This is a genomic window from Halonotius pteroides, from assembly GCF_003605635.1.
Classification (GTDB): Archaea; Halobacteriota; Halobacteria; order Halobacteriales; family Haloferacaceae; genus Halonotius; species Halonotius pteroides.
Map to the genome: position 1 here is coordinate 1 of NZ_QMDW01000002.1, position 55451 is coordinate 55451.

Consider the following 55451-nt stretch of genomic DNA (forward strand, 5'->3'; position numbering starts at 1 on the left):
GCATATTTGTCTCTGCTACCGAGCTAATGGGCTGTCTGGAGCTTAGGCGATAACGGGTGCAATCGAACGGTCTGTACTGAGAACGAAGAATACGTCGTGAACGACCCACAGGCACCAGTGCCAATCAAGAGGGCAGCCTCCTTTGGAAGACCAGCAAACGCCACCAACGCAAGAACAAAACTTCCGATTACGTTCACGCCAAGCGTCCCAACTGGGAATCGGTCGTGTTGGAGTCGCATGCCAACGTAGTGTCGGAAGACAGCACCGATGGCACCACCTGTTCCAACGAGATGGGCTGGCTCCATCAGTCACCCACCTCCAGTGACAGTTGGGTACCTGTCATCACTCTGCGAGCACTTTCACGACCAGCAACAACTGCTGAGAATCCGAGCGCATAACTCGTACCGATGTACCCGATAGCCACCAGCGGTGTCGTGGTAATCGCATCGATAATGAACGTGCTATAGGTGGTAAATGAGGAAATAAACCCAGTTGCCATGATAGACCGTCCAGACTCAGATATCGTGTCACCGAGAATATTCTCATAAAAGAGGAACCCGAGAGCCATCGACCCGAGAACGTTGACAGTCAAAGTCGCCGCCAATGAGGAAGGCAGCGTCAACTCAACGAAATAGCGGAGGTTTGATCCGGCGAAGCCACCGACGGCGATGATTAGAATCGTTTCGACGTGTTCGAGCAACTGTGTCTGTCTCATTATTGGGCGAGATAGGAGTCATCAGCCGTGTCGGCGGTTGGGGCAGGCGGACTCCATCGCCCGAATCAACCCACAGGGGGATGCTGATTGCTTCCGACGACAACCCTATGAGAATTACGATACGATATGCAACCTCTTTATCTTGCACAGCCCGATCTCCCAGATTTGAGACAGATTTCGTTGTTTCACTACTCTCGGTAAGAACCAACGCTATGTATTCCCGCAGTCGTGTTCGATCAATGTCTGCCGGGTCGGCTCGTCATACGTCCCGTCGACCGGGCTGGGCTGAATCATCCGGTAGAGCGTGATCGACTCCGTCGGTTGGCCGTAGCGACTAGTCGCCTCTCGGCAGGCCCACTCGGCGTACCCCCGTCCGATCGCGCCGTCGGTGTCGCCGCTCACCGCGGACATGAACTTCCGTTCGCGGAACGAATCGTAGGTTGTCGCCGCATCCGGCGGGCGGTCGAATGAGGGGCTATCCCGGACGGCCGCCACCGTCGAACCGTTGTCGAGGGTAGCGTTGGTAATAAACCAGCTGTAGGAATCGGTCGGATTCGGCGCGTACAACCCCCACGACTGATCGAGGATCGCCGTCGCCTCCGCCTCGTACGGTGGCTCGTACTCGGCGACGTGGCCAACACCATACAACAGCACAAAGACGAGGGCAAAGACGCCGAGAATCGTTACCAAGGATCCCGCATAGGCTCGACCGAAGGCAACGAGGTCGCCGCGGCCCCGCCAAGCTGCCGTCTCAGCGAGTCGGCGTTCGATCGGCTCCCCACCGAACCACCAGCCGAGGCGGCCCGCTGGCGGCGGTGTCGTCACCGCATCCGGCAGCACGCGGACGACGGCGTTCCAGAACGGTGGCGTCAGATACGGGAGCACCGAGGCCGTCAACACGAAGGGGAACAGCCCGACCATCAGCGTCGGTACCATCCCGAGGAACGCCCCGATGTAGACAAGCGCGGCCGCCGCTCGGAGCCGTCCGGCGGTCAGAAAGAGGAAGCCGATCGAGCCGGCCAGTAGCGTCACCCAGCCATAGTTGAGGAGTTCCAATAGCGTCGGATAGGAACCCAGGTAGTTGCCCAGCAGCACCGTCATCTCGTCGTTGCCGAAGGCGATCTGGAGAGCCTCGCCGGCATACCACGTCTCACCCTGATGTTTGAGCACCGCGTTCTGCGTGAAGACAACCAGCGGCTGGGCGAGCACGGCGGTCGTCGCCGCGTTCATCACCGTCTCACGAGACGATCCACGACGAACAGCGTCGATCGACCACCGCTCGCCCAGCGGCGTCAACAGTGCGAGCGGCAGCAGCGTCCGCAAGAGGATATCGCCGCCGTTGAGCACCGCCGGGTTGCGGGCGTGCAACGAAACCAAGAGGACGAACGAACAGACGCCGACAAGCCGCGTTCGGTAGCCGACAACGAAGGCAAGCGCGAACAGCCCGGCCAGCACGAACAGCAGCGATTGAAACCACAGCGACCCGGAGAATGCGTGGATCGATAGCCCGGCAAACTGCGTGTAGGTCGCCTCGTGGACGGCCAGCGGGTAGACGCCGCTGTCGGTGTAGTATTTTTGAATCCCGGGCGCGCGGTGGGCAAGATCGATGAGCAGAGTCGTCCCCAGTAGAATCCGCATCGCGGCCAGCGCGCGGGTGTCGACGCGGAGTCGACGACGAGCCGCAGCGACAGCCGGCGCGAACGGCCCACCCGAGCCGAACAGCCGGGTCGCCGACGCGCGGAGCCGAGCGAATGGCGAGGCGTCAGTCATACGTTCAAGCGAGGGCTCAGCGATCGTGCTGACAGCACTACTGGCAGATGCTTCGAGCCACGGGAAACTGGCTGCAACGACATACTCGGGGCTACGATGGGCGGCTGATAGGTTTTGTGTGTCAGCGATCGCGCATACGGCAGCGGTTCCAACAGCATAATTGCTGTATCGATGCTGACAGCAGACACTGCCGGTGATTCCACTGCTTGCGGTCGGTTATCGCGTGAGCGAACCCCCTATGTTGCTACAGTCATAAACAGTCGTATGGGCATTCAGCTGGCGATGGGGTGGCGACACCTGCTGTTCGAGAACTGGCGGGTTGATCCGGATGTGATCGCCGAACGGCTTCCCGAGGCGCTCACCGTCGACACCTACGACGGCTCGGGCTGGCTTTCGGTCGTGCCGTACACCAACGTCGCCGTCCGACCACAAGGGTTGCCGGCCACGGTCGGCCAGCCGCTGCCGGAGCTCAACCTCCGCACCTACGTCACCTGCGATGGCGAGCCGGGGATCTACTTTTTCAGCCTCGATGCACAGGGGGTGGCCGGCGTCCTCGGCGCACGGGTGACCCAGCACCTGCCGTACTACTATGCCCGGATTAGTCTCGACGGCGACGGCGAGCGGATCCGGTTCGACAGTCAGCGTCGGCATCCTGGTGCGCGACCGGCACACTACACCGCGACCTACGGGCCAAGCGGTGAGTCCTTTGCGTCGAGCGACGACCCGCTGGCCGGATTTCTCACCGAACGCTACCGATTTTACACCGAAGGGTCAGACGGCGCGCTTCGCTACACCGATGTCGACCACGAGCCATGGAGGCTGTATCCGGCCGAGGCCGAAACCGAGACGAATACGCTGTTCCGCGCCGACGGGTTCGAACACCCGGACGGTGAACCGGTTCGATACTACAGCCCAGGGGTTGATGTGACCACCGGCACAAGCAGTCGCTGGACTGGAGGCACCCAATGAGCGACCAGCCACCTACCCAGCCGGCAACGGCCGACGATCCACTGGCCGAGCTTGGCGGCCGGCCGGTGTTGCTGTTCGATGGCGTCTGTAACCTCTGCAATCGAAGCGTCCAGGAGATCATCCCACGAGATCCGACCGGCAAAATCGCGTTTGCGCCGCTGCAGTCGGCGATCGGCCGCGCCCTCCAGAAGCGACACGGCTTCGACACCGATACCCTCGACACCGTCATTCTCGTTGAGGGCAACTCGGTGCAGACGAAATCCGACGCGGCGATCCGGGTCGCCGAACTGCTGGGCTGGCCCTACGCCGCGCTTGTCCTTGCTCGATTAGTACCGCGGAGCATCCGCAACGAGATGTATGATTTCGTCGCCGACAACCGCTATGACTGGTTTGGGCGGAAAGATCGGTGTATGGTGCCTGATGAGGAGGTAAGCGATCGATTTCTGGGGTAACGCGGCGACGACACCGCATGCAGATAGCTGATCGGTCGGTGTCGGCGCTGTGGCTTTTGATCGTCGTGCTTGCAGTCGCCATTCTCGTTGCCTCCGTGGTTCCGGTTCCGGCAGCGACGCCACAGACTGATCCGACTGGCAGCGTCGACACCACGACACTACTGCATATCGTCGGCTACGCGACGCTTACAGCGGGTGGTGTCATCGCCGTCGCACGCGAGGGGTGGTCAGGGCGTCGTCAGCAACGCCGCGGTGTCGGTAGCGTCGGCACCGTCGCTGTCATCATCGCGCTGGTCGCTCTGTTCGGCGTTGGCACCGAACTGCTGCAGGCGACGATCCCGTGGCGCACATTCTCGGTCGCCGAGATCGGACTCAACGCCGCGAGCGCGGCAGCCGGCGGCCTGCTCGCAACGATGTGGTTTTACCGCCCAGCCGAGTAAGGTTGGCAATGAGTAAGCCGAGTCCGGAGGTCTACGAGGAAGACCGCGGGATGGACGCCCACAACTCAGTCATGCGGGATATCCGTGGGCTGAAGGACAAACACTACGACCCCCACGAGCCGACCCGCGTCTGGCTCGACGAGGATAACACGCCGGGCGGCGTCTACGACTCGTTGACGATCATCCTCAACACCGGTGGCTGTCGGTGGGCCCGCGCCGGCGGCTGTACGATGTGTGGCTACGTCGCCGAAAGCGTCGAGGGCGGCAGCGTCGCCCACGAGGCACTGATGGATCAGATCGAGATCTGTCTCGACCACGAGTCCAGCAACGCCGACGAGCCGGCCGAGCTGATCAAGATCTACACCTCGGGCTCCTTTCTCGACGAACGGGAGGTCGGCGCGGAAACCCGGCAGGCTATCGCGGAGACGTTCAGCGACCGTGAGCGGATCGTTGTCGAATCGTTGCCCGATTTCGTCGACAGCGAGAAGATCGCCGACTTCACCGACCAGGGCCTCGCCGTCGACATCGCCGTCGGCCTCGAAACCGCGACCGACCGGGTGCGGCATGACTGCGTCAACAAGTACTTCGATTTCGCCGATTTCGAGGCCGCCTGTGCGACCGCACAGGACGCTGGCGCGGGGATCAAGGCCTACCTGCTGATGAAACCGCCCTTCCTCTCGGAGGCTGAAGCACGCGACGACATGGTTGAGTCGGTGCGCCGCTGTGCCGCCGTCGATGGCTGTCACACGGTGTCGATGAACCCCTGTAACGTCCAAGAGTACACGATGGTCAACGAACTGTTTCGGGCAGGCGGGTATCGCCCGCCGTGGCTCTGGTCGGTCGCCGACGTGCTGGAGCGGACGGTCGATGTCGACGCCATCGTCGTCTCCGACCCGGTCGGCCACGGCTCGGATCGCGGCGCGCACAACTGCGGGGAGTGCGACGACCGCGTTCAGAAGGCGATCAAGGACTTCGACCTGCGGCAGGATCCTACCGTTTTCGAGCAGGTGAGTTGCGACTGCGAGCGAACGTGGGAGCTTGTGATCGAGGAAGAGACGAGCTACGCGATGCCGTTGGCGCGGTAGCGGACGACGAATCTACTCCTCATCAAGGATTTCGTCGCGGCTGAACGTCTCGCTGTCGCCCGTTCGGCGGGCGTACTCGACGGCGGCGATCTCCTTCCAGCTTTCGCGTGTCAACCCCGGATGTTTGACTGTATCCCGGAGCGCGTCGCGGATGAACTCGCTGCGGCTGTTGTACCCTTCCTCCTGCCACGTCGCGTCGATGTCTTCGAGGAACGACTCCGTTAGTCGGATGTTGATGTTCGTTTTCGCCGGCTCGCCGTCATCAGATGTATCTGTACTCGACATACAGGCGAGTTACACGCCATCACTCAAGAGGGTATGGCAGGCACAACGAGGGATCAGGCCCGGAAACCGGTCAGAATATTCTCGCCGTCGGTGCCGCCAACATCAGGCAGCGTCGCCCGTTCTGGATGCGGCATCAACACGGCGACCGACTCGCGCTCGCCGAGAATGCCAGCGACGTTGTGCGTCGAGCCGTTCGGGTTCGCCTCGTCGGTGACGTTGCCGTCGGCGTCACAGTAGCGGAACAGCACGCGGTCGTCGGCGACGAGTTCCTCGTATCGCTTTTCGGTGATCTCGAACCGCCCTTCGCCGTGGGCGATGGGGATTTCAATTATGTCGCCCTCGTCGAACTGCTCGGTCCACGGTGTATCAGCGCGTTCGACCCGCAGATGGACGTGTTCACACTGGAATCGCGCGCGCTCGTTCGTCGTGAACGCACCGTCTGTAAGCCCTGACTCACACCCGATCTGCGCACCGTTGCAGACGCCGAGGACAGGCGTACCGTCGGCGGCCGCATCTCTAATGTCGTCCATGATCGGCGAGCGGGCGGCCATCGCGCCGGCCCGGAGGTAATCGCCATACGAAAACCCGCCCGGAACGACGACGCCGGTGGTTTCGGCAGGCAGACCATCCTCGTGCCAGACGCGTTCGGCATCGATATCGAGATACTCCAGTGCGCGAACTGCGTCGCGGTCGCAGTTCGAGCCGCCGAACTGGACGACAGCGACCGTCATGTCGACTCCGCGGCGGGAGCCGCCGACACCTCGTAGTCATGGATCGTCGGGTTCGCCAACAGGCGTTCGGCCATCGACTCGGCGCGCTGTTCGGCCTCAGCGGCGTCGTCGGCCTCAAGATCGATCTCGAAGCGGTCGGCCGAGCGGAGCTCCGAGAGTTCGAACCCGAGCCGTTCGAGGTTCTGTTTTGTCGTCTCGGCCTCCGGATCAAGGACGCCGTGTTTCAGGCGGACAGTGACGGTCGCGGTGTAGGCGGTCATTACCGTCGACTGAGTGAGGGGCGCGAAAAACTCTTTTGAACGGCGGTTCGAAGCGAGTTGGCGTCGTAGCGATTAGGCAAACAGCTGTCGGGCGTCGTCGACAGCCTCGACGAGTGCGTCGATCTCCTCGCGGGTGTTGTAGACGTAGAAGGACGCCCGAGCAGAGGCGGCCGCTCCAAGCGTGTCGTGAAGCGGCTGGGTGCAGTGATCGCCAGCGCGGATCGCTACGGCGAAATCGTTGAGGATGCTGGACAGATCGTGGGCGTGAACGCCGTCGACGTTGAAGCCGACCAGGCCGCCGCGATCGTCGCCCGACGGGCCGTAGATCGTCACGTCGTCGTAGCGGTTCAACTGCTCGTATGCGTACTCCGCCAGCAGCTCCTCGTGGGCCTGGATGTTCTCCATGCCGATATCCTCGATGTAGTCGATCGCCGCGTCGAAGGCGACCGCCTGTGCGATAGAGGGCGTGCCGGCCTCGAACTTCCACGGCAGCTCCTCCCACGTCGAGTCCTCGTAGGTCACCTTCCGGATCATATCGCCGCCGTAGAGATACGGCTGCATCGAGTCGAGAATGTGTTCCTTGCCGTACAGCACGCCGATGCCTGTTGGGCCGAGCATCTTGTGGGCCGAAAACGACAGGAAATCGGCATCCATCTCGCCGACATCGACCGGCCGCGTCGGCACCGATTGGGCACCGTCGACAAAGGAGTAGGCGTCAACCTCGTGGGCCATCCGAGTGATCTCCTCGACGGGGTTGATCGTCCCAAGGGCGTTTGAGATATGCACGAGCGAGACCATCTCCGTGGAGTCGTCGATCAACTCGGCGGCGTGCTCCATATCGAGGCGACCATCCTCGGTGATATCGATAAACCGGAGTTCCGCGCCCGTCCGCTTGCAGACCTGCTGCCAGGTCACCAGCGAGGCGTGGTGTTCCATCTGTGTCAACACGACAGAGTCGCCCTCACCGAGTTCGGCCAGCCCCCATGCGTAGGCGACAAGATTCATCGACTCGGTTGTGTTCTTCGTAAAGATGATCTCCTCGCGGCCGTCAGCCCCGATGAAGTCGGCGACGTTGTCGTGGGCCTCCTCGTAGACGACGGAGGCTTCCTGGCTCAGTTGGTGGATGCCGCGGTGGACATTGGCGTTGTAGCTGTAGTAGTAGTCAGCGATGCTCTCGACGACTGGTTTCGGTGTCTGGCTGGTTGCGGCGTTGTCAAGATACACCAGCGGCTCAGTGTCGTCGTCGCTTTCACCGGGGGTGGTCACGTCGCCGCCGACGTTGCGGTCGAGCACCGGGAAATCAGCCCGGATCGCCTCGACATCGATCGGATAGGCGTCTTGTGTACTCATTACATCCCTATAGGATCCGCGGGGGTAACACGTCTTCGGTTCACCGAAAAATATGCAATGAGCAACGGTTTCGTTGCGTCGAACACACAAACTAAATCCACAACAGTTGGGCGTGTGCGGTGCCGTCAACGTCCAGCACCCGCTCCTCGTCGATGAGGCCGGCGTCGACGGCGACGCTGACCGATTCCGCGCCGACAAGGTTGCCGACGGTCGCCCCCTGCAGGGCGTCGATAACGGTCTCAGGATCGGCGTTGATCGCCTCCTCGCCGGCATAAAACTCCTCGGTCACCGCTAAGGAAATGTCGCCGTCCTCGTAGGTTTCGCCGAGACAGTCCTCATCGCAGACGGAGACAAGCACACCTTTGGCTGTATCCCGCTCCCGCAGCAACATTAGAACTCCTCGGCTAACTCTTCCTCGGCGTCGGCGCGGATCTCCTCGGCCTGCTCGATTGCCTCCTGGGCTTCCTCCTCACGGCCGAGCTCGTCGAGGGCCTGGGCTTTCTCTTCGAGGATATCGGCGTTGCGCATCCCCAGCCGGATCGCGTTATCAAAGGCGTTGAGCGCGTCCTCGGTCAGCCCGCGTTCGCTCAGGAAGAAACCGCGGTTGTACCACGCCTGCGGGAACCGGGGATCGATCTCGACGGCGCGTTCGGCGTGTTCCAGCGCCTCCTCGGTGCGGCCGAACTCCCACAGCGCGTAGGCGAGATTGGTTTCGGCGGTCGCCGCGTGTTCGGACTCGTCGTCGATACGAAGCGCCTCCTCGTAGGCCCCGATCGCCTGATCGAACTCCTCTAGTTGGCCGTGGGCGACACCCTTGTTGACCCAGGCCTCTTGGGCCTCGATTGAGTCCTCCTCAGCAAAGTTGGCGGCACGTTCGAAGGCGGCGGTGGCCTCCTCAAAGCGGTTGATCTCCATATACGAGAGCCCAACATCAACAAGCTCCGGGACGTCGACCTGCTCGGCTGAAACGTTGTGCTCGTCGAGCACATCGGTCAACACCCGGGAGTCAACTGGGTCGACCTGATCGGGATCGACACCCAGCTCCGTCGGATCGAGGGTAAACTCCTCGTAGCCCTCGTCGACGCCTTGTCCCTCCGAAAAGGCATGTGAGCGATCGTCGGCATCGTCTGTCATACACGAAGGTTCGATGTCGTGTCGGGTAAGGGTTGCGTCAGACTCCGGTCGCCCCAACGCATTTTCCGCATCGCCGCAAACAGCCGGTATGCGATACGGCGTTGTGGCTGACATCCACGGCAATCTCCCCGCCTTCGAAGCCGTAATCGACGCGATGCCAGCGGTCGACCGGTGGCTCTGTGCCGGCGATATCGTCGGCTACAACCCCTGGCCAGCCGACTGTCTCGCCCAGGTTCGAGACCTCAACGCCGCGACCGTCATGGGCAACCACGATCGGGCGGTCGCCAGCGACACCGGCTTTCGGTTCAATTCAATGGCCGCCGCTGGGGTGACCTACGCCCGCGACGAACTCAACGAGGATGCCCTCACGTGGCTCGATTCGCTCCCGAATCGTCGAACCATCGAGGGCGGCGATATTCTGCTTGTCCACGGCCATCCCGAGAATCCGGATCGCTACACCTACCCCGATGAGTTCAGCCCGGCGATGTTGGAGAATAACGCCCGCGTGACGATCACCGGCCATACGCACGTCCAAGGTGTCCGGGAGTTCGAGGAGGGCGTCGTGATGAACCCCGGCAGCGTCGGCCAGCCACGCGATGGCGACCCGGCGGCCGCGTTCGCGGTGCTCGATATCGGCGATGGCGACGATGCAGGTGGTATCTCCGAGATCACTGTCGAAACCCACCGCGTCAGCTACGATATCGACCGCGTGATCGACGCTGTCGAGGACGCAGGCCTCCCGGAAAAGATCGGAACGCGGCTGCGTAGCGGGCGGTAGCCAACCGCCGGCTGTCGCCGCCTACACCTCGCGTTGGACGATCTCTAGAGTTTCTTCGCGATCGTCCCAAGCGACGAACAACGCGACCGAGGTCGCACTCGTGATCACGTCATGGAGGTTGATGCCGGCGTCGGCGATCGGCGTCAGGACGCTTTGGATGACGCCGGGGCGGTTCGGCAGCTCGCCGCCGGTGACCCGGATGACGGCGATATCGTCTTCGACGGTGACACTTGAGAGCGTGTTGCCGCTGACGACCTGCTCGTGGAGGACGGGTTCGGCCTCGTCGGCCAGCTTGCTATCGACGTAGAACGTGATCGAATCCATCCCGCTGGCGACGGCGTCGATGTTGATCTCGGCGTTCCGCAGCGCGTCGGAAAGCTCCGCCAGAATGCCGGGGCTGTTGCGGATCGACCGCCCGGCGACGGTCAGGCAAGCGAGTTTCTGTTCCTGCATATCGATGAGGTTCTGGAACTCGCCTTCGATCTGGGTGCCGCCGGTCAGCAGATCGCCGTGTTGGTAGTGGACGACCCGCACATCGAGGTGTTCGTGTTTGTACGACAACGCGCTTGGGGCGACGACTTCCGCCCCACGGAACGAGAGGTTTCGGAGTTCATCAACGGAGATGCGACCAACATTGCGCGCGCCTTCGACGACGCGGGGATCGCCGGTCATGACGCCTTCAACATCGGTGACGATGACGACCTCGTCGGCGTTCATGTAGTTGCCGAGCATGACCGCGGTCGTATCTGAGCCGCCACGGCCCAATGTTGTGATATCGCCGCCCTCGTTTTGGGCGAGAAAGCCGGTGATAACCGGGACGACGCCGTCGAGTTGGTCGGCGAGTGCGGTCGCACGGCCCTTTGTCGCTTCCACCGCAACCTCGCCGACATCGTTGGTGATGATCGGCCACTGGTCGCTGCCGGGCTCTAAAAAGAGCGCCTCAACGTCCCGTGCGGCGAGAGCGGCCTTGAGCATCCGGACGCTGGTGCGTTCGCCCATCGAGACGATCTCGGCGCGATCCTCGTCGGAGACATCAAACTCGATGTCGTCCAGCAGCTCGTCGGTTGTCGATCCCATCGCGCTGGCGACGACGGCGATCTGGTGGCCGGCCTCAACGGCAGCGGCGATCGAATCCGCCGCGCGGTTGATCCGCTGGCCGGTGCCAAGACTCGTCCCACCGAACTTGGCGACAACCCGCATCACCACACCTCCCGTGACGCCGTAGTCAGCACAGTGCTCCCAGTGTCATAACAACGCATGCCCGCCCGTTACGTGGGGATCTGCATAACGTTGTTCACTCCGTGTCGCCGGGGCGTCGCCGTCGGCACGGTCTCTACGCCGGAGTCGGCTGGCTTTTTATCGGCCGGCTATCGAGAGACAGGTATGCAAACGCTGACCGAAAAGCGGGTTTTCGGCGCGAAAACCGGTGTCACCGATATCTTCGTCAGCACCGACAGCGGGGTCGCCGCTGTCACCGTGTCGGCCGACCAGATCGGGGCGTTCGGCCTTGCCCGTCGGGCGTCAGCAACCGCAGTTGTGGCGACGGCCGACCGGCTTGTCGTCGGCACCGATCAAGGGGTGCTCGCGGCTGAGATCGATGCCGCCGACCGGAGTGCCGACGTGGCTGATCCGGCGTTCGACGCTATTAGTGACGACACGATCGGCGCGGTATCGGCTATCGATCTCACACCCGAGGGACTGATCGTCGCCGACAGCGACGGCGTCGTCTACAGCGGCGAGCACGCCGGCGCGGTAACTGAGCCGCCGGCCTGGCAACGGCTTGGGGCGACCGAGGAAGTTCGTGCGGTCGATGCCGGCTTGCTCGCGGCAGCCGACGGCGTCTACCGCATCGATGATGACGGGTTGACCAACACCGGTCTCACCGATGTCCGGGCGGTGACCGGCGTCGGCCAGCCGTTGGCGGCGACCGCCGATGGCCTGTTTCGGCTGGCCAACGGCTGGCAGCCGATCGCCGATGGCGCGTTCCGGGCGGTCGCCGCCGACGGCCACGGTCACGCCCACGCGGTTTGCGAAGCGGGCCTGCTCGTTCGCTCGGCCGACGACGGCGCGTGGACGACGACAACCCCACCGGTCGAGGCACCGATCGTCGATCTCACAGCCGACCGCGGGATCGTCGCGGCGGTTACCGACGACGGGACGCTGTGTGTCACCGCCGGCGATGGGTGGCGACATCAGCGGCTTGGTCTGCCCGGAGCCCGCGGCGTCGCCGTCGGTGGCGGCGCGGATGGCTCGTCGGCGACCCACACCGAAACCCCGTTTAGGGGTGGCTGAACTAGGGCTCGTATGGTTACGATCGTACCCGCCCCGAGCTCCCAGTCGGTGGCGGCCGCGCTTGCGGCGACCGGTGTCGGCACGCTGACAACCCCGGCCTATGAGTGGTTCACCGATGATGAAACGCTGCTTTCGGTGCCCGAGTTCGACGACGACACGGCGATCGTCGTCGGCTCGACGGCGACCAACGATGCCCACGTCGAGTTGCTCCAACTCCAGGATGCAGTCCGGGAGGCTGGCGCGACCGACATCACGACGGTCATCCCGTATCTCGGCTACGCCCGGCAGGATCAGGCGTTCAAACCCGGCCAGCCGGTTTCGGCCCGCGCGATGGCGAAGGCGGCCTCGACCGGCACCGATCGGGTGCTCGTTGTCAACCCCCACGAACCCGACGTGACCGATTTCTTCACCGTGCCGACCGAGGCGGTCGATGCGGCCGCCGCCCTCGCCGACCCGCTTGACGACCTCTCGAAGCCGTTGTTTGTCGCCCCCGACGAGGGCGCGACATCGCTGGCAACGACGACGCGGGACGCCTACGGTCGCGGCGATGTGGACTACTTCCAGAAGGAACGCGACTACGACACCGGTGAGGTCGAGGTGACGCCGAGTGACGCGACCGTCGAGGGACGGGATGTGGTACTCGTCGATGATATTATCGCCACCGGCGGAACGATGAGCGGCGCGATCGACGCCCTCCACGACCACGACGTCGGCCGCGTCTACGCCTGCTGTGTCCATCCCGTGTTGGCCGGCGCGGCGCGAACAAAACTCGCCGCCGCCGGCGTCGAAGCCATCATCGGTACCGACACCATCGAGCGGGCGGTTAGCGACGTAAGCGTCGCCCCCGCTATCGCGGACGCGCTTCGGTGATGAGCTCCGCGGCCGGGAGCGCCACCAACGTTCATATCGCCGCCGGTCAAAAGAGCACCTATGCCCACGATCTTCGAGCAGATCGTCGACGGCGAGATCCCAGCGCGTATCGTCCATGAAACCGACACGACGCTCGCGTTTCTCGATGCCAATCCGTTAGCCCGCGGCCACACGCTCGTCATCCCAAAGGACCCCTACGAGCAGCTCGATGACCTCCCGGCCGAGATTGCCAGCGACGTGTTCAGCGTTGTCCACGAGTTGACGCCGACCATCGAGGAGGCGGTCGACGCCGACGCAACAACGATCGGGATCAACAACGGCGAGGCTGCCAGCCAAGAGATCCCCCACGCGCATGTCCACATCGTCCCGCGGTTCGAGGGCGACGGCGGCGGCCCGATTCATGCGATCTCGCCGACCAACCCGGAGCCCACCGAGGACGAACTCGACGCCATCGAAGACGCGATCAGCGAGGCCTAAGCGGCCGCCAACCGGGCTCACAAGCCCATGCCGTGGTCGCGGCATCGGATAAAAAACGTCTACAATCCCACACACTTGTTACGTATCTAACTAATATACCGATCGGTGTGAATACTGGGTGGTACAGTATGGCTTCAACACAGCCCCGCTGTCCGGACTGCGACGGGCAGTTGCGAACCGAGGCTGAGGAAACGGTCTGCAGCGACTGCGGGCTTGTCGTCGATACCGACCGCATCGACCACGGCCCCGAGTGGCGATCGTTTGACGACAGCCGAACCAACCCCAAACGAACCGGCGCGCCGCTGACGGAGGCCCGCCACGACAGAGGATTGTCGACCGAAATCGGCTACGACCGAGACCTCAGTGAGCATCGTCGCCGGAAGTTCATCCGGCTGCGACGCCAGCACAACCGTGCCCGGATCGGACGCAAACGCGACCGCAATCAGTTCTATGCGTTCCAAGAGATTCGACGGCTGATCAGCTCGGAATCGCTGCCGATACCGGTGCGCGATCAGGCCTGTTCGCTGTTCCGTACTGCCCAGAACGAAAGCCTGCTTCGAGGCCGCTCACTGGAAGGGTTTGCGGCGGCCTGCGTGTACGCCGCCTGTCGGATCAACACGGTGTCCCGAACGATCGAGGAAACAGTCGCCACAGCAAAGGCTGACCGCGCGGAGTTCCAGGCCGCCTACGACGCGCTCAACCGCGAGCTCGGGTTGCCCATCGAGCCGACCAGTCCCGCCGAGTACCTTCCACGGTATGCAAGCGAGTTAGCACTCTCAAGTGCTGTCGAACGCCGCGCACGAGACCTGGTCGACCGCACGAAAAAAGAGGGGATCGCCAACGGACGCAATCCGAGCGGGGTCGCCGCAGCCTGCCTGTACACCGCCGCCAAGGAGTTAGACGCCGAAGTGACCCAGCGTGAGATCGCTGAGGTCGCGTCAGTAACGCCGGTGACGGTACGGAATACGTTTCAGGCACTGGCGGCCGAGCCGCCAACCCAGTAGTCACTGCTGTGGTGCAACCCGTCAGGTCGCCTCACAGCCGTACGCCGGCGCAGAAACCACGCCGCCGTCTCTCACTCCGACTTGGGGAGGATATACACGTCGCTACCGTCTTTCACGACTGGCACGGTCTCGGCGTCAGGATCAACGAAATCGGGGCGAGCAACGGTTTTCGCCTCGTAGGTCTCGGGGTCAAGCAGCTGGATCGAGTGTTCGTCCTCGACGGCGACGACGGTCGTCGCAACAGCGTCCCGTCGATGGCCGATCGGTTCGACGGTGGGGAGCCCATCGCCATCGCCGCTTGCCTCGTAGGGATCGCCGGTCGTGAGCCGTCGGCCTGTCAGATTGTTGTGCGCGCTCCGTACCACTACTGGCCCGTCGCCGTCCTCGGGATCAACCACGTCGCCAGCGGTGTATTTCGGCAGGCGGGCGACGAAGGTGACCCGATAAACCTCGTTGCCGTCGCTGTCCTCGGTCACCAGGGTTGGGTGGTCGTCGACGGTGCCGCCGAAGCGGTCGGTAACCCGGTTGGCGACGGCCTGTCCGAGTTTGTTCGTTGAGAGCTTGATCGTCGGGCCGGCGTCGTCGTCGGTATCGATCTCGGTGATAAACGCCTCCCTGTCGCCGTCGGCTTCCTTGCCGGCGACGTAGCTCTCGGCGATTTCGATAGCCTCGGCGGCCTCCTCGTCGGTTGGCTCTCGACCGTCGGCGCGCACCTGGACGATGCTGGCGTAGTAGCCGCCGGCGATCCGGCCACAGCGATCACAGACCTCCGTGGCGATCCGAACGGGGACGATCAGCTCCTCCTCAAGCAGGGTCTCACGGACAACCCCCGAAAAGGTGCAGTGCATCCGGATCGTCGTCTCGTCGACCTGTTCGGGCTCGACGCCCCACTCAACGTTGGTGGCGTCAATGTGGACGGACAGCGACTCGCTGACGGCGTCGATGGCGATATCGGTGTAATCAACGGCCCCAACATCGACCCAGCGGTTGCCGCGGTGTACCGCGCCACAGCGACCACAGACCGAGACCTGCACGCGCTCGGGCGCGTCAATAAAATCAAATGCATCGAAATAGCAGCTATCACAGAGCGCGTCGCTGTCGGCTCGCGGCGCGCCGGGCCGCGGTTCGGCCCGCTCGGCGACCGTCTCACCGCACTCCGGACAGAAGCCGCGTGACTCAGTCATGATCGGCTGGTAAGCGTGGCGGCTGGTTAAGCGGCGCGAATCGGCTGCCGTCGCCGCCGCGACCTCACCGCTTATGTGTGGAGAACCCGACGCTGTCAGTATGGGTTCAGGCTACACCGTTGGGATCGATCTGGGGACGACACGCAGCGCGGTCGCCTACGTCGCCGGCGGCGATCCGGAGGTGATCACGACCGGCAACAGCGGCGAATCGGTCATCCCCTCGGTGGTGCAGTTCACCGAGGACGGCGAGGTCAACGTCGGCCAGACGGCCGCCAATCTCGCCGTCCAACACCCAGAACGGACGGTCACCGAGATCAAACGCGAGATGGGAAGCGAGGCACCGATCTCGGTTGCCGGCGAGGAGTACCTCCCCGAACAGATTTCCAGCCTGATTCTCGAACACATCATCGATGAGGCCGAGGGAAGCATCGGCCGCGACGTTGCGGGCGCGGTGATCACGGTGCCAGCGTACTTCGACGATCCGAAACGCACCGCGACCGAGACCGCCGGCGAGATCGCCGGGCTCAACGTCGAACGTCTGCTGCCGGAACCAAGTGCGGCCTGTCTCGCCTACGGCCTTCACGAGTCGAAACTCGGCTCCGGCGAGGCCGAACTCGCCTTCGTCTACGACCTCGGCGGCGGCACCTTCGATGCGACGCTCGTCGAGATCGATTACGAGATCAACAGCGTCGAAACCCTGCATACCGCCGGCGACAACGAGCTTGGCGGGGGTGACTGGACCGAGCGGATCTGTGAGTGGGTGATCGAACAGATCCACGCCGACACCGGGGTCGACATCGCGGACAACCCCGAACAGGTAGCGCGGATCCGCCAGGAAGCCAAAAGCGCGAAACACCGGCTGTCGGATCTCCCCTCGACGGATGTGAGCGTCCCCTTCGTCGTTCCCGAACAGTCCTACACGTTTGCGGAGACGCTGCGCCGCGAGCAGTTCGAGGAGCTCACCGCCGATCTCGCCGCCGCGACAACCGAGCCGCTGGACGACCTCTTTTCGCGGGCCGACTACGCGCCCGAAGACGTCGACAAGGTGCTTCTCGTCGGGGGCTCGGTTCGGATGCCTCACATCCAGGAGCTTGTCGGCGACTACTTCGGCCAGGAGGCCTCAAATGAGATCAACCCCGAGGAGGCCGTCGCTCTCGGTGCGGCGATCCAAGCCGAAATTATCGATGACAGCGGCGCGGACGCCTCGGCGATGTTGCCCGGCGAGACCGACGACATCGTGTTGATCGATGTGGTACCGCAGTCACTCGGGGTTCGGCTCTCGGATGGGCGTATTGACCACATCATCGAACAGGACGAACAGATCCCGACCTCGACACGAAAGGAGAGCTACGGCACCGTCGAGGAGGGCCAGACCTCGGTACAGATCCGCGTCTATCAGGGCGACGGCGACACAGCGGCGGAAACCACCAAGATCGGCACCGCCGTCCTGCGGGACATCCCGCCGCGACCGCCGGGTGAGCCATCGCTGGCCGTCGAGTTTCGGATCACAACCGACGGCCAACTTGCGGTGACCGGCGAGGATCTCAAAACCGGCAAGCAGGTTGAAACCGCGATCGAATCGGCGCTCAGACACTCCCCCGAGGAGATCGACGACCTTGGCGAGGAGCTGCCGGCACTGCGTGAGCCCTAAATGCCCGATAGCTACGGAGGAACGCCGTCGGCCGACTCCTACTACGAGCGACTCGGCGTCGGCTCCGATGCCAACAAGGAGACGGTCGAGCGAGCAAGTAAATTCGCTAAGCGCTCGATTCACCCCGATAACAACGATAGCGAGCGGGCGACCGCCGAACGCGAGTTCGACCGGGTGACCGATGCCGCCGACGCCCTGACCGACAGCGAGTCGCGGGCCGCCTACGACACGTTCATCAGCGATCAAGGGCCGGCCGCCGGCACTGATCGCTATGAGGAGTGGGACGCGGCCGGCCGACCAAAATCGCCGACAGCGTGGCTCTCTGAGCCGCGATCGGGCGGGTCGTCGTCGACAACGAGTGGGTCGACAGCGCGCACCGCAACCACAAGCGCGTCGACAGAGGACACGTCTTCGCGCACACGCACGAACACAAGCCAGCAGCCGAACACGGATCGCCGACCAAACGGCCGCCGACAACCAACCGAACAGACAGCAGCGTCGACAGCGACCACCGAAACAGCCGGGACGACGGCGAACGGCAACACCACCACGGCCGCAAGCACCGCAGAGACAGAAACGGGGGAAACAGCCGAGAAAACGTCACCGACGCCGACCGGGCGGCCAAACGCCAAGCGCGCGCCGGAAAGCGTACTGAGTGAGGATCCAGAGAACCTCTACAGCAAGTACGTGCTTGACTCCGATGCGGCGTGGGGGCCAGACGATGCCGAAGCGGGGCGGGGTGGAGGCGATAGCGGCACCGCAGACGTAGCACCTTCTGTGGCGGGGGCTATTGTATCGCAGTTTGTTTCGGCGGAGGTCGCCGCCGATATCGATCGGATCGCCGCTGTCCCAAAACCATGGTGGCTCCGTGGAGGCCTCGCCGTCGTCCTGTTGGCTCTCGCAGTGCTAGTCGGCCCGATCGCCGAACGCGTCGCGTTGCTCCCGTTTGTCGCGCTGCCGCGGATCGGGCTGTGGCTGTATCCGACGCTTGTAGCCGCGGTGACACTCGTCCCGAAGCTGGTTCCACTCGAAACGTCGGTTGGCTGGCTGGCGGCCTACGCCGGGCTGTCGATCAGCTATCTCCTGGTTGGTCGGTGGCTCCGGCTGTCATGACAGGCGAGGGGCTGTCGATCCTGTCCGGGTCGGTAGTGTTTAGCCCGTTGAACAACAACCTGTAGGTATGCAATGGAAGACAGATTGGGGACTCCGTGGACGAATGGTGTTCACGATGTTCTTGCTATTCGCCCTCTACATTGTGTTTATCGGCGTGCTGGCACAGGTCGGTGTCGGCCTTCTGGGGATCGTTGTCGTGATGGGGCTGTTCTCGATCGGCCAGCTCTTCTTCAGCGACAAGATGGCCCTCTACAGCATGGGCGCCCACGTTGTCGACGAAAACGAGGCACCTGAGCTCCACCGCACGACCGAGCGGCTGGCCCAGCAGGCCGATCTGCCGAAGCCGCAGATCGCGGTTGCCGACACTCGCGTGCCAAATGCGTTTGCGACAGGTCGCAACCAACAAAACGCGACCGTCGCGGTCACCCAAGGCCTGTTGAACACGCTGAATCAAGAGGAGCTTGAGGGTGTCATCGCCCACGAGCTCGCCCACGTCAAAAACCGCGATGTGATGGTGATGACGATCGCCTCGTTCCTCTCGACGCTGGCGTTTATCGTCGTCCGCTGGGGCTGGCTGTTCAGCGGTGACGGAGAGAATCAGGCCCCGGTGTACGTGGCGATCATCGCCTCGCTGCTCGTGTGGGTCGTGTCGTTCTTCCTGATCCGCGCGCTGAGCCGCTACCGCGAGTACGCGGCCGACCGTGGGGCGGCATCGATCACGGGCAACCCCTCGGCGTTGGCCTCCGCGCTGATGAGCATCGACGGCCGGATGGATCGGGTGCCGGACGATGATCTCCGCGATCAAGCCGAGATGAACGCCTTCTTTATTATCCCGATCCGCTCGGGCTTTATCGGCAAACTCGCCAGCAGCCACCCGCCGACCGAAGAACGGATCGAGAAGCTCCGCGAGCTGGAGCGCGAGCAGGAAACGGCCTGATTTAAGCCACGGTAACTGGTTTGTGTGAGTCCGGTGATCGGTTCCGGATGACCGAGTGGTCATCGTGGATTCAAACGCACCCGCTGCAGACTGCTGGGCTTAGGCTCATCGCCGGTACCGCTGGACTCTGTGGGCTTGCTGTACTGTTGACACCGATCTTCATGATCGCGTCGGCGAACCCGGTGTTCGGGCTGCTCGCCGTGAGCGTCGTGGCGATAGCTGGCTACGCCAGCGTCCGGCACCGTTACGATGGTACCGCAGCGGCACAATCACCCGATCCGGTGACCAAGCTGGAGCATCAGTACGTCAACAGCGACATCACCGAGACAGAGTTTGAACGCCGCCTCAACACGCTTCTTGAAACCGATGCCGCTGTCGGTCAGCTAGCAGCAAACGACACAACCGAGGGACAACAGACCGAATACGAGGTCGACACCACATAGTCAGCACGACGGCGACGACGACCCTTTTAGGAGCGGCCACCAACAGCTAGATATGGGTTTGATGGATACCGTTCGGTCGATCTTTGGCGTTTCCGCCGAAGCTGATGCAACCCGTGCTGCCGACCCCGAGGATCTCTTCGGGATGTCAACAGCCTACATCACAATGGAGGCTGACCTTGGCTACGAAAACGCCGGCAAGGCTGCCCTTTGCTTTTCATCGGTCGATAGCACGGATTTCAGCGACACGGTCGATGAGGTCAAATCGATTCTGGAGGCCGGCGAGTCCGACACGGGAACGACGTTTGACACCCACAGCGACGATCACGGCTACAGCTGGGTCGTTCTCAACGACACCGACCCCGAGGATCTGCTGACGACGATCCACTTTGCGGCCGATACGTTCATCGAACAGGGGTACGGCTCACGGCTCCTGGCAGCCGTCTTCGCCTTCGATACAACCGGCACCGACCACGCCTATTGGATCTACTCGTTCCGCCGTGGGGCGTACTACCCCTTTGTGCCCGAGGGCGACCACGAACGAGACAGCCAAGCCGAATTCAAGCTGCAGTCGGTGCTGGACGGCGAACTCGACATCGAAGGCGACGAGAGCTATTGGTATCCGTTGTGGCCTGACCGCCCCGGCGGCTATCCGTGGCAATAGTGATGTCGGCGTAGTCGGCCACGCTATTGTTGTTGCCGCCGAAAGGTGTCGAATTACCGGCTGATAGTGGTGCTTTGTCTGGCTCGTTTTACTTTCACTGTGCTGTTAACAAGGCTTTATATGCGAAAGCGAGCAACGTCAGGGTACAATGGCCGAGGATGAACTCGAAGCGCTGCCCGGTGTCGGACCGGCAACCGCGGACAAACTCGTCGACGCAGGGTACGACAACTACCAGAGCATCGCCGTCGCCTCCCCGGGCGAGCTCTCGAACCAAGCTGATATCGGTGACAGCACAGCCAGCGATATCATCAACGCCGCCCGCGATGCCGCCGATGTCGGCGGCTTTGAGACCGGCGAGATGATCCTCGAACGCCGCCAGGAGATCGGCAAGCTCTCCTGGCAGATCGATGAGGTCGACGACCTCCTCGGTGGCGGGATGGAAACCCAGTCGATCACCGAGGTCTACGGTGAGTTCGGCGCGGGCAAATCCCAGGTCACCCACCAGATGGCCGTCAACGTCCAACTGCCACCCGAACAGGGCGGTCTCCGTGGCTCGGCGATCTTCGTCGACACCGAGGACACGTTCCGTCCCGAGCGGATCGACGACATGGTGCGCGGCCTCGACGATGAGATCCTCCAGGCGACGCTTGACGACCGCGAGATGGAGGGCTCGATCGACGACGAGGAGACGATGGAAGCCCTCGTCGCCGACTTCCTTGATCGGATCCACGTCGCCAAGGCGTTCAACTCCGACCACCAGATCCTGCTGGCCGAGAAAGCCAAGGAGCTCGCCGGCGAACACGAGGACAGCGAGTGGCCCGTCCGGATGGTCTGTGTCGACTCCCTAACAGCGCATTTCCGGGCGGAGTACGTCGGCCGCGGCGAGCTCGCCGAACGCCAACAGAAGCTGAACAAACATCTTCACGACCTGATGCGGATCGGCGATCTCTATAACACCTCAATTCTCGTCACCAACCAGGTCGCCTCCAACCCCGATTCCTACTTCGGCGATCCAACCCAACCGATCGGCGGCAACATTCTTGGCCACACCTCGACGTTCCGGATCTACCTCCGCAAATCAAAGGGTGACAAGCGGATCGTCCGGCTGGTCGACGCGCCGAATCTCGCTGACGGTGAAGGCGTAATGCGCGTTCAGAACGAGGGGTTGAAACCGGAGTAAGGTCGGCGGGAAACTCGTCGTCGGCATCAATCGCCTACGTGATCGCTATCGTGTTTTTTATCAGTTGCTCGTCACCCCGGACAGAGACAACGCTGATCGACGCCCACCCGTGGCGGTGTCGCGTGCCCAGAGAGCCGGAGGAGAGATGATCTCCAGCTGAAACAATCGTCGCTGTCAGGTCAACATTCGTTTCATTCCACGGCAAAAATTGTATCTCCCACCGACCGTCCGAGACCTTATATGCATATTATTTGATCCAATATTTGACGCTCGTATATAATTTAGGTGTTATATTCCGAATTGTCAACGGATACCATTATATATGTCCGCTCCATGAGCTACAACCGTGACTCAGAGCACAAACACGCGGCGTGATCACAAAATAATCATGGATCGTAAACCAAGCACACACGGTTCAACGGAGCAACAACTATGACAACAGTAGAAGCGGTTGCCGCATCGGTCAATCAGACGTGGATCCTGACAGTATCGTTCCTGATCTTCTTTATGCACGCGGGCTTCGCCATGCTCGAAGCAGGGCAGGTTCGCTCGAAGAACGTCGCCAACCAACTCACGAAGAACATGCTGACGTGGGCGATCGGGGTCAGCGTGTTCTTCCTGATCGGTACCGGATTTAGCAGCCTGATGAGCGGCGGTGGCTTCGCGCCGGCTGCCGGGAACGCCAGTGGTTCCCTCGGATACGTTGGCTGGTTCTACGGGGCCGTCTTCGCAATGACCGCCGCGACAATCGTCTCAGGGGCCGTTGCCGGGCGCGCAAAACTCCGCGCGTACGTCACCTACACCTTCCTGCTGGCTGCGGTGATCTACCCGATGGTTCTTGCAATGACGTGGGGAGCCGGTGAGGCAGGAACCATTACCGAGGTGCTCGGCTTTGCCCCGTTCGCTGATTTCGCCGGTGGTGTGATTGTTCACGGCATGGGTGGGGTCGCCGGCCTCACCGCGGCGGCGATCCTCGGTCCGCGGATGGATCGCTACGGCGAGAACGGCTCAGTCAACGTCATCCCGGGTCACTCGATGACGTTTGCCGTCCTCGGGACGCTGCTGTTGTGTTTCGGCTGGTACGGGTTCAATGTCGGCACCGGTGCTGCAACCGCACAAGGAACCGGCCCCGGTTCGCTGAGTCTGATTACACTAACCACGACGATGGCCATGGCCTTCGGTGCCATCGGCGCGGCCGGCGTCGCCTACATCAGATCCGGTAAGGTGGATACGCTGTACACCGCCAACGGGATGCTCGCCGGGCTGGCCGGCATCACCGCGATTCCGAACACGACCACATGGTGGGGTGCCATCCTCGTCGGCATCCTCGCCGGTGCACAGCTGCCGCTGGTCTTCGAGTTCGTCTCGGAGAAGCTCAAGATCGACGATGTCTGTGCGGTCTTCCCCGTCCACGGCAGTGCTGGCATCCTCGGCGCGCTACTGATGCCGTTCGTTGCCGTGCCAGGCGTAGTGGACGATGTCGTCGGGCAGTTCATCGCCCAGGTCGTCGGCGTCGTCATCATCTGTGGGTGGACGCTCACCGCGACCGCGATCATCTGGTACGCGTTCAAGGCGATGGGTGAGGCACGCGTCACCCCCGACCACGAGCAGGACGGCCTCGATATCGCCGAACACGGCGTCGAGACCTACCCCGAGTTCGGTGGCGACCGCGTTGCCACCGATGGCTTCGGCCCAACCGACGACGACGAGATCCGCACCGACGGTGGGAGCGAACGCGAAGAGATCCGCACTGACGGCGGTGTCGACCGCGAACGGTCGGCTGCTGACCACGAACTCCGTACCGATGGCGGCGACCCGGATCTGAAGATGGTCTTTTCGGTCATCCGTCCGGAGAAACTCGGTGATGTAAAGAAGGCTCTCGCCGAGGTTGGCGCGCCGTCGCTGACCGTCACAAACGTCTCCGGGCGCGGCAGCCAGCCCGCAAAGAAGGGCAGTTGGCGCGGCGAGGAGTACACCGTTGATCTCCACCAGAAGGTCAAAATCGAATGTGTGGTTGCGGATGTCGACGCCGACGAGGTGGCCACCGCGATCAAGGAGGCAGCCAACACCGGCGAGCCGGGCGATGGTAAGATCTTCATTCTCGACGTCGAGGACGCGATTCAGGTTCGAACCGGCAAGGAGGGCACCGACGCGGTCTGACTGACGATCACCGAGCCACTGTTGCCGTTCCAAGCGAAAGATTTGCACACTTCGACGGCCACTCAGCCGTCGTCTGACTGTCGCTCTTTTCAGCGATCACAACGCCGCCAGCGGCTGCACCGCTTTGGGGGCCACCGATGGTCGCCTCCCCTGGTCGATACCCACAAGTTCGGGGAACGAAAACGAACTGTATGAACTACGAGCGGTCACGCGAGCTGTACGGCCGAGCCCTCTCAGTGCTGGCCGGCGGTGTCAACTCCTCGGTGCGAGCAACCAAGCCGTATCCGTTCTTCATCGAGCGCGGGGATGGCGCGCATGTCATCGACGCCGACGGCAACAAGTATCTCGACTATGTGATGGGGTATGGCCCACTGCTGTACGGCCATGATCTGCCGGAACCGGTCGCCGCGGCGATCCAATCTCACGCCGCCGATGGCCCGATGTACGGCGCGCCAACAGAGGTTGAGGTCGAGCTTGCCGAGTTCGTCGCCCGCCATGTTCCGAGCGTTGAGATGATGCGATTCGTCAACTCCGGCACCGAGGCAACCGTCTCGGCGGTGAGGCTCGCCCGCGGCCACACCGGCCGCGACAAGATCGTCGTCATGCAGGGCGGCTACCACGGGGCCCAGGAGTCGACACTCGTCGAGGGCGACGCTGACAATCCCCAGCCGTCGACGAAAGGGATTCCCGAGGAGTTCGCGCAACATACCCTCCCGGTGCCGTTCAACGATCCAGCCGCCGCCGAAGCGGTCTTTGCGGAACACGGCGACGATATCGCGGCCGTTCTCACCGAACCGATTCTTGGCAACATGGGGATCGTCATGCCCGTCGGTGGCTACCACGAGACCCTTCGGGAGCTCTGTGACGATCACGGGTCGCTGCTCATCTTCGATGAGGTCATCACCGGGTTCCGGGTCGGCGGCCTCCAGTGCGCCCAGGGTAAGTTTGGCGTGACACCGGACATAACCACGTTCGGCAAGATCGTCGGTGGCGGCTTCCCGGTTGGGGCGATCGGTGGCCGCGCTGAGCTTATCGAGCAGTTCGCACCCTCCGGCGAGGTGTTCCAGTCGGGAACGTTCTCCGGGCATCCGGTGACGATGGCGGCCGGACTGGCAAATCTCGAGTATGCCGCCGAGAACGATGTCTACGACCACGTCAACAGTCTCGGTGAACAGCTCCGTGGTGGCCTCCGAGACATCCTCGCCGACCAAGCACCGGAGTACACCGTTGTCGGCACCGATAGCATGTTCAAGGTGATCTTTACCCGTGATGGCGCGGCCGACCGGGGGCAACAGTGTGGTGCTGGCTGTCGACAGGATTCGAACTGTCCGCACTACGATCACTGCCCGAAAACCGGCGCGGACGTTGCCGACGCCGACACCGAGCGGTGGGAACGGCTGTTCTGGCAGTCGATGAAAGATCAGAGGATCTTCCTGACGGCCAACCAGTATGAATCCCAGTTTATTTCCTATGCTCACACCGAGGCCGACATCGAGGAAACGCTTGCCGCCTACGCCGAGGCCCTGTAGGTCGCTGCCGGAACTGATGGCCTTTTAGACGGTGAGCCCAGAGAAAGCTGTATGTCAGCAACCACGACCGTCAGACTCGCAACGCGGGGCTCAGAACTCGCCCGCCGGCAGGCGACGACGGTCAAATCCACGCTCGACTCCCGTCGCCGGGAGGTGACGCTCACCGAGGTCGACACCCGGGGCGACCAGATCCGCGATGAGCTGATCCACCGTCTCGGGAAGACCGGCGCGTTCGTCCGTGCGCTCGACGAGAAAGTTCTCAACGGTGATCTCGATGCGGCTGTCCACTCCCTGAAGGACATGCCGACCGAGATGCCAGCCGAGCTTGTCGTCGCCGCCGTCCCCGAACGCGCGCCGTCCGGCGATGTACTCGTCACACCCGATGGCGGCGATATTGACGACCTCCCGGAGGGCGCGGTCGTCGGCACAAGCTCACTCCGCCGGAAGGCCCAACTGCTGGCCGCCCGCCCGGATCTGGAGATCGTCGCCCTCCGCGGCAACGTCGACACCCGCCTCGAAAAGCTGCTCGCACCGTCGCTGCAGCGGGAACACCAGGCGCGACTCGAAGCGGTCGGCAAACTCGACGAGATCGTCGGCGACGCGGCCGCGGTCGACAACGACAACGCTGACAGCGACACCGATAATGATGCGGACTACGACCGCTCACCCGAGGAGTGGTTCAACGATCGCAGCGAGCTCGAACGCGACGCGATGGGCCGGACGGTCGACACCGAGATGGATGCGATCGTCCTTGCGGAAGCCGGTCTGCAGCGCAGCGACCTGCTTGAGACTGTCCCAACCCACCGACTGCCCAGAGAGCAGTTCGTCCCCGCGCCTGGCCAAGGCGCGATCGCGGTGACCGCCGTCGATGACGACGTCGTCAACCAGCTTCGAGAGGTCGTCGATCACCCTCGCAGCCGGATCGAAACAACAGTCGAGCGGACGGTGCTGGCTGAACTCGGCGGGGGCTGTATCGCACCGATCGGCGTGAGCGCGATCGTACAGGGCGAATATGTTCACACACGCGCGCAGGTGCGTGGCCCCGACGGCGAGGAGACCGTGGAGGCGACCCGCGATCTGCCGGTCACCGATCACGCCGCGGCCGCCGCCGACTTCGCCGCCGACCTCCGGGGACGTGGTGCCGCCGAGCTCATCGAGGCCGCCGAAACCGCGGCGACCGCAAACGCGACAGGGACTCGGGAGGACAATGGCTGACGCCCCGGCGACGGTCTATCTTATCGGGAGTGGCCCGGGCGATCCGGAGCTACTGACAGTGAAGGCCAAACGCTTGCTGTCGACAGCGGATGTCGTCCTCCACGACAAACTCCCTGGCCCGGAGATCCTCGAAGAGATCCCCGAAGACAAGCGTGAGGATGTGGGCAAACGTGCCGACGGTGAGTGGACACCACAGGAGTACACCAACCGCCGGCTCGTCGAACTCGCCGAGGCCGGGCAGACAGTCATCCGGCTGAAAGGCGGCGACCCCTTTGTGTTCGGTCGCGGCGGCGAGGAGATGGAACATCTCGCTGCCAACGATATCCCCTTTGAGGTCGTTCCCGGGATCACCTCCGCGACCGCCGCCCCTGGTGTCGCCGGGATTCCGCTGACCCACCGGGATCACGTCTCAAGCGTCTCCTTTGTCACCGGCCACGAGGATCCAACGAAAGACGAATCGGCCGTCGACTGGGAGGCACTGGCCGACACCGGCGGGACGCTCGTTGTGTTGATGGGGGTTGGAAAACTCCCGCTGTACACACAGGCGCTGCGAGACGCTGGGGTGGCTCCGAAAACACCGGTCGCGCTCGTCGAACGGGCGACCTGGGCGGAGATGACCGTCGCCACCGGCACGCTCGATTCGATTGTCGAGGTCCGCGACGAGGTGGGGATCGAACCGCCGGCGATCACGGTTATCGGCGACGTGGCAGCGACCCGAGAGGCCGTTGTGGACTTTCTGTTGAATCGAAGCGACGACGAGCCCCACCAGGGCGGGGGGGAGCCATGAGCAGCGAGGTGCGCGTGGCCGTCTTCCGACCTGACGACGACCGGTTGACCGACGCCGTCGAGCTTCTCGATTCGCTGGGGGCGACACCGATCGCCGATCCGATGCTCGAAGTTGAGCCGACCGATGCGGTGCCGCAATCGGACGCTGACTACGTTGTTTTCACGAGCAAAACCGGGATTGAACTCGCCGCCGAGGCGGGCTGGCACCCCGGTGACACAACCCTTGTCAGTATCGGCTCTGGAACGACCGCCGCCGCAGCCGGGGCTGGCTGGACGGTCGACCGCGAACCCGAGACGTACAGTTCTGCCGGCCTCGTCGAGTTGCTGGCTGAGGAGGTTGCCGATAGCCACGTCAACGTCGCCCGCAGCAACCACGGTAGTCAGGTGTTGCTGGACGGTCTCGCCGACGCTGGGGCCGACGTGAGTGAAACCGTTCTCTATCGCTTGGTTCGCCCGGCCGATGCCGGCGACAGCACCGAGTTGGCGGCCAACGGCGAGCTTGCGGCGGTCGCGTTCACCTCCTCGTTGACGGTCGAACACTTCCTCGATGCGGCCGCCGACCGCGGGCTGCGGGATACTGTCATCAACGAGCTTGATGGGGCCGTTGTCGGCGCGATCGGCGAGCCGACCCGGGCAACCGCCGTCGATCACGGGATCGATGTCGACATCGTCCCCGAGGAGGCAACCTTTGACGCGTTGGCAACCCGGGTTGTTGAAGCCGCAGCACCAAGCTACACGGAGTGATCGGATCCCGACGGCGGACGAGAGCCGGAGGCTTATATCCGATACCGCACAACCCACAGTCGATGGCTTCGAGTCTCCCGGTTCCCGAACTTGCCGAGCCAGCCGCCGCCTGCGCCGAGCGGTTGTTGACGGCCGACAGCGTGATACTGGCCTCACATATCGACGCCGACGGGCTGACAAGTGCTACCATCGCGGCGACCGCACTCGAACGTGCAGGGATTCGGTTTGAGACTGTCTTTGCCAAGCAGCTCGGCGACGAGGAGATCGCTGGGATCGCCGCAACCGATCACGATACCGCGTTGTTCACCGATTTTGGTAGCGGCCAGCTCGATATCATCGCCGACCACGAAGCCGCCGGCGAGTTTACCCCGGTGATCGCCGACCACCACCAGCCGGCCGACACAACCACCGAGTACCATCTCAATCCGCTGCTGTATGGGCTCGACGGCGCGACCGAACTCTCGGGAGCTGGTGCAACGTATGTCCTCGCACGCGCGTTAGGAACGACCAAGTCGGCAACAGACGACGCGACCCGCTCGGCGACAGACGGCGGCGTGACCGCCGACGCGGCAGCGACCGATGAGCCGGCCCGAGACAACCGCGATCTCGCGGGCCTCGCCGTCGTCGGCGCGGTCGGCGACCGACAGGCCGGCGTCGACGGCCTCACCGGCGCCAATGAGGCGATCGTCGAGGAGGGGGTCGCCGCCGGTGTCGTCGAGGCCGGCACCGATATCACCCTCTACGGCAAGCAAACCCGTCCGCTGCCGAAGCTACTGGAGTATGCGACCGAAGCCCGGATCCCGGGGATCTCAAACGATACTGCGGGCGCGATCGACTTTCTCACCGATCTCGACTTAGAGCTCGAAACCGACGACGGCTGGCGGTGTTGGGTCGATCTGACCGATACGGAACGGCAGACGCTGCTCAGCGAGTTGATTCAACGCGCGGTTGCCAGCGGCGTCCCGGCCGATCGGATCGACAATCTCGTCGGGACGAGCTACCAGCTCGTTCACGAGGAGCCCGGCACCGTCCTGCGGGATGCCAGTGAGTTCTCAACACTGTTGAACGCGACTGCCCGCTACGAGCGCGCGGATGTCGGGTTGGCGGTCTGTCTCGGCGACCGCGCGGCTGCCTTCGAGCAGGCCCGAACCCTGCTTCGAACCCACCGCAAAAACCTCTCACAGGGCGTCGACTGGGTGACAAGCGAGGGCGTCACCACCGAGGACAACGTCCAGTGGTTCGACGCCGGCAACGAGATCCGGGCGACGATCCTCGGCATCATCGCCGGCATGGCCATCGGCGAATCAGGGATCCGCCGGGAGCTGCCGATCATCGGGTTCGCCGAGAAATCCACCGAGGAGATCAAGGTCTCCGCACGCGGGAACCACACACTCACCGCCAAGGGGCTGGATCTCTCAGTGGTGATGCGAGATGCCGCCCGCGCGGTCGACGGCGACGGCGGCGGTCATGACGTGGCAGCCGGGGCGACGATCCCAGCCGGCAAACAGTCAGCGTTCGTCGCTGTTGCTGACGAGCTTGTTGGTGAACAACTGTCGTCGTAAGGAACTTACTGACCGCCGATATCTCGGAACATCACGCGGTAGTCATCGGCTGATAGCGTGTCGGCGAGATCAAGTAGCTCGTCATCGAGGGCTTCGAGGCGATCGAGTAGCTCGTCGTACTCGTCGCTGGCGTCAAGTTCGGAATCGGATTTCTGCGATTCGAGCAGCGCGCGCTTCGAGGCCATCGACGCCGCCTCCTGTAGCAGGTCGCCGTACTCCGACCGGGTGAAGAGTGTGTCGACGGCCTCCATCAGTTCATCCCGTGTGACGGGTTTGAGGATATAGAGATCGAAGCCCATATCGATGATATCGAAGTCGGGCTCAACACCGGTGACCATCGCCACACGGCACTCCATCTCCTCCGCTTCGATCACGTCAAGCACGACTTCTCCGGGGTCGTCCGGGAGTCGCCGATCCAAGAGGACGGCATCGATCGAGTCCGGGAGTTCCTCGCCGTCCGGAGCGGCCTCGCCGTGAAGCACATCGATCGCTTCCGCAGCGGTCGTCGTCGTGACGACGGTGTACTCCGGTTCGAGGAACTTGTTGTAGAGATGGGTAACGGTCGGATCGTCCTCAACGACAAGAATAGTCTCGTCGCTCATCGACGGCCCACCCGCGATTGTAACCCGGTGTGTTCGACCGGTCGGACGCTAGCCACCCGCATATGTGTTATTGGGGTCATGACGCAGCATAAATCCGTGTCAGACGGCCGTCGGACGGCCTTGGATAACAATGCACGTTTGAGAGAAATAAAGCTATGCATGCGGGGGCCACAGCCCGCCGGAGCCGGTGGGCTCATTTACGGGGCGGTCATACGACCCTGCATGCCAGAGACAGTGCAGACCGGCGTCGACGGCCTTGATTCGATTCTCGGCGGTGGGATCGTCAACAACGCGACCGTCCTCGTCAGTGGGAACCCCGGGACGGGAAAGAGTCTCTTCGGGATTAACTATCTGTATTCGGGGGTTATCGATCATGGCGAACGCGGGATCTACATCTCCTTTGAGGAAAACGCGGCGGATATCAGGATGGCCGCCGAGTCGATCGGCTTCGATCGCTTCGGTGAGCTTGTCGACGACGATGAGATCAAGATCTACGACAAGCGTGAGATGCTCCAAGACGGCAACTTCACCGAAACGATGGATCGACTGCTGGAGGTGTTTACCGAATCGGAGTACGATCGGCTCGTCTTGGATTCGCTGACCATGTTCCAGCTGTTTTTCGAGGACGAACGCGAGAAGCGAACCTATCTGCTGAAGTTCTCAGATATCCTCAAACAACACGGGCTGACCTCGTTGTTGATCAACGAGCAGGGCGCGGTGTTCCCGGACACCGAGGTCGGCCTTGAGAACTTCCTCACCGACGGCAACATCTACTTCATCCAGACGCCGACCGACTCCGGGGTGAATCGGTACATCTGGGTCGCCAAGATGCGAAAACAGGATATCAACACCGACATTTTCCCGATGGAGATCAGCGACGGGGGGATCACCGTTTACGAGAAAGCCAGCGGCTTCTCGATGATGGCTGGGGAATCTGGCCCCGGCGGCGATGGGCCATCATTCTGACACCCCCCGTCAGTTTGACATCGTCCGCCAGACATCGTCAAGTTTGTTTTTGACCGCCGAGCGTTCGGCGATATCGATGGAGACACCGCCCTCGAAGCTGACCTCAACTTTGTCAACGTTTCGGCGATAAACCTTGATCCGGCGGTGTTCATCCGACAACGGCCGGTCGTGCAACGTCAGCAGATCGGCGTCGGTGAGTTCATCGATCCGCCGATAACAGGTGGCGATCGGCACGTCGAGTTCGTCGCTGAGGTCTTGAGCTGACTTCGGCTCCGTCGTCGCCGACAGGATATCCGTGTTGTACTTGTTGCCAAGCACCTCGATAAGCTCCTCCGATGCCATTCTGTGATAGCTACCAACGACTGGGCAAAAAGCGTATCGGTGGGGGGTTTGCTTCGTTTACGCAGCCGCAAGTATCAACACTAATATCGAAGTATCCGAGCATCGGTCAAGGCGTCGTTGATTAGTTTGTCGACGGCAATGGGTGAGAGGGAAGGCGGCGTGTTGGTAGCGTGTCGATCAGCGTGTAATAGCACGTCACGCAGTGAGCCGCAGGAATGACAGAGCAGTTGAGAGCCGAAGAGACATGATCTCGGCGGAGAGCCGGCGTCTATAGAGGCTGTGGTTGGAGTGCCGTGAAACAACGCGGCGTTAGATTTAAGACAATATATCCATAACATATTGACATCAGACTGGAGTGCGGTCGGTATCCAGTTGGGGGAACACACCATGTTCAGCACAGCAAGCCGGGGTCAAGTGGGGATCGGTACCCTCATCGTGTTCATCGCGATGGTTTTAGTGGCAGCTATCGCTGCTGGGGTGCTCATCAACACTGCTGGCCTCCTACAGGCGCAAGCACAGTCCACAGGTGAAGAAACGACGGCACAGGTTAGTGATCGCTTGGCAGTTACGCAGGTCGTTGGTCTCACTGAAGGTAATCAAAATATTACCAGAGTCAATTTGAGCGTCGGCCTCGCGGCAGGTGCAGATCCAATAAATGTGAGCCAGGCTAGCTATACAATTGAAACATCAGGAAATGCAACCGTAATAAGTGGAAATAACGCCTCAGCGGGTTCCGTCGTTAACCTCACTCAGCTCCAGGGATTCAACGGTGGGCAATCAAGCCCAACGATAATAGCAGATCAACAAGATATAATGATTGTTTCTATTGATCTTGGGGCCCTGGGTGGCAAGGAGGGCAATCCCGACAAATATGTGCTTGAATCTGGTGACGATATGACTGTCATTGCACAAGCTCCGGCAGGTGGTAGCACCTTCTCGCAGCTCCGCGCTCCAAGGCGTATAAATAAGGGAGATTCATACATTCTATCATAAACTGTTTGTTCCCCTCAACTGTGGTGCTTATCAACACTGCTGGCCTTCTACAAGCGCAAGCACAGTCCACTGGAGAAGAGACGACATCACAGGTTAGTGATCGGGTTGCAGTCGGCGAAGCAGTCGGGTTTGATGGCCGTGTTTAATCACTAGACTGCGTCGGGTTAGGTCACCAGAATAACGGCGTTGAAGCGAGAGACTGCGTAATGTGCCCACGCTAATCTCTCGCTTCACTGAACGAGTTACCTTCGCAGTCAAAAGAGTTGCCGATGATTGGAACGAACCTGCCGCCCCGGAACGGGGCGGCGGGTTCACTGATGCAGCGATGATATCCCTCCACTGTCTCCGGATTTACCTCAACACGACATACCGGATGACGATTGACCTGCTGACGGAGATGCAGCAAATATGTCGGGAGATCGGCCTTGAACCGGCCGATCTCCCTGATCATTCGACGTTATGTCTCGCATTCGATAGAATCGAGATGGAGGTCTGCCGGACGCTCTTGGAACAATCAGCACAGCTGCACAACACCGGCCCAATTGGAGCGATCGATGCGACATACTTCGAGCGCTCGCCTGCGAGCCGCTCGTACTGCAATAATACAAAGTACGACGTACAAGATCTCAAAGCGACGAAACTCGTTGATACAGAGACGAACGTTATCCTCGATTTGCACTGCACAACCACCAGAGAGGGGAGTGATGCCGACATCTGCAAGCAACTCGCCCGCAAGCACGCGGGCGAGTTGCAGGCTCTTACCGCCGACAAAGGCTACGACTGCACGTGGTTACGCGAATACCTCCGAGACGACCTCGGCGTACGGCCACTGATCAAGCACTGCATCAACAAGCCATACGATCACGCCCACGACGCCCGAATTGACGACGATCTCTACCACCAACGCTCCATGTCAGAGAGTGTCTTTTCATCGGTCAAGCGCTCGCTGGGCGTTGCCCTGCGAGCGCGGATCTGGTATCGAGAATTCCGTGAACTCGCGCTGATGTGTGCAGTTTATAACATCAAGAAGGCCGCAGAACAGGAGATTCCAATCCCTTCAGGCGATTAAACACGGCCGGTTTGATACGAATGGATCAACAAGAGTTGATAGTATAAACGTCTCAATGCGGCTGGCGGCTGGTGCTGATCCGATAAATCTCAGTAAAGCATCCTATACGATCGAAACTGATGGAACTGCGAGAGTAATTAACGGTAAAAATGACACTGATGGGCCAGTAGAATTCCATCAGTTGCAGGGACTCGATAAAAAACCGTTGATCCTGTCAAACCAGCAGGATTTAATGCTTGTTGAATTTACCCTCGTCAGCACAACCGATAATAACGCTAATGGAATAGATGGAATCAGTACCATTGAAGACGGTGATGAGATTACATTCATCGTGCAAGCTCCGGCAGGCGGAAGCACATTCGCCACATTAAGAGCGCCTGGACGGATCGATGCTGATGGATCTTACATCCTCTCATAACCCTTGTTCCTCCCACTGGGCCTTTCTAAACGCGGTTCGTTTCTTAATCTAGCTGCGATCTGTTTTCATGTCCTTGCGCGATAGCCAGCGAACTTACTCCAATGATATGGGGTGGTGAGTCGACCCCTCTAGTAGCCCTCCGTGAGAGAGATAAAACCCCACACCAGTGTCAAGGTCGGTCAACCACACTCGTTACTTTACACCAACCTCGTGTGCGTCGTCTATCTCATCTATTAGCTCCTGGGAGTCAAACGGTTTCGTAATATACCCATCAGCTCCGTGGCGGGCTGCTTTTCTCATCTTCTCTTTTTGTGAAACACTCGTTAGCATTACTATCGTGGCGTTTGGAGATATTTCTTTGATAACTCGTAACGCCTTGATCCCGTTCATTTCCGGCATCATGATATCCATTGTAACGAGATCTGGTTTATGTGATTCGTACTGTTCTACTGCTTCAATTCCGTTCTCAGCAGTCCCGATAACATCAACCCAGCTCGCAAGTGTTTCACAGATCATACTGCGTTGAAATGACGAATCATCTACTACTAAGACATTCAGGGTCATTATACGTTAAGTATCTATGCTGTCGAATAATACTTCTGGATGTGTCAGTTATGATACCGCATACCGGTAGGTTAGAATGAGGAATCTGTCGCACTTCTCTCTCACCGGTATATTTATTATTCAGGAACAGTAACAGGACTGTAACGTCTAACCCTCCGTGGGTTCAGGCGGGGTCAAAACCATGTTCAGCACAGAACGCCGCGGCCAGGTAGGGATAGGTACACTTATCGTGTTTATCGCGATGGTGCTTGTCGCAGCGATAGCTGCGGGTGTACTTATCAATACCGCTGGCCTCCTGCAAGCACAGGCACAACAGACAGGCGAAGAGACGACCGCCGAGGTCAGTAATCTTATTCAGGTCGGCGAGATTGTTGGTGAGGCTCCTAGTGGTAATGATAAGATCAAAAATATCAATCTGACTGTCCGTCTCGCATCAGGCTCCGATCCGATCAATATTACCAAGGCATCGTACACGGTGTCTACAAACGGCAATGCAACGGTGGTAAACGGCGATCCACAGAGTAGTGCTGTGGTAACTAAACTCGTAGGAAAACAGGGGACAGTCAAAGGCGAAGAAAGACCTGGTAGCGGTGATATGATCCTTTCGGAGCAGCAGGATTTTGTAATTGTCCAAATGAGCTTAGATAAGGGTGGTCTCGAACCACTTGAGAGCGACGGAGAGCTCCAGATTATCGTACAAGCTCCTGCAGGTGGGAATACGTATGTATCAGTCACAGCACCACGGCAGATCAACGGGGGTGAGTCCTACATTCTCTAACAGTGGGTGAGTCTATCGACTACTACGTGTAGAGTAAAACGCCTTGCTGCAACTGGGTTGGCGGCCCCTGTCGAGTGCTGCATGAGTTTTTGTGCCTCCCTTAGACAGTTATCTGTTGCTTTTTATGCATTATTCCGAAACGTTTGCTCATAAATATAGCGGCGCGTTTGTGAGATGCGGTAGTCAACTGCGTGGTTCACCTCAGTGCAGAAGAGATTCCGTTCTAACTACACTGTTATCAATTCAGATAATTTGACAACCAGTCTTATTACCACCGATTGTCACATATCAAATACCGTCTGGCCCAATACGGGCTCAGGCGTACCAAACCATGTTCAACACAGACGACCGAGGTCAGGTGGGGATTGGAACCCTCATCGTGTTCATCGCGATGGTGCTGGTCGCAGCGATTGCGGCTGGTGTTCTGATCAACACCGCAGGCCTCCTACAAGCACAGGCACAACAAACTGGTGAAGAGACAACCGCTGAGGTGAGTGATCTTGTCACCATCAGTGAGGTTGTTGGATCTGATAATAATAGCAAATCGACCATTGACGAGCTTAATGTGTCGATGCGACTCGCATCCGGATCCGACCCGATCAATATGAGTCGTGCATCCTACACCATCTCAAGCCCACGCGGTGAAGCTGGTGTTATCAACGGGAATGAAGATAGCAGCAGTTCACCTGTCTCATACGATCAGAAACAGGGGTTCGATGATCAGACTAGTGACGAATACATTCTGACTGAACAGAAGGATGTGATCATTGCTACTATCGATCTCACCGATACAGACGCAATATCACCACTCAATGAGTCAGAGCGTACGAAACTTGTCGTGCAGTCACCTGCCGGTGGGCAGTCATTCAAGGAGTTCCAAGCACCGCGTAATATCAATCAAGATGCAAGTTATATCCTGAGCTAGCTGATTTACTTTCTTTTTATATTTGTGTGAAGTTTCTACACGATCGATACCTCTGATGCGTTGTGTGTGGTCCAAGACAACAGTCGTTATTCGTGTACAGAGTAAGTGGATCAAAATCGCTGAGAGAGCCGATGATCCAAGGCAACAATTATTACTGTTGTACTAGTTGGACGCCGTATGGACAGACGGCGACTCTTGATGGCCGGTGGCACAGCGATGTCGGTTGGGCTAGCTGGCTGTAGCGGCTTGCTCGGCGGGGGGAGTGAGGAGGAGGGCCCAACAGAGCCGGAGATCGCTCGCATTGGGATCGAAACCAACGCCGGCGAAGGGCAGGTTACCGGGCAGATCACAAATCCGACCGACGAAGAGGTCAGTCGAAGCGTGTATGCCCGCATCTATTCGCAAGCGCAAGAGGTGAGTGCCCTGCGTGACCAGAGTCCTGAGGAGACGCTCTCACAGATATATAACGGGATTCCACCGGGAGGTGCCGGCGGAGCGATTCTGCTCCCGATCCCCGGTGTGTATACGATCAGCAGCCTCAGTGACAATATTGAAGCCGCGCTCATTATGCCGAGTGAGAGCCCTTCAGAATCGGATTACCAGTGGTATGGCCCCGGTGCTGAGACGCTCAACGCATAGTCACACACAGTAGGTTGGCAGTGGTAGTGCTGGTGTGTCACTGTAGTGTGTGGCCTCTACAGTAGGAACGCCCGTCTACCCGAGGACAACACTCTTTATCGCAACGACAGAAGCTACGCTTATGAGTTCGGATGATCCTGAGGACGACCCACAAGAAAAGGGGATCCTTGCGCCCGATGAGCTCGATATCACCGATCATCCGAAAGTCGAATCACTCTCGGAGGGTCGGTATGTTGTGTCACCCGACGACACACCCGTCGATCCGGAGCCCGGACGCCAAGACAGACCACGTTCGACCGAGTCACAACTCCCTGCCAGCGATGAAACATCGGACGACACGGACGACGAGAGTGAGGGAGATGCTGATGAGGATACCAAGCAGGAGCCACGCGGAAGCGGTGGTGGGGGTTCCAGTGACACCCCAACCGAAGGAGAGCAACCAGCCGACGGAAACGAGGACACAGCCGAGCCGCCAGCCGTCGAGTTGACCCAACAGACTGTCAGCCAGTTTCTCGCTGAATCGCTCACCGCAACCGAGACAGCCTACGGGTTCGACGCGACAGTCAACATCGAGGGCAGCGTCAAGCGCGGGCGGATGAGCTCTGACGATGTCACCGAAACCTTAGAGGGGTTGTTGCGGTGGTACGCCTCACAGACGACCGACGAGATGGATCCGGAAGCCACACTTGGGATCATCCTCGCCGGCAGCACACTCGAAGTCGAGTACCCGGTACAGAGCGTCTACGCCATGCTCAAGCGATATGAGCTCCAACCAGAGGATTCGATCGGCGATCTGTTGTCGGCCATCCGCGAGGAGGGGTCGTTCACCGTGCCACCGTCAGATGATCACTGATCGGCGTGTTACCGACAGCCAATCCGTGGATATCCCGGGTAGCCACCCGGTGATAGGCCGTCACGCCTCTCAAGGCTGATAGCTATAGGGGAGTGTTTATATTACCTCGGGTGTCCTATGTTCGATATATGGCAAAGCGTGTGATGATCGCTGACGACTCGGAGTTCATGCGGAACCTGCTCCGAGAGATACTCGAAGACGACTTCGAAATCGTTGGGGAAGCTGAAAACGGTGTCGAGGCGGTCAACCTCTACGAGGAGGCGAACCCCGACATCGCCATGATGGATATCGTCATGCCGATCCGCAGTGGGATCGAGGCGACAAACGAGATCACGAACAATGATCCCGATGCGAAGGTGATCATGTGTACCAGTGTCGGCCAAGAGGAAAAGATGAAACAGGCGATCAAGGCCGGCGCGTCAGGATACATTACGAAACCGTTCCAGAAGCCAAACGTCCTCAACGAGATCAACGACGTCATCCCGGCCTAGTATGAAAGTCGATATCCGGGAGCTGGGGCAGTTCAACCATCTCGCCTCCGAAGGGGCCAAACAGGCCGCCAAATCGTTGTCGACACTGGCAGGTATCGAGATGGATGTCGCTGTTACCGACGTAAGCCTCGTTACAGAGTCCGTTCTCGCGGAGACGTTCGCCGAGCGCTCGTTTGTCGGCGTCGAGCTCGGCTTACAGGGGGGGTTGGAGGGTGAAACGGTGTTGGCGCTCGAACGGGAGCGCGCACTCATTCTCCAAGAACTCCTGTTGGATGCGACCGACACCGACTACTCCTCGGAAGGGAGTACGTTGGCGAAAAGTAGCGTGACCGAGCTTGGCAACATCATGATCGGCGGCTTCATCGATGGCTGGGCGAACCACCTCGATACAGCGATCAACATGACGCCGCCGCGGTACACCGAGGCCAACGGGCCGCGCATCCTGCCGAATCAAGCCATCGAGGCCGCCAAAAACCATGGTGTGTTCCTCTTTGAGAGCAAGCTGTCGGGGATGGATGTTGATCTCGATTTCTCGCTGTACATGCTGCCGGAGTATCGGCAGTTTGTCCAGCTGTTGTCGGGCAACGACCAGGGCAACCAGATCCCGGTCAACCGACTCAGCACCTTCGAGGAGTTGGCCAAGGAGGGGGCGGGCAACGCCGCCGGCCAGATCGGCATGATGACCGGCCTCGACACCAACGTCGACGTGAGTCGGCTACGGTTTGTCCCACTATCTGGCGTCCCAAAACAGGTCGGCAACGACCAGTTTGTCGGCGTCGTCTTCGAGTTGACAGGGCTGCCAAGCGGGTATCTCGTCGTGTTATTTGACGAGAAATCCGCCATCACGATCGCCAACGCGATGATGCCCGGCGATTCGACGGAGGATGAGATCGGCTCGATGACCGAGGGCGCGATCAAAGAGCTCGGCAACATCATGACCAGCGGCTTTATCGACGGTTGGGCGAACGTGCTCCAGACGAGCATCGAACACTCCCCGCCAAACTTCGTCCACGACATGGGCGAGTCGATCATGAGCCCGGTCGTCGGCAAGCTCGGCCAACAGCAGGATTACGCTTTTGTCATCGATTCAACGATCGAGATCGATGGCAACGAGGGGCAGTGTGACATCTACGCGCTGCCCAACGAGCGAGAACTAGCCCGGGCGCTGTCGGCACTGCCGGCACAGGACTAATCGTCGGGAGGCGCTCGTGACACGGGATCGGCAGCGCAGAAGTAGCGCGCAACTGAAGCAGGTCGGTATCGCGGAGTACGCTGTAGTGACTGATGAGACGGTGCTGTCGACCAGCGGGGTTGGCTCGTGTCTCGGAATCGTCCTTCGAGACTCGTTCAACGATGTCTCGGGGTTGATTCACGTGATGCTCCCAACGGCAGAAGAGAGCCGCGATGGCAACCCTGCGAAGTTCGTCGACACCGGGCTCCCGCTGTTGATCGAGGAGATGGTTGAGGCAGGGGCGAGCAAACGACGATTGGAGGGCTGGGTTGTCGGTGGCAGCGAGATGCTGTCGTTTTCCTCGGATGGCGACAGCATCGGCGGTCGTAACATCGCCGCCGCGAAACAGGGCTTCAAACAGTACGGAATCGACGTTGCCGGCACCGATGTCGGCGGCAGCCACGGCCGGTCGATCCGCTTCGATCCGGCAAGCGAATCGGTGTCGATTCAGACAGCAGCGGATAACACAACGCAGACGATCTAACGTCTGACGGGAACTATCAACACTGATATGTGTCTGACGCTAGATATCAGTGTTGAGAGTTGGATGGGTGGTTTCAAGTGGATAGGTAGTCATAAACCGTTACAATGGGTCTCGGCATCGCACTCCTCGTCGCAGTGCCCACCCTAAAGATCGGTGCCCAGCTTGGGGGCGATCTCTCGGCGTGGGTCGTGACGACCGCAACCATCGGCTTGGTCGGGGCAAGTATCATCGACCGGATTCTCGAAGGCGAGGAGGACGCTGGCGGTGGTGGCGGCGACGGGGGTATGGACGGCGACCTTGGTGGGGGTATGGACGATGATCTCGGCGGGGGGATGAACGATGACCTTGGCGGGGGTATGAACGATGACCTTGGCGGAGGCATGGATGACGACCTTGGTGGGATGGACGACGGCTTCGGTGACGGCGGGATGGATGATGACTTCGGCGGGATGGACGATGACTTCGGTGGTGGCGGTGGTGGCGACTTCGGCGGTGGTGGTGGTGGCGGCGGCAACACCGACGAGCTTGCTCACCAGATCGAAGAGCTAGAGACCGAGGTTTCCGATCTCTCTTCAACGGTCGGAACCATCCGCGAGGAAAACACCGAGATCAGCGAACGCGTCGAGGAGGTCGAAGAGGACGTCCGCAACCTGCTTGACATCTACGAGATGGTGACCCGCGGCATCAACCCCTTCGTCGACGATGGCGGTGGTGGCGGCGGTGCCGGCGGCGGCTTCGGCGGTGGCGGCGGCGACGGTGGCGGCCTCGGCCTGTTCGACGATGACGAGGAGGAGGCCGAGGATGTCGACGACTCGGTGATGGACGCCGACGCTGACGGCTTCTTCGACGACGAGCTGACCGAAGAAGAGATCGAACCCGCAGACGACGGCGGCGACGATGCCGGCGGCATGGACGAGAGCTTAGATGAGATGGGCGACGGTGAGTTCGCCGACGATCTCGATGCCGAGGATGATGACTTCGCCGACGACCTCGACGGCGGCGACGAGTTCACCGACGAGCTCGACGGCGGCGATGCTGAGAGCTTCGAAGACGGTGCTGAGGGGTTCGAGGATGACCTTGGCGGCGAAGATGACTTTGGTGACGACCTCGAAGATGATGCAAGTGATCAAGATATGTCCGGCGAAAAATCATTCAGCGAACTGAAAAACGAGTACGACTCCGGGGATGCCGAATGGGCCGACGAAGACGACCTCGACGACGGCGAGGATGATCTCGATGCCGAGATCGAGGATGAGTCTCCGTCCGACTCGTTCGATGAGGGCTTCGATGACGGCGGTGATGCCTTCGATGAGGGCTTCGACGAAGATGACGGCCTAGATGACGGCGGTGATGCCTTCGATGAGGGCTTCGACGAAGATGACGGCCTAGATGACGGCGGTGATGCCTTCGATGACAGCGAAGACGCCTTTGATGAGGGCAGCGACGCCTTTGAGAACGACGAGGCCTTCGATGACGGCGAGGATGCCTTTGATGAGGGCAGCGACGGCTTTGACGACGGCTTCGAGGAGGAACCCGAACCCGCCGACGCCGCCGGGACACCGGAGCCAGAGCCCGAACCTGACCCTGATCCTGCCGGAAGAGCCCAACAGGATGCCGGACAACAACAGGCCGACGGCCAGCCAGCCGGCGGTCGCCAACAGACCCAACAACGGGCACAACAACAGCAGGCGGGCAGCCAGCAGGCTGGTGGCCAAGCTCGGAGCCAACGCGGCGGCAACGAGGAGGCCGGCGGCTCACGGCCGCTGTCGCCGATCCGGGAGCGCGGTGCGGGTGACTTCGAATACGTCACCTCTGATCACCTCTCGACGGCCCGTGAAAAGCCCTACCTCACGACACTGCCGAGTGATTACCTCGGTGATCTTGTGATCATGGAGTGGCTGGAGTTCCTTGTTGATGAGTCGACCGTCACCGACGCCGCGCGCGCGGTCAACTACTACGAGCGCATCGAGTGGGTCGACCCCGCCGTCGCCGACCACCTTCGATCGTTCCTCTCCGGGTTTGGTAACGTCGATCGCAACAAGATCGACCGCCCAGGCACAGAGTATCTGACGCGTGAGCACCATATCCATAGTCTGAAATACATTATGCAGCTCAACGGTACCACCGCCACATCGGTCATTATCGACCGCTGGGACAGCTTTACTCCCGACGATGGGTTTTAGCGTCAGTGCCTCAACCGCGCTCATCTTCGCCGCACTGTTTTTAGCCCTCGGCATCTTCTACCCGGCAATGGCGAACAGCTACGAGCGCGTGCAAGCGGCTGATGCCGACCAAGCCGATCGCGCGCTCGATCAAGCCGACAGCGACATCCAGATCGACTCGACGGCGAGCGGGGAGGTCGATGTCACCAACAACGGCTCGACAGCACTTCCGGTCAACGAGACGGATCTGCTGCTTGACGGCGAGTACCAACCACGGAGCACTGTCACAACTGATGTGGGTGGCAACACAGCCACCGACCTCTGGCTGCCGGGTGAAACGCTAACGCTCGATCCGGATGCGGGCCTCAACGGTGTCGGTCAGGTACGGGTTGTCACCGAGCATGGTGTGAGTGCGTCAGCGGTGATCTAACATGGCGAGTGTCTCAGTCTCTCACCTGATCATCTTCATCGCCAGCCTCGTCGTCGCCGCCGGCGTCGCTGGGACGCTCACGACCGGCGTCGAACGCGTCAGCAACGCGGTTGAGGACGGCAGTCTCGATGTCAGCCAACAGGTGCGGACGGACATCGATATCGTGAGCGATCCCGCAAACCCGACCATCGACGGGACAACCGGCAATCTGACCGTTCACGTCCGCAACACCGGCTCACAGGCGATCTTCATACGTCCAGACGCCGTCGATATGGTGCTGAATGGCCAGTTCGTGACAAACAGTGATTTCACCATCACCGACGCCAACGGCGGGAAGACGGTGGCCCGCACCGGCGATGTGATGGCCATCGAGATCGACAGCAGTCTCGTTCAGTCCGGTGACAACAGATTATTCCTAACAATCAATAGCGATGAGGAAGTATATGCGTTTAGGAACTGACCAATGAGCACAGCACGTCGTGATATCCTGTCGATCGGGCTCGAAGGCCATGACCAGTTGAACGCCGAGCTCGGCGGCGGGTTCCCACCCGGCAGTATCGTTCTCATGGAGGGCGACTACGGGGCGGGGAAAAGCGCGCTGAGCCAGCGGTTTAGCTACGGGTTTACGCAGGAAAACACGACGGTAACCTATCTCTCGACGGAGCTGACTGTCAGCGGATTTATTGATCAAATGCACTCGCTGTCCTACGATGTCACCTCCGAACTGTTGGAGGAACAGCTCCTGTTTTTGAGTGCTGACTTCGACAGCGGTGGCGCGCTGCGTGGCAACGACGATAAAGAACGGAAAGAACTGCTCAAACGGCTGATGGACGCCGAGGCGATGTGGGAGCCGGATGTTATCATCATCGACACCTTCGATGCGATCCTCCGTAACGATCCCAAGTTCGAATCCCTCGTGCGCAACGACGAAGGACGGCAAGCCGCCCTTGAGATCATCTCGTATTTCCGTGATATGATCTCGATGGGGAAGCTGATCATCATCACCGTCGACCCCTCGACAGTCGACGACGATACGATCGATCCGTTCCGGTCGATCGCCGACGTCTTTATTGAGCTAGAGATGGCAGAGGTTGGCAGCGAAACCCGGCGATCGATCTCGGTGAAACGGTTTGCTGGGATGGGCGAACAGGTCGGTGACAGCATCGGGTTCTCGGTGCGCTCCGGCACCGGGATCGTCATCGAGAGCCGGAGTGTGGCCTAACGATGACCGATCAAGGGACGCCAACGCCATCAGACGAGCTCAGACAGGTCGCCAACCGGCGGCCCCACCTGCGGGAACACCTCCAGAAGTTCAAACAGATCGCCGGCGAGTTCCCGATGTTGGTTGAGGATCCCGAGGATTACGAAACCCGGCGACCAAACGTCATCTACCCGGTCGGCGGTGCGGTCTACTGTCACGTCTACGGTGACCTTGGCCAGAAGACGAAGTATTACACCATCGAGCCGTCGCTATCGGAGGATGAGACAGTCACCCTCCAGAAGGTCAAACGAAAGCTGCTGTCGACAAGCGGCCACAAGGAGTCACCGGATGATGATGCCGGCTACGACGACCTGATCGAGGAGTTACTCGATCAGACGACCTACGTCACCGACGGTGACATGTCGTTTTACGACCGGGTCAAACAGCTTTGGAACTTCGGGAAGGTGAAAGTCGACCAGAACACCTACGACAGCATCCGCTACCGGCTCAACCGCGATATCGTCGGGTTCGGGCCGCTGGAGCCGATTATGCGGGATGATCAAAACGAGGATATTCACGTTATCGGCCCCCATGAGACCCACGTCGATCATGCTACCTTCGGGATGCTGCCGACGACGGTCGACTTCGGCACCCCAAGTGAGTTCGACAACTGGCTGAAAAACATGGGCGAGCGGATGGGCGACCCGATCTCGGACTCAAATCCGATCGTCGACTCGACGATGCCCGATGGCTCCCGTATCAACATTATCTACTCCGACGACGTATCGCTAAAGGGGCCGTCGTTGACGATCCGGCAAGGTACCGAGGTGCCGTTGTCGATGATGCAGATCACCAACTGGGGGACGCTGTCGCCGATGATGGCGGCATACCTCTGGATCTGCCTCGAAAACGAACAGACGGTCTTCGTTGTCGGCGAAACAGCATCCGGAAAGACGACGACACTCAACGCCTCCTTCTCGTTTATTCCCCGGGATTCGAAGATTTACACCGCCGAGGATACCGCCGAGGTCATCCCACCCCACGACACCTGGCAGCAACTGCTGACCCGTGAGGGGATGGGCGACGAGGACGCCGAGGTCGACATGTTCGACCTTGTGGCGGCCGCCCTGCGGTCGCGGCCTGACTACATCATCGTCGGCGAGGTTCGTGGAGCCGAGGGGCGGATGGCGTTCCAGGCCGCCCAGACCGGCCACCCGGTCATGCTGACGTTCCACGCCTCGGATATCGTCACCATGATCCAGCGGTTTACCTCCGAGCCGATCAATGTCCCCGAGACGTTCATGGGGATCGCCGATGTCGCGCTGTTCCAAAACCGTGTCAAACAGGGCGAAGATGTGTTGCGACGTATCACAAGTGTCCAGGAGATCGAGGGCTACTCCTCGGAGATGGGCGGCGTCGTGACCCGGCAGGTCTTCGAGTGGGATCCCGTTGAGGACGAACACACGTTCAAGGGGATGAACAACTCCTACGTCTTAGAGGAACAGATCGCCCCCCTGCTTGGCTACGCCGATACCCGCCAGATTTATGAAACACTCAATCATCGTAAAGAGGTTGTCGACCGAATGATCCAAGAGGGGATTCTTGGCTACCACGAGGTCAACGATGCAATCGAATCGTTCCAACAAGACGGCGTCGAAGGGCTCCCGTTCACGATGAGTGCGGCGCCGGACATCAAGTAGTGGCTTATGGCGACACAAGAGGGCTCCGGCGACCGGCTGAACTCGCTGTTGGCGTTCGTCTCCGATGTCTTGGCCTCCTACAGCCGGCTGGATATGTCGCGGCGGCGGTATATGCTGCTCATCTTTCTGCCGACATTCAGCGTGTTTCTGTTGTCGATCGCGGCGGCGATCGTACTCCAGATCCCGGTGACCGCAAAGATCCCGATCCCCCTGCTTGGGTTGTTGGTATGGGTGACTGGCCTGTTGTATCCAAAGCTCTACATCACCCAGAAGCGAACCGAGATCGAGGATAAGTTCCATCTGGCGATGACACATCTGACGGTGTTGTCAACCACAAATATTGATCGCGTCGAGGTGTTTCGGCGGCTGGCGGCCGAAGACGAGTATGGAGCCCTCGCCGACGAGTTGGGTCAGATTGTCGGGCTTGTCGACACCTGGAATCAGAGTATCGATGACGCCTGTCGCCGGCGGGCCAAGGAGGTGCCAAGCGATGTGATGTCGGATCTCTACGAGCGGCTGGCATTTACCCTTGAGGCCGGCGAGGAGCTCAAGGAGTTCATGCTCGATGAGCAGGATTTTATCATCGAGAACTACGAGACAATCTACGAGGGCCAACTGGCCAACCTCGAGGTAATGGAGGATCTCTACATCTCGATGATCCTCTCGATGACCTTCGGGCTCGTCTTCGCGATCGTTCTCCCGATCCTGACGGGCGTCAACCCGACGGTGACCGTCTCGGCAGTCATCGGGTTGTTCTTTCTTGTCCAGGTGGCGTTCTTTTTCGTCATCCGGAACATCGCGCCCTACGATCCGGTGTGGTACTTTCCGGAGCCGCGGTTTGTCGAGGACAAGGAGCTGTGGGCGGCGATCTTTATCGGTAGCCTCGGCTCGCTGTCGATCATCTTCTTTATGGGGCTTGGCTTTCTCGGCATCGGCCCCGGGATCGACGGCGTGCTCTTCTTCCTTGATACCGTCCCGCTGCCGCTGTATGTCTCGATCCCCGTGACGCCGTTGTTGATTACGGGAATTGTCATGCGAATGGAGGAAGAGCGGATCAAGGAGCGCGACGAGCAGTATCCGAACTTTATTCGATCGTTGGGGACAGCCGAAACCGCCCAACAGGCGACGACCGTCGAGGTGTTGAAAACGCTTCGGCAGAAGGACTTCGGTGGGCTCACGCCGGTCATCAACCGGCTCTACCGACGGCTCAGTATGCGGCTCAGCCCGGAGAACGCGTGGGGGGATTTCTCACTGGAGGCCAAATCCTATCTGATGCAGAAGTACAGCGAGATGTATCTCGTCGGTCGCCAGATGGGTGGGACGCCACAGGTGCTTGGTGAGCTCATTAGCCAGAACATGAACACGATCAATCAGCTCCGCGAGCAACGCCGTCAAGAGACGGTGACGCTGATCGGGCTGCTGTATGGGATCTCGGCGGCGGCCGTCTTTGCGTTCTTCATCGGCCTTGAGGTCGCCAACATCCTCGGAGAGTTCTCCGGGGCGTTGACGCTGGATCAAGCGGAGTTTGGCCAGCTCATCTACACCCAGGCGTACAACGTTCCCGTCATCGAGTATCTGCTGTTGTTGGTTGTGTTGTTCAACGCCGCGCTGTCGTCGCTGATGATTCGGACGATCGACGGCGGCAACAAGGCAACCGCCTACGTCCACTTCGTGTTGTTGACCTGGCTCGGGGCGGGCGTGGCAATCTTCACCCGACAGGTCGTCAGCAGCCTCCTGCAGATCCAGATCTGAGCTGATCGGCCGACCGACGTGTTTTATCAGCCGGCCGTCGAAGCCGAGGATATGTCTGAGGCGTTTCCGGAGTTCGAGGTGATCCCGGCGGTCGATGTACAGGACGGCGAGGTCGTCCAACTCGTTGCCGGCGAGCGCGGCACAGAAACCCGGTACGGCGATCCTGTCGATGCCGCCGAGGGGTGGGTCGATCGCGGCGCGTCAACGCTGCATCTTGTTGATCTCGATGGGGCATTTGACGGCGAGCGTGTCAACGCCGATGCCTTCGGATCGATCATCGAGACCGCGTCGGTCGATCTCCAGATCGGCGGGGGGATCCGCACCGTCGACGACGCCGTCGACCTGCTCGATCTTGGTGTCGACCGCGTCATTCTGGGTACCGCCGCGGTCGAAACGCCCGAGATCGTCGCCGATATTTCGGATCATGAGTCGGGATCAGTCATGGTCAGTCTCGACGCAAAAGGCGGCGAGGTCGTCGTCTCGGGGTGGACAGAGGCCACCGGGCTCGATCCGGCCGCGGCGGCCGGTCGCTACGAGGAGTTGGGCGCGGGCGCGATCTTGCTCACCGATGTCGACGTTGAGGGACAGCTCGCCGGCGTCAACACTGATCTCGTCGAGGGCGTCTGTGCGGCCGTCGAGATCCCGGTCGTCGCCAGCGGTGGGGTGGCGACCATCGAGGATATCCGCGCACTCCGCGAGGCGGGTGCAGCCGCGGTCGTCGTCGGCACCGCACTCTACGAGGGCGAGTTCACGCTCAAAGATGCGATGGACGCGGTTGGTTCTGACTGACGGGCGTCGCCGAGGGAAACCACCATAGGCCCCCACGCTCTGAACACACCTATGAGCGATTCCTCAGCGAGCGATGCGGGCACCCGCGCGGCGGCCGTCAGCCGCGAAACCGGCGAGACGACGATCGATCTCACCCTCGACCTCGACGGCAACGGCGACAGCGAAGTCGACACCGGGATCGGATTTTTCGATCACATGCTGACCGCGTTGGCGACTCACGGCCTCGTCGATCTCACGGTGCAGTGTGACGGCGACCTCGCGGTCGACGACCACCACACCGTCGAAGATGTGGCGATTACCCTCGGAGAGGCGCTCGACGAAGCCCTCGGCGACAAACGCGGGATCGTTCGGTACGCTGATCGTCGGGTGCCGCTTGACGAAGCCCTCGCCTCGGTCGTTGTCGACATCAGCGGGCGACCGTACTTCGTCTTCGACGGCGAGTTTTCTCAGGCCGCGATCGGCGACTTTACCAGCGACATGGCGCGACATTTCGTCGAGTCGGTGGCGATGAACGCCGGGCTGACCGTCCACGCGAGCGTCGACGGCGACAACGCCCACCACGAGGTCGAAGCCCTGTTCAAAGCCTTCGCGCGCGCACTCGACGACGCAACTCGGATCGACGACCGGCGGAGTGACGCGCCAAGTACGAAGGGATCGCTGTAGGGGCGCGCCATGTTCGACGAAATCATGGGGAAGTTTGAGGGCAGCCCGAGCCAGCAGGCGGTGATCCGGCTGCTGCTTGAACGCGGCTTCTCGGTCAATGAGGCGGGCCGGGTCGTCTCCGGCGGCATCGAGATCCCGTTTACCGAGATCGCCCGCGAGATCGATGTCGACCGCCGGGTCGTCGACTCAACGACCGACGCGATACGGGACGACCCCGAACTCCAGCGCATCTTCGCAAACATCGACGCGATTCCAAGCTTGCGGGATCTTGCGCCCGTGTTAGATCTAACCGTGCTGACGGTCGAAGTCGCCGCCGCCAACGAGTCCGGCATTGTCGCCACGGTCACCGACCGGATCGCCGAGGCTGACATCTCGATCCGGCAGGTCATCAGCGAAGATCCGGAGTTCACCGACGAGCCGAAGCTGTATATCATCACCGACGAGTCGATCCCCGGCGACGTGCTGGTGTCGATCCGCGACCTCCCGTTCGTCCGGCGGGTCGAGTTCTGAGATGGAACGCGTCGAGCGAGCCGTCCGGATCGTCGCGGTACAGGCCGCGTTGCTGACGGCCGCGCTGCACCTGCTGTGGGCGATCCCACGGCTGTCACCGCCGATGCTTGCCGACTCGGTCGCCGACAGCCGGCCGTTTCTCTTTGTGCCCGCCGCCGTCCTCCTAATCGCGGTTGCGGTCGCCGTCTTTCGCGGCTATCGCTACCGCCGGCTCAGCTCACTCGGTGGCGGTACCCTCGCCGTCTTGCTCGTCGGCTATCCGCTGTGTCACGGCGGGAACGCGGCCGACGCGTTGTTGACCGAGCCGCTGGCGGTGGCAGCGGTTGCGGTCGAAGTCGTCGGCGTCGTTGCGTTCACCGGCCTCTATCACGTCCATCATCCTGATCGATTGGGATCAACCGCAGCCGCTGCTGACAACAATGACGCCCGCAACAACTGACCAGTATCGCTTAAGCCGTCCGCCGGCCAACCGCTTCGTGTGCCCGAGTCCTTTTCGACAGTCGCCGAGCGCGCGGAGGCCAACTTTGAGGTCAGCGGCTCGGAGTTCATCGGCTACGTCGCACCTGTCGAGACGGTTGCGGCTGCCGAGGCGGTCATCGAGGAAGTCGAAGCCGACCACCCAGAGGCGACACACGTCGTGCCCGCCTATCGTGTGCCGGCTGGGACTGCTTCGGCGGGTCAACCGGGGTCGGTGATGCTGCGGGAGTGGGCCAGCGACGACGGCGAGCCCAGCGGCTCCGCTGGTGATCCTGCGCTCAACGTCCTCGCTCAACAAGAGATCCGTAACGTCGTCGCCGCGGTCGTCCGATACTACGGCGGGACGAACCTCGGTGTCGGCGGGTTGGCGCGAGCGTATTCGCGAGGGGTTAAACAAGCCGTTGCGGCGGCTGGGATCGTCGAAGAGGTTCCGCATGAGCGGTTCGAAGCGACGGTTGCGTACGGCGATTCGGGAACAGTACGCGGGATTCTGGAATCCGAAGACGTCGAGTTCGATGCCAGCTACGAAGCAGCGGTTGAGTTCGTCGTTCGGGTACCCGTTGCGGAGGCTGGCGACCTGCGGGAACGACTGCGCAACGCGACGAGTGGGCGAGTCAGTATCGATGACTCCTGAGCAGACGACTTACACTGTCCCAAATGCCCGATCCCCAGCGTCGCCCAACCCCGGCACGATGAAGCCATCATCATCGAGTCTGTCGTCGATAGCGACCGTTAATACGTCAGCATCGGGGACGCTTTCGCTGACCCGCAGGACGCCCTCCGGAGCCGACACCGCTGATAGTGCGATCAGATCCTCGAAGCCAGCGGCGGCGTCAACAACATGATCGAGGACGGCACACATCGTCGACCCCGTCGCCAACATTGGGTCGGCGACGATGACGGTGTCGTCGGCCGTGATCTCTGGGAGTTTGAGGTAGCCGACCGTAATCGGGAACTCCCCGTCGTCGTTCATCCCCGCTTCCTCATCGCGGCTGGCGGAGATAACGCCCTGTCTGGCCTGCGGGAACGCCTTCATCAACCCCTCGACAAACGGTGTGGCTGCCCGGAGGACGGTGACGATGACAACGTCGTCGAGCCCGGTGACACGTTCGCCGGTGGTGTCGGCCAGCGGCGTCTGGAGCGGAACGAACTCCGTCTCCATCGCGCCGTCGATGATCTCATAGCCACAGACCCGCCCGAGTTCGATCAACCCCTCTCGGAAGGCGACCTGCTCGGTGTCGATCGATCGCAGCGTCGACAGCGTATCCTTCGCCAAGGCGTGGGTGATCAGGTATGCGTCCTCGCGCTGTTCAATTGGCATATGTGAGCAGGAGACAGCGATGGTAAAAACAGCCCCGATGGCGCGGCGGGCGGTAGCGACGTTTATGTGTCGGGACAGCACTAGAAACCGATAGCAGAATGGAGGAGAGCATCTCGGGGTTCAAGATCGACGGCGCGTGGGACGATGTGGTCGAACACGGCGAGCGCATCACCCAAGCCCTTCGAGACGAAGATATCGAGGATGCCGACGAGGAGGTTCGATCAGCCTTTAGGGAGTGGGACGAGTGGCGACCCAAAGCCCACGAACAGCTCAACACGGATGTCAACGAGAAAACAGCCGAGCAGGCCAGCGTTGCCGAAGGCAAGGGCGAAAAGGCGGGCAAGGCCGCAAGCGACGATGTGAAAAAGGCCGGCGAGAAGCTCTCGGAGTCCTACAAACGGATGGAAAACGGTGACGACGAAGGGGCTGTCGAGAACTGGCAGGACTCTATCGGCTACGTCACCAGAGCAGCCGACTCGGTCGGCCGAAAGGCGATTCGCACCGTCGAAAACACCGTCTACCAGAACGTGATGACACAGCTGTCGCCGTACTACTTCGACAACGAGCTCGTCAGCGCGAACATCAAACAACAGGGCCGCGGTGGCGACGACGAACAGTTCGTCTTCGAGGTCAACATCAACGACGACGAGTTGAAATCGGCAGTCTCCGAACGCCTTGGCGAGTACGAGGACACGATCGACCGCTGGCATGTCACAACTGAGAAGGAAACCGATATCGCCGAGGCCGCAGAGGGGGTTGAGGCCCCGGAGCCCGCAAGCGACGATACACAGTCGACGACAAACTGAGCGACCCCTAACGCACCGATTCCACAAACGCATGGACACAACACGCACCATCGAAGCCGGCGAGCTATCGGCCGACGAGATCATCAACGCGCTACGGGGCGGTCAGCGGCTGCAAGTAAGCGTCGAACTACTCGACCAACAGCATCAGATCACCCTTCGGTATGACGGCGAGACATACTACTGTGAAACCCCGACACGGTTGCACAGACACAGTGATGAGGCAGCGATGCGCGCCTGTATCAAGGAACGTGGCTACGCCGCAGTCCCCGAGGAGTCGGCGTAGTTTTACGGGACGAACGCGGATAATAACCGTATGGGCTCCGCATCGACACCCGAGGCTCTCGCCGAGGACAGCGATCTTGATTTTACCCACCTGTTGTCCTGTGTGTTCGGGATCCGGGATCACGAACGCCGAACCTACCTCACGTTACACAACCACGCTGGCAGCACCGTCGAGGAGTTAGCGGCTGTCCTTGATCGGGATCGAAGCAATGTCAACCGGTCGCTGTCGACACTCCATCAGAAAGGGCTCGTCGAACGGGAACGACGCCTGCTAGATTCGGGTGGCTACGTCTATCAGTACACCGCCGTCGATATCGACGCCGCCAGAGAGATGCTGCATGCAGGACTCGACGAGTGGGTGGATGCCGTCCACGACGAGATCGATCAGTTTGGAACCGACGAGTCGTAACCGACCGGCTTTTTACCGCGCCGCGACCATACGCAGATAATGAGTCTTGAGCTGTCCGCGCCGCCACAGTCGGAGCCGGCGTGTGCCGACGACGGGGTCTGGTTGGAATGTATCGACTGCGGCGAGCAGTTTGCGCCCTTCGAGGAGATCCACTACACCTGTGCCGACTGCGATGGGCTCCTCGAAGTCCGGTACGCCGACCCGCCGACCTTCGAGGCGTTCGAGGGAAGCGGCGTCTGGCGGTACAACGCGGCCCTTCCGTTCAAGCGAGGCGTCACGCTCCCGGAGGGCGATACCCCGCTGCATGAGGTGCCACGGCTTCGCGAGGAGATCGGCGTCGACAGCCTCCGAATCAAACACGAGGGGATGAACCCAACCGGCGCGTTCAAGGATCGTGGGATGACCGTCGGCGTCGCCGTTGCCAAGGAACTCGGCGTCGGTCGGCTGGCCTGTGCCTCGACCGGTAATACCAGCGCGGCACTGGCTGCCTACGGGGCCCGTGGCGACATGGAGACGCTCGTGTTGCTCCCAAAGGGTAAGGTTGCCGCCGGTAAGATCGCCCAAGCTAGCCTCCATGACGCGCGTATTCTTGAGGTTGACGGCAACTTCGATAGCTGTCTCGATATCGTCCAAGAGCTTGCTGGCCGCGGTGAGGTCTACCTGCTCAACTCACTGAATCCATTCCGGCTTGAGGGCCAGAAAACCATCGGCTTTGAGATCCTCGAAGAGCATTATGAGGAGTACGGCGAGTATCCGGACCGGATCGTGCTGCCGGTCGGCAACGCCGGCAACACCGCGGCCCTCTACAAGGCGTTCCGCGAACTCGTTGCGAGTGGCGCTCTCGAGGAAAGCGAGGTGCCGACACTCACCGGTGTCCAAGCGGAGGGGGCGGCACCGATGGTTGAGGCCGTCAGAAACAATCGTGACGAGATCCAGCGGTGGGATGACGTGGAGACACGCGCAACGGCAATCCGTATCGGCAACCCCGTCAACGCGCCGAAGGCCCTGCCGGGGATCTACAACACCGGCGGTACCGCTGTCGCCGTTAGTGACGACGAGATCACCGCCGCGCAGCGACAACTCGCTGAGACGGGGGTCGGCGTCGAACCCGCCTCCGCGGCGTCGGTCGCTGGGCTGCGCAAGCTTCGGGCGAGTGGCGAAATCAGTGCCGACGAATCGGTTGTCTGTCTGACGACCGGTCATCTGTTGAAAGACCCAGACGAGGCCTTCAATGCTGGCGGTGATCCCGAGCCGGTGCCGAACGACACTGATGCCGTGTTGGAACATATCAACGATAGCAATGAGACGGTGGCTGGACGTGTGGCACAGCAGTTCTCGAAGGTAGCCGACTCCTCGGCGGTGCCGGCTATCATTGGTGGCGGGCTTGGACTCGCCTATCTTGGCTATCGAGTGCTGCGATCAGACGACGCCTGACGGGAACCGCACCGTCCTGTCGGTTCCGATGACCTGAGCTGGTTTTGTTGCAAATTTTAACTTTTGAGGTTGAGGCGTCGCACTCACCGTTTCACTGATGCGTTACCATTGGTCTCTATTCGTTTGAGTATCAATCCTGAAAACTTGCGGGGTAGATATATACCCATCCTCTACGTTTATCCGATAGCGTCTGACCTATTCCGGGCAGGCGTACTACTCCCATGTTCGACACTGACGATCGAGGTCAGGTAGGGATAGGTACACTCATCGTGTTCATCGCGATGGTGCTCGTCGCAGCGATCGCGGCGGGTGTGCTTATCAATACCGCTGGCCTCCTGCAAGCACAGGCACAGCAAACAGGTGAAGAGACGACTGCTGAAGTGAGTGATGTTGTTCAGATTACTGAGGTTATAGGAACAGACTCACTAGACGGTGATAGCGATGGAAAGCTAGATCTAATCAACGCCTCGGTTCGGCTAGCATCTGGATCCGATCCGGTGAATGTGAGTCAAGCATCGTACACCATCTCAAGTCCACGAGGCAACGCTACTGTAATAAGTGGAAATAACAACGATAATGGTGCAATTAGTCATACCCGAATTCAAGGTATGGATAGTAGCGATGGCTCAGTCCTTAAAGATCAAGAAGATCTGCTAGCGGTAGAGATTGACCTAGAGAAGGAAAATGGGATTGAACCGCTTGGAGAGTCACAGAGTGTCAAACTTATACTTCAAGCACCCGCTGGCGGACAGACATTCAAGGAACTGAAGACACCGCGGAATATTGAGGACAGCGAGTCAGACAGCTACATCCTCTAAGCTGACCGCTGCTTTCTTTTGAAATACATTTATTACCTCCGTTGGTTCTGTGTATATAGAAGAATCTTTGATTATCAGTATTAATAAGCGAAGGATGAGACATATATGAATCCGCGTTCATAGATTGAATATCGTCTGACCCGTTCCGGGCAGGCGTACGAATACCATGTTCGACACAGACGATCGAGGTCAGGTGGGAATCGGGACGCTCATCGTGTTCATCGCGATGGTTTTAGTCGCAGCGATTGCGGCAGGTGTCCTGATCAACACTGCAGGCCTTCTACAAGCACAGGCACAACAAACAGGTGAAGAAACAACCGCCGAAGTCAGTGACGTCATACAAGTCGGTGAAGTGGTCGGGTTTGAAGCAAACGTTAAGCAGGATCCCAGTACTAATTCTGCTGAGAATAAAACAATCACACACGTAAACGCATCCCTTCGGCTTGCCTCAGGTTCCGATCCAATCAATGTGAGCCAGGCCTCGTACACCATCTCAAGCCCACGAGGAGAAGCAACTGTATTGAGTGGTAATAACCGCACGAATGATGCAATTGAATATTTCCAA

At 60.6% G+C, this 55451-nt stretch carries 62 protein-coding genes, 3 pseudogenes and 1 riboswitch (1 of these 66 running past the window's edge); of the genes and pseudogenes, 50 read left to right on the forward strand and 15 right to left on the reverse strand.

The window, feature by feature from the left end; all coding sequences use genetic code 11:
* Positions 1-59: 59 nt before the first annotated feature.
* From DP106_RS01410 to DP106_RS01420, 3 genes and pseudogenes are all read right to left on the reverse strand, one after another.
* Positions 60-305: pseudogene (locus DP106_RS01410) on the reverse strand (fluoride efflux transporter FluC); the annotation flags it as partial.
* Positions 305-715: a fluoride efflux transporter FluC gene (locus DP106_RS01415; RefSeq protein ID WP_120082813.1), complete on the reverse strand. Its 411-nt coding sequence runs from the start codon at positions 713-715 to the stop codon at positions 305-307. The pseudogene DP106_RS01410 and the gene DP106_RS01415, both read right to left, overlap by 1 nt.
* A 5-nt stretch (positions 716-720) precedes the next feature.
* Positions 721-785: riboswitch (Fluoride riboswitch) on the reverse strand.
* A gap of 140 nt (positions 786-925) precedes the next feature.
* Positions 926-2485 carry an HTTM domain-containing protein gene (locus DP106_RS01420; protein ID WP_120082814.1) on the reverse strand — a complete coding sequence of 520 codons (1560 nt, stop codon included), beginning with the start codon at positions 2483-2485 and terminating at the stop codon, positions 926-928.
* Between the two features lie 264 nt (positions 2486-2749).
* Here DP106_RS01420 and DP106_RS01425 point away from each other — a divergent pair, with 264 nt between their 5' ends.
* From DP106_RS01425 to DP106_RS01440, 4 genes are read left to right on the forward strand one after another with little or no spacing between them, the layout of a single operon-like run.
* The gene (locus DP106_RS01425) at positions 2750-3454 is read left to right on the forward strand and encodes a YqjF family protein (protein WP_120082815.1); all 705 of its coding nucleotides are present in this window, start codon (positions 2750-2752) and stop codon (positions 3452-3454) included.
* On the forward strand, positions 3451-3906 hold the full coding sequence (locus DP106_RS01430; protein WP_120082817.1) for a thiol-disulfide oxidoreductase DCC family protein: 456 nt from the start codon (positions 3451-3453) through the stop codon (positions 3904-3906). Before DP106_RS01425 ends, DP106_RS01430 begins: the two co-directional genes overlap by 4 nt.
* 17 nt (positions 3907-3923) lie before the next feature.
* Positions 3924-4346 carry a VanZ family protein gene (locus tag DP106_RS01435; RefSeq protein ID WP_120082818.1) on the forward strand — a complete coding sequence of 141 codons (423 nt, stop codon included), beginning with the start codon at positions 3924-3926 and terminating at the stop codon, positions 4344-4346.
* Between the two features lie 8 nt (positions 4347-4354).
* On the forward strand, positions 4355-5431 hold the full coding sequence (locus tag DP106_RS01440; RefSeq protein WP_120082820.1) for an archaeosine biosynthesis radical SAM protein RaSEA: 1077 nt from the start codon (positions 4355-4357) through the stop codon (positions 5429-5431).
* Between the two features lie 12 nt (positions 5432-5443).
* Here DP106_RS01440 and DP106_RS01445 read toward each other — a convergent pair whose 3' ends face one another.
* From DP106_RS01445 to DP106_RS01470, 6 genes and pseudogenes are all read right to left on the reverse strand, one after another.
* Positions 5444-5716: a ribbon-helix-helix domain-containing protein gene (locus DP106_RS01445; protein WP_120082821.1), complete on the reverse strand. Its 273-nt coding sequence runs from the start codon at positions 5714-5716 to the stop codon at positions 5444-5446.
* 53 nt (positions 5717-5769) lie between these two features.
* Entirely contained in the window at positions 5770-6447 is a 678-nt protein-coding gene (gene purQ, locus DP106_RS01450) for a phosphoribosylformylglycinamidine synthase I (protein ID WP_120082822.1), read from the reverse strand.
* Complete coding sequence (gene purS, locus DP106_RS01455; RefSeq protein WP_120082824.1) at positions 6444-6707, reverse strand: phosphoribosylformylglycinamidine synthase subunit PurS; 264 nt, start codon at positions 6705-6707, stop codon at positions 6444-6446. The genes purQ and purS overlap by 4 nt, the downstream gene beginning before the upstream one ends.
* Before the next feature lie 72 nt (positions 6708-6779).
* On the reverse strand, positions 6780-8057 hold the full coding sequence (locus DP106_RS01460) for an aminotransferase class V-fold PLP-dependent enzyme (RefSeq protein ID WP_120082825.1): 1278 nt from the start codon (positions 8055-8057) through the stop codon (positions 6780-6782).
* 91 nt (positions 8058-8148) lie between these two features.
* A complete protein-coding gene (locus DP106_RS01465; protein ID WP_120082827.1) occupies positions 8149-8448 on the reverse strand; it encodes a DUF424 domain-containing protein in 300 nt (99 codons plus the stop codon).
* 5 nt (positions 8449-8453) lie between these two features.
* Positions 8454-9191: pseudogene (locus DP106_RS01470) on the reverse strand (tetratricopeptide repeat protein); the annotation flags it as partial.
* An 88-nt stretch (positions 9192-9279) separates the two neighbouring features.
* Here DP106_RS01470 and DP106_RS01475 point away from each other — a divergent pair.
* Positions 9280-9969, forward strand: a complete 690-nt coding sequence (locus DP106_RS01475) for a metallophosphoesterase family protein (protein WP_120082829.1) — start codon at positions 9280-9282, stop codon at positions 9967-9969.
* Between the two features lie 21 nt (positions 9970-9990).
* Here DP106_RS01475 and DP106_RS01480 read toward each other — a convergent pair whose 3' ends face one another.
* Entirely contained in the window at positions 9991-11169 is a 1179-nt protein-coding gene (locus DP106_RS01480; protein WP_120082830.1) for an aspartate kinase, read from the reverse strand.
* A gap of 183 nt (positions 11170-11352) precedes the next feature.
* Here DP106_RS01480 and DP106_RS01485 point away from each other — a divergent pair, with 183 nt between their 5' ends.
* The 4 genes from DP106_RS01485 to DP106_RS01500 all read left to right on the forward strand — a co-directional run bounded on the left by DP106_RS01485 (position 11353) and on the right by DP106_RS01500 (position 14612).
* Complete coding sequence (locus DP106_RS01485; RefSeq protein WP_120082831.1) at positions 11353-12261, forward strand: HVO_0234 family beta-propeller protein; 909 nt, start codon at positions 11353-11355, stop codon at positions 12259-12261.
* A 12-nt stretch (positions 12262-12273) separates the two neighbouring features.
* On the forward strand, positions 12274-13131 hold the full coding sequence (gene prs / locus DP106_RS01490) for a ribose-phosphate diphosphokinase (protein WP_120082833.1): 858 nt from the start codon (positions 12274-12276) through the stop codon (positions 13129-13131).
* Positions 13132-13191: 60 nt separating this feature from the next.
* Complete coding sequence (locus tag DP106_RS01495; protein ID WP_120082834.1) at positions 13192-13608, forward strand: HIT family protein; 417 nt, start codon at positions 13192-13194, stop codon at positions 13606-13608.
* 128 nt (positions 13609-13736) lie between these two features.
* Positions 13737-14612: a transcription initiation factor IIB gene (locus DP106_RS01500; protein WP_120082835.1), complete on the forward strand. Its 876-nt coding sequence runs from the start codon at positions 13737-13739 to the stop codon at positions 14610-14612.
* 71 nt (positions 14613-14683) lie between these two features.
* Here DP106_RS01500 and DP106_RS01505 read toward each other — a convergent pair whose 3' ends face one another.
* The gene (locus DP106_RS01505; protein WP_120082836.1) at positions 14684-15796 is read right to left on the reverse strand and encodes a 60S ribosomal export protein NMD3; all 1113 of its coding nucleotides are present in this window, start codon (positions 15794-15796) and stop codon (positions 14684-14686) included.
* Between the two features lie 100 nt (positions 15797-15896).
* On the opposite strand from DP106_RS01505, the gene DP106_RS01510 reads away from it, so the two are divergent.
* The 12 genes from DP106_RS01510 (at position 15897) to DP106_RS01565 (ending at position 29777) form a co-directional block, all read left to right on the forward strand.
* Positions 15897-17447 (forward strand): Hsp70 family protein, encoded by a 1551-nt coding sequence (locus DP106_RS01510; RefSeq protein WP_165857795.1) that lies wholly within the window; start codon positions 15897-15899, stop codon positions 17445-17447.
* The gene (locus tag DP106_RS01515) at positions 17448-18560 is read left to right on the forward strand and encodes a J domain-containing protein (protein ID WP_120082838.1); all 1113 of its coding nucleotides are present in this window, start codon (positions 17448-17450) and stop codon (positions 18558-18560) included. It begins immediately after the preceding gene.
* A gap of 67 nt (positions 18561-18627) precedes the next feature.
* Positions 18628-19497: a zinc metalloprotease HtpX gene (gene htpX / locus DP106_RS01520; RefSeq protein ID WP_120082840.1), complete on the forward strand. Its 870-nt coding sequence runs from the start codon at positions 18628-18630 to the stop codon at positions 19495-19497.
* A gap of 47 nt (positions 19498-19544) precedes the next feature.
* On the forward strand, positions 19545-19940 hold the full coding sequence (locus tag DP106_RS01525; RefSeq protein WP_120082841.1) for an SHOCT domain-containing protein: 396 nt from the start codon (positions 19545-19547) through the stop codon (positions 19938-19940).
* Between the two features lie 52 nt (positions 19941-19992).
* Positions 19993-20601 (forward strand): PspA-associated protein PspAB, encoded by a 609-nt coding sequence (gene pspAB / locus DP106_RS01530; RefSeq protein ID WP_120082842.1) that lies wholly within the window; start codon positions 19993-19995, stop codon positions 20599-20601.
* A 148-nt stretch (positions 20602-20749) separates the two neighbouring features.
* Positions 20750-21781: a DNA repair and recombination protein RadA gene (gene radA, locus DP106_RS01535; protein ID WP_120082843.1), complete on the forward strand. Its 1032-nt coding sequence runs from the start codon at positions 20750-20752 to the stop codon at positions 21779-21781.
* Between the two features lie 432 nt (positions 21782-22213).
* Positions 22214-23941, forward strand: coding sequence for an ammonium transporter (locus tag DP106_RS01540; RefSeq protein WP_120082844.1), 1728 nt, complete (start codon positions 22214-22216; stop codon positions 23939-23941).
* A gap of 191 nt (positions 23942-24132) precedes the next feature.
* The gene (hemL, locus tag DP106_RS01545) at positions 24133-25470 is read left to right on the forward strand and encodes a glutamate-1-semialdehyde 2,1-aminomutase (RefSeq protein ID WP_120082846.1); all 1338 of its coding nucleotides are present in this window, start codon (positions 24133-24135) and stop codon (positions 25468-25470) included.
* A gap of 51 nt (positions 25471-25521) precedes the next feature.
* On the forward strand, positions 25522-26685 hold the full coding sequence (gene hemC, locus DP106_RS01550) for a hydroxymethylbilane synthase (RefSeq protein ID WP_120082847.1): 1164 nt from the start codon (positions 25522-25524) through the stop codon (positions 26683-26685).
* Positions 26678-27472: a uroporphyrinogen-III C-methyltransferase gene (gene cobA, locus DP106_RS01555; protein WP_120082849.1), complete on the forward strand. Its 795-nt coding sequence runs from the start codon at positions 26678-26680 to the stop codon at positions 27470-27472. The genes hemC and cobA overlap by 8 nt, the downstream gene beginning before the upstream one ends.
* The gene (locus DP106_RS01560) at positions 27469-28215 is read left to right on the forward strand and encodes a uroporphyrinogen-III synthase (protein WP_120082851.1); all 747 of its coding nucleotides are present in this window, start codon (positions 27469-27471) and stop codon (positions 28213-28215) included. Before cobA ends, DP106_RS01560 begins: the two co-directional genes overlap by 4 nt.
* A gap of 62 nt (positions 28216-28277) precedes the next feature.
* Positions 28278-29777 (forward strand): DHH family phosphoesterase, encoded by a 1500-nt coding sequence (locus tag DP106_RS01565; protein WP_120082852.1) that lies wholly within the window; start codon positions 28278-28280, stop codon positions 29775-29777.
* 5 nt (positions 29778-29782) lie between these two features.
* On the opposite strand, the gene DP106_RS01570 is transcribed toward DP106_RS01565, so the two are convergent.
* Positions 29783-30379 carry a HalX domain-containing protein gene (locus tag DP106_RS01570; RefSeq protein ID WP_120082854.1) on the reverse strand — a complete coding sequence of 199 codons (597 nt, stop codon included), beginning with the start codon at positions 30377-30379 and terminating at the stop codon, positions 29783-29785.
* A 222-nt stretch (positions 30380-30601) separates the two neighbouring features.
* On the opposite strand from DP106_RS01570, the gene DP106_RS01575 reads away from it, so the two are divergent.
* Positions 30602-31345 carry an RAD55 family ATPase gene (locus DP106_RS01575; RefSeq protein ID WP_120082855.1) on the forward strand — a complete coding sequence of 248 codons (744 nt, stop codon included), beginning with the start codon at positions 30602-30604 and terminating at the stop codon, positions 31343-31345.
* Positions 31346-31354: 9 nt separating this feature from the next.
* On the opposite strand, the gene DP106_RS01580 is transcribed toward DP106_RS01575, so the two are convergent.
* Positions 31355-31687: an ArsR/SmtB family transcription factor gene (locus tag DP106_RS01580; RefSeq protein WP_120082856.1), complete on the reverse strand. Its 333-nt coding sequence runs from the start codon at positions 31685-31687 to the stop codon at positions 31355-31357.
* Between the two features lie 447 nt (positions 31688-32134).
* Between DP106_RS01580 and DP106_RS01585 the strand changes: the two genes are divergently transcribed.
* The 4 genes and pseudogenes from DP106_RS01585 (at position 32135) to DP106_RS01600 (ending at position 34167) form a co-directional block, all read left to right on the forward strand.
* On the forward strand, positions 32135-32680 hold the full coding sequence (locus DP106_RS01585) for a hypothetical protein (protein ID WP_449405080.1): 546 nt from the start codon (positions 32135-32137) through the stop codon (positions 32678-32680).
* 23 nt (positions 32681-32703) lie between these two features.
* Positions 32704-32808: pseudogene (locus DP106_RS16195) on the forward strand (flagellin); the annotation flags it as partial.
* Positions 32809-32888: 80 nt separating this feature from the next.
* Positions 32889-33749, forward strand: a complete 861-nt coding sequence (locus tag DP106_RS01595; RefSeq protein ID WP_120082860.1) for an IS5 family transposase — start codon at positions 32889-32891, stop codon at positions 33747-33749.
* 55 nt (positions 33750-33804) lie between these two features.
* Entirely contained in the window at positions 33805-34167 is a 363-nt protein-coding gene (locus DP106_RS01600) for a hypothetical protein (RefSeq protein ID WP_120082861.1), read from the forward strand.
* A 192-nt stretch (positions 34168-34359) separates the two neighbouring features.
* Here DP106_RS01600 and DP106_RS01605 read toward each other — a convergent pair whose 3' ends face one another.
* Positions 34360-34731, reverse strand: coding sequence for a response regulator (locus DP106_RS01605; RefSeq protein WP_120082862.1), 372 nt, complete (start codon positions 34729-34731; stop codon positions 34360-34362).
* Between the two features lie 181 nt (positions 34732-34912).
* Here DP106_RS01605 and DP106_RS01610 point away from each other — a divergent pair, with 181 nt between their 5' ends.
* The 18 genes from DP106_RS01610 (at position 34913) to DP106_RS01695 (ending at position 50450) form a co-directional block, all read left to right on the forward strand.
* Entirely contained in the window at positions 34913-35509 is a 597-nt protein-coding gene (locus tag DP106_RS01610) for an archaellin/type IV pilin N-terminal domain-containing protein (protein WP_120082864.1), read from the forward strand.
* A gap of 331 nt (positions 35510-35840) precedes the next feature.
* Positions 35841-36434: an archaellin/type IV pilin N-terminal domain-containing protein gene (locus tag DP106_RS01615; RefSeq protein ID WP_120082865.1), complete on the forward strand. Its 594-nt coding sequence runs from the start codon at positions 35841-35843 to the stop codon at positions 36432-36434.
* Between the two features lie 177 nt (positions 36435-36611).
* The gene (locus tag DP106_RS01620) at positions 36612-37073 is read left to right on the forward strand and encodes a hypothetical protein (protein WP_120082866.1); all 462 of its coding nucleotides are present in this window, start codon (positions 36612-36614) and stop codon (positions 37071-37073) included.
* 121 nt (positions 37074-37194) lie between these two features.
* Entirely contained in the window at positions 37195-37926 is a 732-nt protein-coding gene (locus DP106_RS01625; RefSeq protein WP_120082868.1) for a DUF7500 family protein, read from the forward strand.
* Between the two features lie 128 nt (positions 37927-38054).
* Positions 38055-38417 (forward strand): chemotaxis protein CheY, encoded by a 363-nt coding sequence (cheY, locus tag DP106_RS01630; protein ID WP_120082869.1) that lies wholly within the window; start codon positions 38055-38057, stop codon positions 38415-38417.
* A 1-nt stretch (position 38418) separates the two neighbouring features.
* The gene (locus DP106_RS01635; RefSeq protein ID WP_120082870.1) at positions 38419-39609 is read left to right on the forward strand and encodes a chemotaxis protein CheC; all 1191 of its coding nucleotides are present in this window, start codon (positions 38419-38421) and stop codon (positions 39607-39609) included.
* Positions 39610-39694: 85 nt separating this feature from the next.
* Positions 39695-40132 carry a chemotaxis protein CheD gene (locus DP106_RS01640; protein ID WP_240625306.1) on the forward strand — a complete coding sequence of 146 codons (438 nt, stop codon included), beginning with the start codon at positions 39695-39697 and terminating at the stop codon, positions 40130-40132.
* 104 nt (positions 40133-40236) lie between these two features.
* Positions 40237-42315: a FlaD/FlaE family flagellar protein gene (locus tag DP106_RS01645; protein WP_120082873.1), complete on the forward strand. Its 2079-nt coding sequence runs from the start codon at positions 40237-40239 to the stop codon at positions 42313-42315.
* Positions 42305-42724, forward strand: a complete 420-nt coding sequence (locus tag DP106_RS01650) for a flagellin (RefSeq protein WP_120082874.1) — start codon at positions 42305-42307, stop codon at positions 42722-42724. The genes DP106_RS01645 and DP106_RS01650 overlap by 11 nt, the downstream gene beginning before the upstream one ends.
* Position 42725: 1 nt before the next feature.
* A complete protein-coding gene (locus DP106_RS01655) occupies positions 42726-43184 on the forward strand; it encodes a flagellar protein G (protein ID WP_120082875.1) in 459 nt (152 codons plus the stop codon).
* Between the two features lie 3 nt (positions 43185-43187).
* The gene (locus DP106_RS01660) at positions 43188-43946 is read left to right on the forward strand and encodes an ATPase domain-containing protein (protein WP_120082877.1); all 759 of its coding nucleotides are present in this window, start codon (positions 43188-43190) and stop codon (positions 43944-43946) included.
* A 2-nt stretch (positions 43947-43948) separates the two neighbouring features.
* Positions 43949-45625 (forward strand): type II/IV secretion system ATPase subunit, encoded by a 1677-nt coding sequence (locus DP106_RS01665; RefSeq protein WP_120082878.1) that lies wholly within the window; start codon positions 43949-43951, stop codon positions 45623-45625.
* Between the two features lie 6 nt (positions 45626-45631).
* Entirely contained in the window at positions 45632-47377 is a 1746-nt protein-coding gene (gene flaJ, locus DP106_RS01670) for an archaellar assembly protein FlaJ (protein ID WP_120082879.1), read from the forward strand.
* A 51-nt stretch (positions 47378-47428) separates the two neighbouring features.
* Positions 47429-48166: a 1-(5-phosphoribosyl)-5-[(5-phosphoribosylamino)methylideneamino]imidazole-4-carboxamide isomerase gene (hisA, locus tag DP106_RS01675; RefSeq protein WP_120083210.1), complete on the forward strand. Its 738-nt coding sequence runs from the start codon at positions 47429-47431 to the stop codon at positions 48164-48166.
* Between the two features lie 51 nt (positions 48167-48217).
* Positions 48218-48829, forward strand: a complete 612-nt coding sequence (gene hisB, locus DP106_RS01680; protein WP_120082880.1) for an imidazoleglycerol-phosphate dehydratase HisB — start codon at positions 48218-48220, stop codon at positions 48827-48829.
* A 9-nt stretch (positions 48830-48838) separates the two neighbouring features.
* The gene (locus tag DP106_RS01685; protein ID WP_120082881.1) at positions 48839-49339 is read left to right on the forward strand and encodes an amino acid-binding protein; all 501 of its coding nucleotides are present in this window, start codon (positions 48839-48841) and stop codon (positions 49337-49339) included.
* A 1-nt stretch (position 49340) separates the two neighbouring features.
* Positions 49341-49778 carry a hypothetical protein gene (locus DP106_RS01690; protein ID WP_120082882.1) on the forward strand — a complete coding sequence of 146 codons (438 nt, stop codon included), beginning with the start codon at positions 49341-49343 and terminating at the stop codon, positions 49776-49778.
* A gap of 39 nt (positions 49779-49817) precedes the next feature.
* Entirely contained in the window at positions 49818-50450 is a 633-nt protein-coding gene (locus DP106_RS01695) for an IMPACT family protein (RefSeq protein WP_120082884.1), read from the forward strand.
* Between the two features lie 9 nt (positions 50451-50459).
* Here the strand turns inward: DP106_RS01695 and upp are convergent, their stop codons facing one another.
* Complete coding sequence (gene upp / locus DP106_RS01700) at positions 50460-51137, reverse strand: uracil phosphoribosyltransferase (RefSeq protein WP_120082885.1); 678 nt, start codon at positions 51135-51137, stop codon at positions 50460-50462.
* 98 nt (positions 51138-51235) lie between these two features.
* Here upp and DP106_RS01705 point away from each other — a divergent pair, with 98 nt between their 5' ends.
* The 6 genes from DP106_RS01705 to DP106_RS01730 all read left to right on the forward strand — a co-directional run.
* On the forward strand, positions 51236-51943 hold the full coding sequence (locus DP106_RS01705) for a DUF5828 family protein (protein WP_120082886.1): 708 nt from the start codon (positions 51236-51238) through the stop codon (positions 51941-51943).
* Between the two features lie 31 nt (positions 51944-51974).
* Complete coding sequence (locus DP106_RS01710; RefSeq protein ID WP_120082888.1) at positions 51975-52226, forward strand: NUDIX hydrolase; 252 nt, start codon at positions 51975-51977, stop codon at positions 52224-52226.
* 30 nt (positions 52227-52256) lie between these two features.
* The gene (locus tag DP106_RS01715) at positions 52257-52634 is read left to right on the forward strand and encodes a helix-turn-helix domain-containing protein (RefSeq protein WP_120082889.1); all 378 of its coding nucleotides are present in this window, start codon (positions 52257-52259) and stop codon (positions 52632-52634) included.
* 39 nt (positions 52635-52673) lie between these two features.
* Positions 52674-54068, forward strand: a complete 1395-nt coding sequence (thrC, locus tag DP106_RS01720) for a threonine synthase (protein ID WP_120082890.1) — start codon at positions 52674-52676, stop codon at positions 54066-54068.
* A gap of 221 nt (positions 54069-54289) precedes the next feature.
* Entirely contained in the window at positions 54290-54886 is a 597-nt protein-coding gene (locus DP106_RS01725; protein ID WP_120082891.1) for an archaellin/type IV pilin N-terminal domain-containing protein, read from the forward strand.
* A gap of 166 nt (positions 54887-55052) precedes the next feature.
* Positions 55053-55451 carry the 5' portion of an archaellin/type IV pilin N-terminal domain-containing protein gene (locus DP106_RS01730; RefSeq protein ID WP_120082893.1) on the forward strand. 213 nt of this gene lie beyond the right edge of the window, so 399 of the gene's 612 nt are visible here — the first part of the coding sequence; the start codon lies at positions 55053-55055; its stop codon lies off the right edge, out of view.

Excerpts from the sequence above, each read along its gene's own strand:
- DP106_RS01415 (WP_120082813.1), bottom strand. The coding sequence starts at position 715 with ATGAGACAGACACAGTTGCTCGAACACGTCGAAACGATTCTAATCATC.
- DP106_RS01420 (WP_120082814.1), bottom strand. The coding sequence starts at position 2,485 with ATGACTGACGCCTCGCCATTCGCTCGGCTCCGCGCGTCGGCGACCCGG.
- DP106_RS01425 (WP_120082815.1), top strand. The coding sequence starts at position 2,750 with ATGGGCATTCAGCTGGCGATGGGGTGGCGACACCTGCTGTTCGAGAAC.
- DP106_RS01430 (WP_120082817.1), top strand. The coding sequence starts at position 3,451 with ATGAGCGACCAGCCACCTACCCAGCCGGCAACGGCCGACGATCCACTG.
- DP106_RS01435 (WP_120082818.1), top strand. The coding sequence starts at position 3,924 with ATGCAGATAGCTGATCGGTCGGTGTCGGCGCTGTGGCTTTTGATCGTC.
- DP106_RS01440 (WP_120082820.1), top strand. The coding sequence starts at position 4,355 with ATGAGTAAGCCGAGTCCGGAGGTCTACGAGGAAGACCGCGGGATGGAC.
- DP106_RS01445 (WP_120082821.1), bottom strand. The coding sequence starts at position 5,716 with ATGTCGAGTACAGATACATCTGATGACGGCGAGCCGGCGAAAACGAAC.
- purQ (WP_120082822.1), bottom strand. The coding sequence starts at position 6,447 with ATGACGGTCGCTGTCGTCCAGTTCGGCGGCTCGAACTGCGACCGCGAC.
- purS (WP_120082824.1), bottom strand. The coding sequence starts at position 6,707 with ATGACCGCCTACACCGCGACCGTCACTGTCCGCCTGAAACACGGCGTC.
- DP106_RS01460 (WP_120082825.1), bottom strand. The coding sequence starts at position 8,057 with ATGAGTACACAAGACGCCTATCCGATCGATGTCGAGGCGATCCGGGCT.
- DP106_RS01465 (WP_120082827.1), bottom strand. The coding sequence starts at position 8,448 with ATGTTGCTGCGGGAGCGGGATACAGCCAAAGGTGTGCTTGTCTCCGTC.
- DP106_RS01475 (WP_120082829.1), top strand. The coding sequence starts at position 9,280 with ATGCGATACGGCGTTGTGGCTGACATCCACGGCAATCTCCCCGCCTTC.
- DP106_RS01480 (WP_120082830.1), bottom strand. The coding sequence starts at position 11,169 with ATGCGGGTTGTCGCCAAGTTCGGTGGGACGAGTCTTGGCACCGGCCAG.
- DP106_RS01485 (WP_120082831.1), top strand. The coding sequence starts at position 11,353 with ATGCAAACGCTGACCGAAAAGCGGGTTTTCGGCGCGAAAACCGGTGTC.
- prs (WP_120082833.1), top strand. The coding sequence starts at position 12,274 with ATGGTTACGATCGTACCCGCCCCGAGCTCCCAGTCGGTGGCGGCCGCG.
- DP106_RS01495 (WP_120082834.1), top strand. The coding sequence starts at position 13,192 with ATGCCCACGATCTTCGAGCAGATCGTCGACGGCGAGATCCCAGCGCGT.
- DP106_RS01500 (WP_120082835.1), top strand. The coding sequence starts at position 13,737 with ATGGCTTCAACACAGCCCCGCTGTCCGGACTGCGACGGGCAGTTGCGA.
- DP106_RS01505 (WP_120082836.1), bottom strand. The coding sequence starts at position 15,796 with ATGACTGAGTCACGCGGCTTCTGTCCGGAGTGCGGTGAGACGGTCGCC.
- DP106_RS01510 (WP_165857795.1), top strand. The coding sequence starts at position 15,897 with ATGGGTTCAGGCTACACCGTTGGGATCGATCTGGGGACGACACGCAGC.
- DP106_RS01515 (WP_120082838.1), top strand. The coding sequence starts at position 17,448 with ATGCCCGATAGCTACGGAGGAACGCCGTCGGCCGACTCCTACTACGAG.
- htpX (WP_120082840.1), top strand. The coding sequence starts at position 18,628 with ATGCAATGGAAGACAGATTGGGGACTCCGTGGACGAATGGTGTTCACG.
- DP106_RS01525 (WP_120082841.1), top strand. The coding sequence starts at position 19,545 with ATGACCGAGTGGTCATCGTGGATTCAAACGCACCCGCTGCAGACTGCT.
- pspAB (WP_120082842.1), top strand. The coding sequence starts at position 19,993 with ATGGGTTTGATGGATACCGTTCGGTCGATCTTTGGCGTTTCCGCCGAA.
- radA (WP_120082843.1), top strand. The coding sequence starts at position 20,750 with ATGGCCGAGGATGAACTCGAAGCGCTGCCCGGTGTCGGACCGGCAACC.
- DP106_RS01540 (WP_120082844.1), top strand. The coding sequence starts at position 22,214 with ATGACAACAGTAGAAGCGGTTGCCGCATCGGTCAATCAGACGTGGATC.
- hemL (WP_120082846.1), top strand. The coding sequence starts at position 24,133 with ATGAACTACGAGCGGTCACGCGAGCTGTACGGCCGAGCCCTCTCAGTG.
- hemC (WP_120082847.1), top strand. The coding sequence starts at position 25,522 with ATGTCAGCAACCACGACCGTCAGACTCGCAACGCGGGGCTCAGAACTC.
- cobA (WP_120082849.1), top strand. The coding sequence starts at position 26,678 with ATGGCTGACGCCCCGGCGACGGTCTATCTTATCGGGAGTGGCCCGGGC.
- DP106_RS01560 (WP_120082851.1), top strand. The coding sequence starts at position 27,469 with ATGAGCAGCGAGGTGCGCGTGGCCGTCTTCCGACCTGACGACGACCGG.
- DP106_RS01565 (WP_120082852.1), top strand. The coding sequence starts at position 28,278 with ATGGCTTCGAGTCTCCCGGTTCCCGAACTTGCCGAGCCAGCCGCCGCC.
- DP106_RS01570 (WP_120082854.1), bottom strand. The coding sequence starts at position 30,379 with ATGAGCGACGAGACTATTCTTGTCGTTGAGGACGATCCGACCGTTACC.
- DP106_RS01575 (WP_120082855.1), top strand. The coding sequence starts at position 30,602 with ATGCCAGAGACAGTGCAGACCGGCGTCGACGGCCTTGATTCGATTCTC.
- DP106_RS01580 (WP_120082856.1), bottom strand. The coding sequence starts at position 31,687 with ATGGCATCGGAGGAGCTTATCGAGGTGCTTGGCAACAAGTACAACACG.
- DP106_RS01585 (WP_449405080.1), top strand. The coding sequence starts at position 32,135 with ATGGTTTTAGTGGCAGCTATCGCTGCTGGGGTGCTCATCAACACTGCT.
- DP106_RS01600 (WP_120082861.1), top strand. The coding sequence starts at position 33,805 with ATGCGGCTGGCGGCTGGTGCTGATCCGATAAATCTCAGTAAAGCATCC.
- DP106_RS01605 (WP_120082862.1), bottom strand. The coding sequence starts at position 34,731 with ATGACCCTGAATGTCTTAGTAGTAGATGATTCGTCATTTCAACGCAGT.
- DP106_RS01610 (WP_120082864.1), top strand. The coding sequence starts at position 34,913 with ATGTTCAGCACAGAACGCCGCGGCCAGGTAGGGATAGGTACACTTATC.
- DP106_RS01615 (WP_120082865.1), top strand. The coding sequence starts at position 35,841 with ATGTTCAACACAGACGACCGAGGTCAGGTGGGGATTGGAACCCTCATC.
- DP106_RS01620 (WP_120082866.1), top strand. The coding sequence starts at position 36,612 with ATGGACAGACGGCGACTCTTGATGGCCGGTGGCACAGCGATGTCGGTT.
- DP106_RS01625 (WP_120082868.1), top strand. The coding sequence starts at position 37,195 with ATGAGTTCGGATGATCCTGAGGACGACCCACAAGAAAAGGGGATCCTT.
- cheY (WP_120082869.1), top strand. The coding sequence starts at position 38,055 with ATGGCAAAGCGTGTGATGATCGCTGACGACTCGGAGTTCATGCGGAAC.
- DP106_RS01635 (WP_120082870.1), top strand. The coding sequence starts at position 38,419 with ATGAAAGTCGATATCCGGGAGCTGGGGCAGTTCAACCATCTCGCCTCC.
- DP106_RS01645 (WP_120082873.1), top strand. The coding sequence starts at position 40,237 with ATGGGTCTCGGCATCGCACTCCTCGTCGCAGTGCCCACCCTAAAGATC.
- DP106_RS01650 (WP_120082874.1), top strand. The coding sequence starts at position 42,305 with ATGGGTTTTAGCGTCAGTGCCTCAACCGCGCTCATCTTCGCCGCACTG.
- DP106_RS01655 (WP_120082875.1), top strand. The coding sequence starts at position 42,726 with ATGGCGAGTGTCTCAGTCTCTCACCTGATCATCTTCATCGCCAGCCTC.
- DP106_RS01660 (WP_120082877.1), top strand. The coding sequence starts at position 43,188 with ATGAGCACAGCACGTCGTGATATCCTGTCGATCGGGCTCGAAGGCCAT.
- DP106_RS01665 (WP_120082878.1), top strand. The coding sequence starts at position 43,949 with ATGACCGATCAAGGGACGCCAACGCCATCAGACGAGCTCAGACAGGTC.
- flaJ (WP_120082879.1), top strand. The coding sequence starts at position 45,632 with ATGGCGACACAAGAGGGCTCCGGCGACCGGCTGAACTCGCTGTTGGCG.
- hisA (WP_120083210.1), top strand. The coding sequence starts at position 47,429 with ATGTCTGAGGCGTTTCCGGAGTTCGAGGTGATCCCGGCGGTCGATGTA.
- hisB (WP_120082880.1), top strand. The coding sequence starts at position 48,218 with ATGAGCGATTCCTCAGCGAGCGATGCGGGCACCCGCGCGGCGGCCGTC.
- DP106_RS01685 (WP_120082881.1), top strand. The coding sequence starts at position 48,839 with ATGTTCGACGAAATCATGGGGAAGTTTGAGGGCAGCCCGAGCCAGCAG.
- DP106_RS01690 (WP_120082882.1), top strand. The coding sequence starts at position 49,341 with ATGGAACGCGTCGAGCGAGCCGTCCGGATCGTCGCGGTACAGGCCGCG.
- upp (WP_120082885.1), bottom strand. The coding sequence starts at position 51,137 with ATGCCAATTGAACAGCGCGAGGACGCATACCTGATCACCCACGCCTTG.
- DP106_RS01705 (WP_120082886.1), top strand. The coding sequence starts at position 51,236 with ATGGAGGAGAGCATCTCGGGGTTCAAGATCGACGGCGCGTGGGACGAT.
- DP106_RS01710 (WP_120082888.1), top strand. The coding sequence starts at position 51,975 with ATGGACACAACACGCACCATCGAAGCCGGCGAGCTATCGGCCGACGAG.
- DP106_RS01715 (WP_120082889.1), top strand. The coding sequence starts at position 52,257 with ATGGGCTCCGCATCGACACCCGAGGCTCTCGCCGAGGACAGCGATCTT.
- thrC (WP_120082890.1), top strand. The coding sequence starts at position 52,674 with ATGAGTCTTGAGCTGTCCGCGCCGCCACAGTCGGAGCCGGCGTGTGCC.
- DP106_RS01725 (WP_120082891.1), top strand. The coding sequence starts at position 54,290 with ATGTTCGACACTGACGATCGAGGTCAGGTAGGGATAGGTACACTCATC.